Annotated in this window: 41 protein-coding genes and 3 pseudogenes; 21 read left to right on the top strand and 23 right to left on the bottom strand. The window is 70.4% G+C overall.

The window, feature by feature from the left end; all coding sequences use genetic code 11:
- Positions 1-124: 124 nt before the first annotated feature.
- The 16 genes and pseudogenes from AC061S_RS35800 to AC061S_RS35875 form a co-directional block, all read right to left on the bottom strand.
- Positions 125-619, bottom strand: coding sequence for a hypothetical protein (locus AC061S_RS35800; protein ID WP_478690054.1), 495 nt, complete (start codon positions 617-619; stop codon positions 125-127).
- 62 nt (positions 620-681) lie between these two features.
- Positions 682-1,095, bottom strand: a complete 414-nt coding sequence (locus AC061S_RS35805) for a hypothetical protein (RefSeq protein ID WP_478690055.1) — start codon at positions 1,093-1,095, stop codon at positions 682-684.
- A gap of 112 nt (positions 1,096-1,207) precedes the next feature.
- Positions 1,208-2,278: a SpoIIE family protein phosphatase gene (locus AC061S_RS35810; protein WP_478690056.1), complete on the bottom strand. Its 1,071-nt coding sequence runs from the start codon at positions 2,276-2,278 to the stop codon at positions 1,208-1,210.
- A gap of 58 nt (positions 2,279-2,336) precedes the next feature.
- A pseudogene (locus tag AC061S_RS35815) lies at positions 2,337-3,396 on the bottom strand (formylglycine-generating enzyme family protein).
- Positions 3,366-3,719 carry an SsgA family sporulation/cell division regulator gene (locus AC061S_RS35820; RefSeq protein ID WP_478690057.1) on the bottom strand — a complete coding sequence of 118 codons (354 nt, stop codon included), beginning with the start codon at positions 3,717-3,719 and terminating at the stop codon, positions 3,366-3,368. The pseudogene AC061S_RS35815 and the gene AC061S_RS35820 overlap by 31 nt, the downstream one beginning before the upstream one ends.
- A 23-nt stretch (positions 3,720-3,742) precedes the next feature.
- Complete coding sequence (locus tag AC061S_RS35825) at positions 3,743-4,573, bottom strand: sugar phosphate isomerase/epimerase family protein (RefSeq protein ID WP_478690058.1); 831 nt, start codon at positions 4,571-4,573, stop codon at positions 3,743-3,745.
- Complete coding sequence (locus tag AC061S_RS35830; RefSeq protein WP_478690059.1) at positions 4,570-5,715, bottom strand: dihydrodipicolinate synthase family protein; 1,146 nt, start codon at positions 5,713-5,715, stop codon at positions 4,570-4,572. The genes AC061S_RS35825 and AC061S_RS35830 overlap by 4 nt, the downstream gene beginning before the upstream one ends.
- Positions 5,715-6,866 (bottom strand): Gfo/Idh/MocA family protein, encoded by a 1,152-nt coding sequence (locus tag AC061S_RS35835; protein ID WP_478690060.1) that lies wholly within the window; start codon positions 6,864-6,866, stop codon positions 5,715-5,717. Before AC061S_RS35835 ends, AC061S_RS35830 begins: the two co-directional genes overlap by 1 nt.
- Positions 6,867-6,955: 89 nt before the next feature.
- A complete protein-coding gene (locus AC061S_RS35840; protein ID WP_478690061.1) occupies positions 6,956-7,891 on the bottom strand; it encodes an ROK family protein in 936 nt (311 codons plus the stop codon).
- Between the two features lie 134 nt (positions 7,892-8,025).
- Positions 8,026-8,877, bottom strand: a complete 852-nt coding sequence (locus AC061S_RS35845; RefSeq protein ID WP_478690062.1) for a heparin lyase I family protein — start codon at positions 8,875-8,877, stop codon at positions 8,026-8,028.
- A 2-nt stretch (positions 8,878-8,879) separates the two neighbouring features.
- The gene (locus AC061S_RS35850; protein WP_478690063.1) at positions 8,880-10,898 is read right to left on the bottom strand and encodes an outer membrane protein assembly factor BamB family protein; all 2,019 of its coding nucleotides are present in this window, start codon (positions 10,896-10,898) and stop codon (positions 8,880-8,882) included.
- 116 nt (positions 10,899-11,014) lie between these two features.
- Positions 11,015-12,028 (bottom strand): hydroxyacid dehydrogenase, encoded by a 1,014-nt coding sequence (locus tag AC061S_RS35855; RefSeq protein WP_478690064.1) that lies wholly within the window; start codon positions 12,026-12,028, stop codon positions 11,015-11,017.
- 24 nt (positions 12,029-12,052) lie between these two features.
- Positions 12,053-12,949, bottom strand: a complete 897-nt coding sequence (locus AC061S_RS35860; protein WP_478690065.1) for a carbohydrate ABC transporter permease — start codon at positions 12,947-12,949, stop codon at positions 12,053-12,055.
- A gap of 50 nt (positions 12,950-12,999) precedes the next feature.
- Positions 13,000-13,896, bottom strand: a complete 897-nt coding sequence (locus AC061S_RS35865; protein ID WP_478690066.1) for a carbohydrate ABC transporter permease — start codon at positions 13,894-13,896, stop codon at positions 13,000-13,002.
- 111 nt (positions 13,897-14,007) lie between these two features.
- The gene (locus AC061S_RS35870) at positions 14,008-15,318 is read right to left on the bottom strand and encodes an ABC transporter substrate-binding protein (protein WP_478690067.1); all 1,311 of its coding nucleotides are present in this window, start codon (positions 15,316-15,318) and stop codon (positions 14,008-14,010) included.
- Between the two features lie 135 nt (positions 15,319-15,453).
- A complete protein-coding gene (locus AC061S_RS35875; RefSeq protein WP_478690068.1) occupies positions 15,454-16,542 on the bottom strand; it encodes a LacI family DNA-binding transcriptional regulator in 1,089 nt (362 codons plus the stop codon).
- 155 nt (positions 16,543-16,697) lie between these two features.
- Here AC061S_RS35875 and AC061S_RS35880 point away from each other — a divergent pair, with 155 nt between their 5' ends.
- On the top strand, positions 16,698-16,847 hold the full coding sequence (locus AC061S_RS35880) for a hypothetical protein (RefSeq protein WP_478690069.1): 150 nt from the start codon (positions 16,698-16,700) through the stop codon (positions 16,845-16,847).
- Between the two features lie 265 nt (positions 16,848-17,112).
- A complete protein-coding gene (locus tag AC061S_RS35885; protein ID WP_478690070.1) occupies positions 17,113-17,811 on the top strand; it encodes a ThuA domain-containing protein in 699 nt (232 codons plus the stop codon).
- Positions 17,812-18,097: 286 nt separating this feature from the next.
- Here the strand turns inward: AC061S_RS35885 and AC061S_RS35890 are convergent, their stop codons facing one another.
- Entirely contained in the window at positions 18,098-18,664 is a 567-nt protein-coding gene (locus AC061S_RS35890) for an RICIN domain-containing protein (RefSeq protein WP_478690071.1), read from the bottom strand.
- 508 nt (positions 18,665-19,172) lie between these two features.
- Here AC061S_RS35890 and AC061S_RS35895 point away from each other — a divergent pair.
- The gene (locus AC061S_RS35895) at positions 19,173-20,387 is read left to right on the top strand and encodes an NADH:flavin oxidoreductase (protein ID WP_478690072.1); all 1,215 of its coding nucleotides are present in this window, start codon (positions 19,173-19,175) and stop codon (positions 20,385-20,387) included.
- A 163-nt stretch (positions 20,388-20,550) separates the two neighbouring features.
- Here the strand turns inward: AC061S_RS35895 and AC061S_RS35900 are convergent, their stop codons facing one another.
- The 4 genes from AC061S_RS35900 to AC061S_RS35915 all read right to left on the bottom strand — a co-directional run bounded on the left by AC061S_RS35900 (position 20,551) and on the right by AC061S_RS35915 (position 23,549).
- Entirely contained in the window at positions 20,551-21,432 is an 882-nt protein-coding gene (locus tag AC061S_RS35900; protein WP_478690073.1) for a dioxygenase family protein, read from the bottom strand.
- Positions 21,433-21,573: 141 nt separating this feature from the next.
- Entirely contained in the window at positions 21,574-22,491 is a 918-nt protein-coding gene (locus AC061S_RS35905; RefSeq protein WP_478690074.1) for a helix-turn-helix domain-containing protein, read from the bottom strand.
- Positions 22,492-22,662: 171 nt separating this feature from the next.
- Positions 22,663-23,112 (bottom strand): SRPBCC family protein, encoded by a 450-nt coding sequence (locus AC061S_RS35910; RefSeq protein WP_478690075.1) that lies wholly within the window; start codon positions 23,110-23,112, stop codon positions 22,663-22,665.
- A gap of 14 nt (positions 23,113-23,126) precedes the next feature.
- Positions 23,127-23,549 carry an SRPBCC family protein gene (locus AC061S_RS35915; protein WP_478690076.1) on the bottom strand — a complete coding sequence of 141 codons (423 nt, stop codon included), beginning with the start codon at positions 23,547-23,549 and terminating at the stop codon, positions 23,127-23,129.
- A 104-nt stretch (positions 23,550-23,653) separates the two neighbouring features.
- Here AC061S_RS35915 and AC061S_RS35920 point away from each other — a divergent pair, with 104 nt between their 5' ends.
- From AC061S_RS35920 to AC061S_RS35965, 10 genes are all read left to right on the top strand, one after another.
- Positions 23,654-23,986, top strand: a complete 333-nt coding sequence (locus AC061S_RS35920; protein WP_478690077.1) for an ArsR/SmtB family transcription factor — start codon at positions 23,654-23,656, stop codon at positions 23,984-23,986.
- Positions 23,983-24,420 carry an SRPBCC family protein gene (locus tag AC061S_RS35925; RefSeq protein WP_478690078.1) on the top strand — a complete coding sequence of 146 codons (438 nt, stop codon included), beginning with the start codon at positions 23,983-23,985 and terminating at the stop codon, positions 24,418-24,420. The genes AC061S_RS35920 and AC061S_RS35925 overlap by 4 nt, the downstream gene beginning before the upstream one ends.
- Before the next feature lie 121 nt (positions 24,421-24,541).
- Complete coding sequence (locus AC061S_RS35930) at positions 24,542-25,030, top strand: hypothetical protein (protein WP_478690079.1); 489 nt, start codon at positions 24,542-24,544, stop codon at positions 25,028-25,030.
- On the top strand, positions 25,027-25,896 hold the full coding sequence (locus tag AC061S_RS35935; RefSeq protein ID WP_478690080.1) for a Crp/Fnr family transcriptional regulator: 870 nt from the start codon (positions 25,027-25,029) through the stop codon (positions 25,894-25,896). Before AC061S_RS35930 ends, AC061S_RS35935 begins: the two co-directional genes overlap by 4 nt.
- Positions 25,897-25,988: 92 nt before the next feature.
- A complete protein-coding gene (locus tag AC061S_RS35940) occupies positions 25,989-26,579 on the top strand; it encodes a redoxin domain-containing protein (RefSeq protein ID WP_478690081.1) in 591 nt (196 codons plus the stop codon).
- Between the two features lie 6 nt (positions 26,580-26,585).
- Entirely contained in the window at positions 26,586-27,479 is an 894-nt protein-coding gene (locus AC061S_RS35945) for a cytochrome c biogenesis CcdA family protein (RefSeq protein WP_478690082.1), read from the top strand.
- Positions 27,480-27,706: 227 nt separating this feature from the next.
- Entirely contained in the window at positions 27,707-29,785 is a 2,079-nt protein-coding gene (locus AC061S_RS35950; protein ID WP_478690083.1) for a SpoIIE family protein phosphatase, read from the top strand.
- A gap of 47 nt (positions 29,786-29,832) precedes the next feature.
- Positions 29,833-30,873: an AraC family transcriptional regulator gene (locus AC061S_RS35955; RefSeq protein WP_478690084.1), complete on the top strand. Its 1,041-nt coding sequence runs from the start codon at positions 29,833-29,835 to the stop codon at positions 30,871-30,873.
- Positions 30,874-30,936: 63 nt separating this feature from the next.
- Positions 30,937-32,058, top strand: coding sequence for an MBL fold metallo-hydrolase (locus tag AC061S_RS35960; RefSeq protein WP_478690085.1), 1,122 nt, complete (start codon positions 30,937-30,939; stop codon positions 32,056-32,058).
- Entirely contained in the window at positions 32,055-32,897 is an 843-nt protein-coding gene (locus tag AC061S_RS35965; RefSeq protein ID WP_478690086.1) for an SDR family oxidoreductase, read from the top strand. Before AC061S_RS35960 ends, AC061S_RS35965 begins: the two co-directional genes overlap by 4 nt.
- Here the strand turns inward: AC061S_RS35965 and AC061S_RS35970 are convergent.
- Positions 32,806-33,180 (bottom strand): annotated as a pseudogene (locus tag AC061S_RS35970) (GMC oxidoreductase); the annotation flags it as partial. The gene AC061S_RS35965 and the pseudogene AC061S_RS35970 sit on opposite strands and share 92 nt — an antisense overlap.
- Positions 33,181-33,525: 345 nt before the next feature.
- On the opposite strand from AC061S_RS35970, the gene AC061S_RS35975 reads away from it, so the two are divergent.
- The 5 genes from AC061S_RS35975 (at position 33,526) to AC061S_RS35995 (ending at position 37,600) form a co-directional block, all read left to right on the top strand.
- Positions 33,526-33,681, top strand: a complete 156-nt coding sequence (locus AC061S_RS35975) for a hypothetical protein (protein WP_478690087.1) — start codon at positions 33,526-33,528, stop codon at positions 33,679-33,681.
- A 410-nt stretch (positions 33,682-34,091) separates the two neighbouring features.
- On the top strand, positions 34,092-34,913 hold the full coding sequence (locus AC061S_RS35980) for an alpha/beta hydrolase (protein WP_478690088.1): 822 nt from the start codon (positions 34,092-34,094) through the stop codon (positions 34,911-34,913).
- Complete coding sequence (locus AC061S_RS35985; RefSeq protein ID WP_478690089.1) at positions 34,910-35,329, top strand: nuclear transport factor 2 family protein; 420 nt, start codon at positions 34,910-34,912, stop codon at positions 35,327-35,329. Before AC061S_RS35980 ends, AC061S_RS35985 begins: the two co-directional genes overlap by 4 nt.
- 368 nt (positions 35,330-35,697) lie before the next feature.
- Positions 35,698-36,960 (top strand): globin domain-containing protein, encoded by a 1,263-nt coding sequence (locus AC061S_RS35990; protein WP_478690090.1) that lies wholly within the window; start codon positions 35,698-35,700, stop codon positions 36,958-36,960.
- A 37-nt stretch (positions 36,961-36,997) separates the two neighbouring features.
- Entirely contained in the window at positions 36,998-37,600 is a 603-nt protein-coding gene (locus AC061S_RS35995) for a pyridoxamine 5'-phosphate oxidase family protein (RefSeq protein ID WP_478690091.1), read from the top strand.
- Between the two features lie 115 nt (positions 37,601-37,715).
- Here the strand turns inward: AC061S_RS35995 and AC061S_RS36000 are convergent, their stop codons facing one another.
- Positions 37,716-39,860 carry a SpoIIE family protein phosphatase gene (locus tag AC061S_RS36000; protein WP_478690092.1) on the bottom strand — a complete coding sequence of 715 codons (2,145 nt, stop codon included), beginning with the start codon at positions 39,858-39,860 and terminating at the stop codon, positions 37,716-37,718.
- A 736-nt stretch (positions 39,861-40,596) separates the two neighbouring features.
- Here AC061S_RS36000 and AC061S_RS36005 point away from each other — a divergent pair.
- The 3 genes and pseudogenes from AC061S_RS36005 to AC061S_RS36015 all read left to right on the top strand — a co-directional run.
- Entirely contained in the window at positions 40,597-41,148 is a 552-nt protein-coding gene (locus AC061S_RS36005) for a (2Fe-2S)-binding protein (RefSeq protein WP_478690093.1), read from the top strand.
- On the top strand, positions 41,145-42,152 hold the full coding sequence (locus tag AC061S_RS36010; RefSeq protein ID WP_478690094.1) for an FAD binding domain-containing protein: 1,008 nt from the start codon (positions 41,145-41,147) through the stop codon (positions 42,150-42,152). The genes AC061S_RS36005 and AC061S_RS36010 overlap by 4 nt, the downstream gene beginning before the upstream one ends.
- Before the next feature lie 67 nt (positions 42,153-42,219).
- Positions 42,220-42,491, top strand: a pseudogene (locus AC061S_RS36015) (xanthine dehydrogenase family protein molybdopterin-binding subunit); the annotation flags it as partial.

Raw genomic sequence — 42,491 nt, forward strand, 5'->3', positions numbered from 1 at the left:
TAGTCGCTGAGGACCTCGGCGACCATACGGACCGCTCGTTTACGCAATTCAGCGGGATAGGAGGAGGGGCGTGCCATGACTCGATCCTTTCATGGAATCGAGTCTCTACCGAACCCGGAACGGTTCACTTGGCCTTGTCGTTCAGGTTCAGCTTCTTCCAGTTCTTCTTCGGGTCGACGAGGGTCTCCATGGTGACGCCCTGGACGCCGTTCAGCTTCGGTTTGAACGCCCGGTGGGAACCCTCGTTCGGCCGACTGGTGTCGAAGGTCAGGAAGTCGCGGCGCTTCTTGTAGAAGTTGTCGCAGCCGCCGTCCGACAGCAGGGCGAGCGGATACTCCTTGTCCTTGGCGATGGCCGATCGGCCGAACTGGTCCGCCGGGGTGCCCTTGAGCTTGAGCCTGCCCGAGGACTCCTTCCTGATGACCACGACATCGCCGTCCTTGTGGTCCTTGTTGTAGTCCTCGTACTCGTAGAGACAGAACGCGCCCCACGGACAAGCCCCGACGCCGCTGCGGTCGGCCCACTTCTCGATCTTGTTCTCGTCTGCCGCCTGGGCGCCGGTCGGAGCCATCGCCGCGAGGGCCAGGGTCGCAGCGGCCAGTGCAATGATCTTTCGCATACCCGGCCAACGACTGCGGGCAGGGTAGGTCACCGGAAGCCCCTTCAGGGAGTTCCGATGACCTACGGCTTTGCAGCCACGGCGCGGTACGGGCTCTGTGAGCAGACCGACAGGGCCTCGCTGCGCGCCAGCTCGAAAGCGTCCACGACCGCGGACCTGCGCCTGATACGGACGAACGCGGCGATGGACGCGCTGCGGCCCGAGGGCGCCGGGAACGACTGGCTGTGCCACCTGCCGCAAGCGACGGCGGCGGGATCGGCGAGGGCGATCTTCGCCTCCGTGCTGGAGGAGGCGTCCGCGTACGGCAGGCTCCCCCACCCACCGGAACGGCGACGCCTGGGGGGAGCCTCGGGAGCGGGCGGCAACTCAGCTTGGCCGTCGCGGTTGGGCACTGCCAGGCGCGTACGCAGGCCTGCGTTCTCGGCACGGGGCGCGGCGAGTTCGGTGTGCAGCCCGGCGTTCACCTCGGGCGCCACGTCGAGCCACTTGCGAAGCTCGGCGGCCGGCGAGCGCGGCCACTACTCACCCATAGGTGAGCCGTCCGTCGGTCCTCCCGGTGTCGTCGCGCTGGGCGGAGCTGCCTGGCGGTCAGTACGCTGCCAGCCTGTCTCGGGGAAGTTCCTGTTCGGTCCAGATCGTCTTGCCGCGCTGGCCGTAGCGGCTTCCCCAGCGGCTGGTCAGCTGGGCGATCAGGAAGAGGCCGCGGCCGCCTTCGTCGGTGTCGTGCGCGCGGCGCAGCCGGGGCTGCGTGTTGCTCGGATCGGACACCTCGCAGACCAGGACCCGGTCACGGATGAGCCGCAGCACGATCGGCCCGCCGGCGTACCGGACAGCGTTCGTGACCAGCTCGCTGCCGATGAGCTCGGTGGCGAACATCTGCTCCTCCAGACCCCAGGCCGTGAGCTGGGCGGTCGCGTCCGCGCGGGCGTCATGGACGGCGGCAGGGTCGGCGGGATACTCCCAGACGGCCATGTACTCACTGCCGACGGCCCGGGTCCGGGCGAGCAGCAAGCTGATGTCGTCCTCCGGCCGCTCGGCCGCGGGGTGGCGGCCGATGACCGTGGCGGCGATCTCGTCCAGCGGGCGACCAGGCGTGCAGGTCTCGACGAGGTCGGCGTGCAGCCGCGCCATTCCGGCCTCAAGGTCACGGCCGGGGAGACCGTCGGTGTAGAACGCGAGAATGCTGCCGGGCGGCAGGGTGACACTGCATACCTCGAAGGGGTTGTCGCCGACCCCGAGAGGCGGTCCGGGGACGAGGTCGGGGAAGGCGGCCGTCCCGTCCGGCAGGACGATCACGGGCGGGGGGTGTCCGGCGCCCGCCATCCAGCAGACCCGGGAGACGGGGTCGTAGACGGCGAACAGACAGGAGGCGCCGACGGTGTCCGGGACGTCCGCCTCCGCTTCCATGCGCCGCACGAGGTCATCGAGCAGGCGGGCGAGGTGCGGTCGACCCGCGCCGGCGGAACGGGCTGGTGACGGCGTATGGGGGCCGAGCAGGCCGCAGGCGGCCTTTCCGGTGACCTCGTCCGCCGACCAGCCCAACAGTTCGCAGGCGGATCGGGACCACCAGACGATCGTGCCCCGCTCGTCGAGAAGCGCGGCTGCGACGGCGTCCAGCGTGCCGGTCGGGCCACCGATGCCGTCGGCGGAAGGTCTCACCGTTGCTCCCTGGTGCCGGGCCGGGCCGGGCCGGGTTCCGATATCCGTTTTTCCCCCGTCATGGCTGCCTCCGCCTGGCGGGCCATCCCCGCGGGGGCATGGGCGGTGCTCCGCCTTCCGCGAGTGGACCGGGGCGAGGAGCCGCATCGACGGCGCGTCCGCCTCGGTAGGTGTCCGCGACACAGCGGAATCCGATGTTCCCGGCGCTGGTGTGCGGGGTGCGGGAGCCACGGGCGGCTACGCGGCACCGGAAGCCGTGGCTCTCGTGGCAGAGATAGGACGCCCCGCATCACTTTCCGCCCCGTGCGCTCCGGTCCGAGCGGGTCTGTGCACGGGCCGCGCCAGGTGCGGTGGAACCAGTCGGCGCACCACTCCCAGACGTTGCCGCAGGTGTTGTACAGGCCGTAGGCGTTGGGTTCGAAGGCGTCCGCCGGAGCGGTGCCGAGGTAGCCGTCCGCGCCGGTGTCCCGGTTCGGGAAATCGCCCTGCCAGATGTTCATCCGGTGGACCCCGCCCGGCTCTCGCTCATCGCCCCAGGGGTAGCGCGTCTGCACCAGACCGCCTCGGGCGGCGTACTCCCACTCGGCTTCGGTGGGCAGGCGCTTGCCCGCCCACTTCGCGTAGGCGTGGGTGCGCCAGGTGACGTGCACGACCGGGTGGTTCATCCGGTCGGAGACGTCCGTGCCGGGGCCTTGCGGATGGCGCCAGTTCGCCCCCGGCACGACCCGCCACCACGGTGTGCCAGGCACGGCGCGGGGACCGGGTGCGTCGTCGGGCAGCAGCCCGGCGAACACGAGCGAGGTGCCGAACCGCTCGGCCAGGGTCACCCACCCCGTGGCCCTGACGAACGCGGCGAACGCCGCGTTCGTCACAGTCGTGGTGTCCATCCAGAACGGGGAGAGTCGGATCTCGCGCACCGGGCCCTCACCGTCGGCGACGTATCGGTCCACCTCATCCGTGCCCATCAGGAACGCCCCACCGTCCAGACGCACCATCCCGGCGTGGCCGGCCTGTCCCGCCGGGAGGGTGCTGTCGACAGGCCACAGGACCGGTGCGGCGGGCGCCGGCGACGGCGCCCCGCCGTGGCTCACAGAACAGCACCTCGGAGAATCGAGCATGGAGGGATGACGGGGCCGGCCAGGCCTTCGAGGCGCGCGGATCCCTCGGCGCCCTCCAGGTCGAGGCTGAAACCGGGGTTCTGGATGGTCCTGATGGGGGTGATCTTCACGAAGCCGTGTCCGGCGGGGGCCCACATGCCCTGTGCCAGCAGTTCGCGGGAGAACGTCCACTGGACCACCTCGTCCGGCGAGACGTCGAAGGTGAACTGGACGGCGTAGGGGTCGTCGCTCAGGTAGTAGAGCCTCGCGGATACGGGGAACCTCACGTCGCGGTAGCCCACGGCCGTCATACGGATCTTCGTTCCCAGGCTGTGCGAGCCCATGGATGATTCCTGTTCTTCGACCCTCATAGGCCGGCCACATGGGCCAGGTGGCGTTCGGCCACGGTCTTCAGAGTCTGCTCCCCCGGGGTGTCCCAGATCCTTTCGTTGAAGATCTCGACCTCGATCCAGCCGGTGTAACCGGCGGCGGCGACCTGATCGGTCAGGGTGCGGAAGTCGATGTGTCCGTCGCCGACGTGGCCCCGTCCGAGCAGGGCGTCGGCGGGCAGCGGCAGGGTCCAGTCGCAGACTTGGTAGGAGGCGATCCGCGGTCCGGCGCGCTCGATCTGGCGCGTCAGGTCCGGGTCCCACCAGACGTGGTAGCTGTCGACGACGACGCCCACCTGCTCCACGGGGTGCTGCTCTGCGATGTCCAGCGCCTGGCCCAGGGTGGAGACGACCGCCCGGTCCGCGCAGAACATGGGGTGCAGGGGTTCGATCGCCATACGGACCCCCGCGTCGCCCGCGTGCGGGGCGAGTTCGGCGATCAGGTCGGCCACGCGGGCGCGGGCGCCGGCCAGGTCGCGTGATCCCTCGGGCAGGCCGCCGACCACCATCACGAGCGTGTCGGTGCCGAGTTCGGCGGCCTCCTCCAGAGCTCGGAAGTTCTCTACCAGAGCCGCCCGGTGCGCGTCGGGCCCGTCGACGGTGAGGAAACCACCGCGGCACAGGCTGCTGACGGAGAGGCCGGCGTCGCGGACCAGTTTCGCCGCCTCGGTGAGTCCCGTTTCGGCGACCTTGTCCCGCCACAGGCCGATCGCCGGGATGCCGGCGTCCACGCAGCCCTGGACGGCCTCGGGAAGGCTCCACCGCTTGGTGGTGATCTGGTTCAGCGACAGGCGTTCCAGGCCGCTCATGCGTCCACCCCCGCGACGTGCAGGAACTGCCGCATCCGGTGTGCGGCGAGCTCCGGGTCGGGAAGGATGCCGGCCGCGTCGGCGAGCCGGAACAGCTCGGTCAGGTGGGGGACGGAGCGTCCGCTCTGGGCACCGGCCACCATGGTGAAGTGACTCTGGTGGCCGGCCAGCCAGGCGAGGAAGACCACGCCCGTCTTGTAGTGGTACGTCGGCGCGGCGAACAGGTGCCGGGCCAGCGGCAGGGTGGGCTCCATCAGCGCGTCGTACCGCGCGGTGTCGCCCACGTCCAGGGCGCGCAGCGCGGCGGACGCTACGGCCGCGATGGGGTCGAAGACGCCCAGCAGGGCGTCACTGTGGCCGGCCTCGTCGCCGCGGATCAGGTCGGGATAGTTGAAGTCGTCGCCTGTGTACAGGCGTACGCCGTCCGGCAGGGCGCGCCGCAGCGCGATCTCCCGGTCGGCGTCCAGGAGGGACACCTTGATGCCGTCGACGCGCGGTGCGTGCTCCCGGATCAGGTCGAGCACCGTGTCGGTCGCGTCGTCCAGGTTCGCGCCGCCCCAGTAGCCGGCCAGCGCGGGGTCGAACATCTCGCCCAGCCAGTGCAGGATCACCGGCTGCGAAGCGGTGTCGATGACCTCGCCGTACACGTGGAGGTAGTCCTCGGGGCCCTTGGCCACCGCGGCCAGTGCGCGGCTCGCCATCAGGATCGGCCGGGCCCCGGCCTCCTCGACCACGGCCAGCTGTTGCTGGTAGGCGTCGATGACGGCGGGCACTGAGAGGGTCCCGGTGAGCTGGTCCGTGCCGACGCCGCAGGCCAGGCGTCCGCCCACGGCGCGGGCTTCCGCTCCGGACCTCGTGATGAGTTCACGGGTGGCGGTCCAGTCGAGGCCCATGCCGCGCTGGGCGGTGTCCATGGCGTCGGCGACGCCCAGGCCGAGGGACCACAGGTGCCGTCGGAAGGCGAGAGTGGTGTCCCAGTCGACCGCTGCCGGCGCGCCGGGGCTGTTCTCCCTCAGAGGGTCGGCGACGACATGGGCGGCGGCGTACACGACCCGGGAGGCGATCGGGCGGTCTGGCGCCTCGAAGGCAACGGGGGTGCGGAGGCGGTGGAGGCCGCCGGGGAGACGCAGTTCGAGTGCCATCAGATCTCCAGCGCGGGGACGTCGAGACGGCGGCCTTCGCGGGCGGAGCGCAGGCCGAGTTCGGCGAGCTGGACGCCCTTGGCGCCTTCCAGCAGGTCCCAGTGATACTCGGAGCCGGTCACGACGTGCTTGAGGAAGAGCTCCCACTGGATCTTGAAGCCGTTGTCGAACTCACTGTTGTCCGGGACCTGCTGCCACTGGTCGCGGAACGACTCGGTCACCGGCAGGTCGGGGTTCCATACGGGCTTCGGCGTCAGGGAGCGGTGCTGGACACGGCAGTTGCGCAGACCGGCCACGGCGCTGCCCTCGGTGCCGTCCACCTGGAACTCGACCAGTTCGTCGCGGTCGACCCGTACGGCCCAGGAGGAGTTGATCTGGGCCGTGATGCCGCCCTCCAGCTCGAAGACGCCGTAGGCGGCGTCGTCCGCGGTCGCCGCGTAGCCGCGGCCTTGCTCGTCGACCCGCTCGGGGATGTGGGTCGCGGTGTGCGCGTACACGGAGCGGACCTCGCCGAACAGGCCGTCGAGCACGTACCGCCAGTGCGGGAACATGTCGAGGATCATGCCGCCGCCGTCCTCGGCCCGGTAGTTCCATGACGGTCGCTGGGCGGTCTGCCAGTCGCCCTCGAAGACCCAGTAGCCGAACTCGCCCCGTACGGAGAGGATCCGCCCGAAGAAGCCGCTGTCGATGAGGCGCTTGAGCTTCAGCAGACCGGGCAGGAACAGCTTGTCCTGCACGGCGCCGTTGCACACGCCCGCCTCGCGTGCCAGCCGGGCCAGTTCCAGTGCGGCGTCGAGGGATTCGGCGGTCGGCTTCTCGGTGTAGATGTGCTTGCCGGCCGCGATCGCGGTACGCATCGCCTTCTCCCGCGCCGGGGTGACCTGGGCGTCGAAGTAGATCTCGGCGAGCGGATGGGCCAGGGCCTTGTCCAGGTCCATGGTCCAGTGCTCCAGGCCGTGCCGGTCGGCCAGTTCCTTCAGCTTGCGGTCACTGCGGCCGACGAGGATCGGCTCGGGCCAGATGACGGTGCCGTCGTCCAGGGGCAGACCGCCCTGTTCGCGGATGGCCAGCACGGAGCGGACCAGGTGCTGGCGGTAGCCCATGCGGCCCGTGACGCCGTTCATCACGATGCCTATGACTTTGCGGGTCATTCTCATGTCTCCTTCTGATATTCGGTACGTGGAGGCACTGTCCTCTGTACGAGAACGGGGGGGCCGCAGGCGGACAGCACCGATGGCCGTCAAACGACGGCTGATCCCCTGGTCAGGAGATCCCGGGCCAGGAGCCCCGCGCCCAGACATCCGGCGGCATCGCCGAGGGCCGCCGGGACGATCGCGGGCAGCATCTGGAACGTGACACGTTCCGCCACTGCCGCCCGCAGGGGTGTGAACAGGGTGTCGCCGGCCTCGGCGAGGCCGCCGCCGATGATCAATGTGCGGGGATCCAGGACCGTGAGCGCGGTGACCAGGCCGTCGGCGAGGGCGGCGACCGCCGCCCGCCACACCCCGGACGCGGCCTCGCCGCCCGCCTCGACGGCCCGGGCGCAGTCGGCGGCGTCGGCAGCGGGGTCGCCGCTCGCGGTGGCCCAAGCACGACCGACCGCGGCGGCGGAGGCCAGCGCCTCCAGGCAGCCGCGCCCGCCGCAACCGCACACGGGGCCGCCGGGGCGTACGACGATGTGGCCGATCTCGCCGGCGCAGCCGTGGGCACCGGGCTCGATGCCGTCGTCGATGCCGATGGCACCGGCGATGCCGGTGCCGAGCGACACGAACAGGAACCGGCCGGTCCCGCGGCCGGCCCCGATCCGGCCCTCGGCGAGGCCGCCGGTGCGGACGTCGTGCCCGAGCGCGACGGGGATCCCGCCGAGCCTGCGACTCAGCAGCTCCCGCATCGGGACGTCGCGCCAGCCGAGGTTGGCAGCGTGGACGGCGATGCCCTGCTCCGCGGCGACGACGCCGGGCACGGCGACGCCCGCGGCCGCCGCGGCCGCGCCGAAGTGCTTGCGCCCGTGGGCACGCAGCTCCTCCGCGAACCCGAGGATCGACTCCACGACGGCGTCGGGCCCGCGCTCGCGCCCGGTGGCCCGCCGGGCCTCGTACAACAGCGCCCCGTCGAGCCCGACCAGAGCCGCTTTCATTCCGGTACCGCCCACATCGAGGGCGATGACATGTCTCATTGGGAACACTCTCACGCGTGACACATAGGTTCAGCCCACTGGTACGACCTGGGCGAAAGCCGTCGGGGAGCGCCCCGGCCGCCGGCCGGCGACGACTGGCAGCGGGGCACCGCCCCTTCAGGGACGGTCAGGACTCATCCCTGGGAGAGATCCAGGACGCGGATGTCGTCGTGATGGACGACGCGCGTCGGTACGTCTCCCTTCCCGAGCGTCTGGTCGGGCCGGTAGAGGCCCCACTTGAGATAGCCGAACTCCGCCGGGTTCACGGGGTGGAAGGTCTTCACGTTCGCGTACGTCTGCCGCAGCGTGTAATCCGATTCGCCGGGCATCTTGGTGGAGACCTTGTAGTAGCCGGTGCTGTCGTCCGTCCAGCTCACGTCCACGCGGAAATGCATCCACTTACCGAGGTGCGGGCGGAAGTCGTCGACCACGGTGGACTGGAGGTTGAGGGTCGGCGACCGGAAGGCCATGCTGTTCCGCTTGGTCATGATGTAGAAGGACGGCAGGTTTCCGCCGGCGTGCTTCCCCTGGAAGATGATGTCGCCGGTTTCCGAGTCGCCGGGTTCGTAGGTCTTCCAGTCCTTCAGCAGAACGCTGAATTCGTACCGCTGCTTGTCGCCCACGACGAACTTGCCCTCGTGGACGTCGTTCGTGGCGCTCTCGCTGCGCGGGGCTCCGTCGGAGACGTAACCGGGGTCGCCCAGGGTCACCTTGTGCGCGACGGCGTGGTCGGCCCCCGATGGGACGACGTACGACGCGTCGGCCGCGGTCGCATGCGTCGTCGTCAGGGTCGGAATGCCGGAATTCAGCTGGCCGTTCGCGTATTCGATGTCCAGCAGGGTCTCGGAGGTGCTACTGCTGCTGCACGAGGCCTCCGAAGCGCGGCTCCCGCTGTCCTGCCCCGCCTGCGCGGTGGCCACGCCTGCGAGGGTGAGCGCCCCCGCCGCCGCCACGGCGATGACGGACCTCTTCGTCGACTTCTTCATGGTCAGCTCACCGGCCTGTCGTCGATACGGACGAGGTTGTGGCCGCGCATCGTATAGAGCAGGCCGCGGCTGTCGGCGTTGACGTGCGGACCGCTGTACCAGGCGCCGTTGATCTCGGGGACGACGGTGCTGACGGCGAACGTCTTGGGGTCGAAGCGGAAGAGGGTGGTGTCGGAGACGCCGTAGACGATGCCTCGGCTGGTGACCATGGCCGCGAAGCCAGGGCAGAGGGCACGGTGGTCGGCGGTGTGGATCACCCGGCGGATCGGGACGTCGACGACGAAGAAGCCGCCCTTCCGCGTGAGTCCGTACAGGTGCTTGCCGTGCACGGCCAGCGCGGCCACTCCCGTGGTCAGGGACGCGGGGAGGTCGATGCGCCACAACTCCTTCCCGGCGACCGGGTCGTAGGCGACGAGCGTGCCACGAGGCCCCTGCGTGGTGGGGTTGTCGCCGCCGAGGTACGCGACGCCGTCCCGGGTGGTGACCGCACGCACTATCTGGAGCTTGTCGACCGGGTTGACGTAGACGGCCTTCTTGCCGGTCTTCGGGGAGTACGTCCACAGGGAGCCGCCGCCCTCGGTGTCGGACTGCACGCCGACCAGCAGGAGCTCGTTGACCGCGTCGTAGCAGACGTCGAGCGGGCGGTTCTGTTCGCTCGGGAATGCCGCCAGCTGGCGGGGCTGCTGGTCGCGCGTGGGGTCGTATGTCCACATGCCCTGCGAGCTGTACTGGCCGGTGTAGAGCACCCCGTTCAGCACCTCGGCGTCCTTCGCCTCGCCGGGCGCCCGGAGGTTGGCCACCTTGCCGTTGCGCAGGTCGTGGCGTGCGATGCCGTTGTTGCCGCCGACGTAGACGTACCGGTGGTCGGCGGCGATTCCCATCGTGGTCTGCGGACTGACGGGTGCGCCCGCCTGGCCGAGGTCGGTGACGACGGACGTACCGGCGGCCATGTCGATCTCCGCGACGAAGCCGTATCCCGAGGCGGCGGTGAGTGTGCCCTCCGCATGGTCCAGGCCCCAGATCTCGCCGAGGTCGCCGTCGAACGTGACGGGGGCGACAGCCTTGGTCGCCGTCGAGTAGGAGTACAGACCGGCCTCGGTGGCGAAGTAGATCAGGTCACCGTTCGCCGTCAGGTTCTTGACCACTTTGCCGCTGGTGGGCGTCACGGTGTACGAGGAGAGGTCGGCCAGGTCCATGACGGCGAGCTTGGCGGGCTCGGTCGATCCCGAGGTGCTGACGACGAGGCGGTCGCCGAAGACCGCGAGGTCGCGCAGGCTGGGGTCCTTCTCCATCTCCGGCGGTGTGACGTTGCTGAACGTGCCGGCCGCCCGGTCGTACGCGTACAGCGACGCCTTGCTCGCCCCGTCTCCGCCCGAAAGGACGCTGCCGGCGCCGAAGAAGACGGTCGTGTCCGTGGCGGCGACGGCCCTGGCCAAGGTGGCCTTCGGGTCGGGTATGCCGAGCTTGGTCACCGCGCCGGTGGCCGGGGCGTACATCCAGAGCGCGGGCGCCTTCCCGGGTATCCCGCCGACCGCGTACACGGTGCCGTCCGGGGCGACGGCGAGATCGCGGATGTCGCGGTCCTCGGTCCGGCCGACGCCCACGGCGGGCTTGTCCGGGGTGCTCAGGTCCCAGCGGAAGAGGTTCGGCTTGCCCTCGTCGCCCTTGGTCAGGATGCCCGCGTACAGGTACCGGCCGGTGGGATCCGCGGCGAGCGCCTGAATCGAGTGGCCCACGCCGAGGACGGTCTGGGACACCACCTTGCGGGTCGGCAGGTGGAAGGCGATCACCCGGGTCGGTTCGAGGTTGCGGGACCCGATGTAGACGGTGTCACCGACCAGGAGCGCGCTCATGAGCGCGAACTGCTCGATGCCCGGGCCCAGGTCGGTGATGCGCGTGCAGGGTCCGGGGGACGTGGCCTGCGCCGGTGCGGTGAGCAGCGGGGCCGCGGCTGCGGCGAGCCCGATGGCGCCGCCCGCTCTGAGGATCTGACGCCTGCCCATCGACGATGGTTGCTGCATGGGGGGACTCCTTGGGTCGTGCGGGACACAGAGAGAGGGGAATCAGGTGCCGTGGGGGGGTGCTCACGGCAGGGACAGGCCGGCCCCGGGTCGGGGGGAACTCCGGGGCCGGCCGGTCAGGCCGACGTCGCGAGGGCCGCGTGGTGCACGGCGTGGGCGAACGGTTCTCCGGAGCAGTAGCGCTGGACCTCATCGAGGGCGCTGCTGGTGATCCGGTGGAGTTCGCCGCCGAGCGAGCCGGCGATATGGGGGGTGAGGAGGACGTTGGGCAGGGAGTAGAGCGGTGAGGTCGCGGGGAGCACCTCCGGTTCGGTGACGTCGATGACCGCGCGGAGGCGACCGGTCACGGCTTCGGCGGTGAGAGCCTCGGTGTCGACGAGGGACCCGCGTGCCGTGTTGATCAGCGTGGCGCCGTCGCGCATCTGTGACAGCCTGTGCGCGTCCAGCAGATGATGGGTTTCCGGCAGGGCGGGCGCGTGCAGCGAGACGACGTCCGAGCCGGCGACGAGTTCGTCGAGGCCGACGTGCCGGGCACCCAGCTCCGCGGCTTGCGCGGCGTCGACGTGGGGGTCGGCGAGGAGCAGGTCGAGGTCGTAGGGCCGCAGCAGTTCGAGGACCTTGCGGCCCACGAGGGACGCGCCGACCAGGCCCACGGTCCGGCGGTAGTTGCCGAACCCGGGGAAGTGCTGGGACCAGTCGAGGGCGGCTCGGTGGTCGCGGTAGAGGCCGCCGATGTCCAGGATCCGCTTGTTGGCGAAGAGGATCGCGGCGACCGTGTACTCGGCGACAGGCACGGCGTTGGCCGCGGCGGCCGAGGAGACCACCAGTCCGCGGTCCCAACAGCCTTGCGTTACATGATCTTTGACGCTGCCCGCTGCGTGGACGATCGCCTTCAGCGCCGGCGCCCGTGCCAGGACCTCCTCGTCGAGGACGGGGCATCCCCAGGAGGTGATCAGGATCTCCACGTCTTCCAGGGCCGGTTCCTCGGCGAGGTCCTCGGCGACGTGGTCCGGGTCGATGTCGACGTACGCCGTCAGACGCTGGATCTCGGCGGGTGCGAACAGCGCGTCACGGTGCCGTCGGCCCATGGCGAACAGGGCCCGGGGACGGGTGGTCGTGGTGGGGCGCATGGGGGAATTCCTCACGGTGACGGCCTACTTGACGGCGCCGGCGGTCATGCCGGACTTCCAGAACCGCTGGAGCATCAGGAAGACGGCGATGAGCGGGGCCACAGCCACCAGGGAGCCGACGACGGCGAGCAGGTAGTCCTCGGGATGGCCTTGTGTGAGTGCGGACGAGTACCAGACGTACAGGCCGAGATTGACCGGGTAGAGGTCCTGGTCGGAGAGCATCACCAGGGGCAGGAAGAAGCTGTTCCAGATCTGGGTGAACTGGAAGAGGAAGATGGTCACGAAACCGGGCGCGATCATCGGGAACGCGATGCGGCAGAAGGTCCGGAACTCGCTTGCCCCGTCCATCCGCGCCGCTTCCAGAACCTCGTCCGGCACGTAGGACGCGCTGAAGACCCGTGCCAGGTACACGCCGAACGGGAAGACGAGGCCCGGGATGAACACGCCCCAGAACGTGTTCACCAGTCCGGCCTTGGAGGCGAGCAGGTACAGCGGGATCGCCATCGCCGTGCCGGGCACCATCACGCCGAGCAGCACGAGCGAGAACAAGCGCTCCTTGCCGGGAAACGCGAGCTTGTCGAACGCGTAGCCGGCGGCGACGCTGAACACCGATGCCAGGAGAGCCCCCACACCGGCGTACAGCACCGTGTTGATCAGCCAGCGCAGGTAGATTCCGTCGTCGGCGGCGAACAGGTGCCCGAGGTTGTCGGCGAGGTGGGTCTCTTCGCCGAGCGCGAAGCCGTTCGTACCGAACAGGTCCTCGCGGCTCTTGGTGGAGGACAGCAGCAGCCAGGTCAGCGGCAGCAGGGTGTAGAGAGTGGCGAGGCCCAGCAGCGCGGTGACCCCGGCCTTGGACAGCAGAACCGACGGCGGCTTCGCGGCGCGCCGTTGCCGGCGGGGGCGCGGGGCAGGGCCGGTCACAGGCGTCACCTCGGACGCTGGTGCAGCGGGGGGAAGTACGGAGGATGTGGTCACGACGTGCTCCGGCGGCGTGAGAAGCGGGTGACGGCGAACGACAGCACTGCGGCGAACAGGGCGATCAGCAGCGAAGCGGCTGCCGCCAGGCCGAAGTCGTTGTTCTGGAAGGCGGCCGTCTGGACGTACATGTTGGGGGTCCAGCTGCTGCCGATCGCGCTGGAGGCGTTGTAGATGACCTTCGGCTCGGTGAAGAGCTGGATCGATCCGATGACGGTGAACAGCACGGCGAGCGCTATCGCGGGGCGGACCATCGGGACCTTGATGGACAGCGCCGTCCGCACGGCGCCCGCGCCGTCGATCTTCGCCGCCTCCAGCGTCTCGCGGGGCACGGCCTGCAGGGCCGCGTAGAAGATGACCATGTTGTAGCCCATCCACTCCCAGACGGCGATGTTGGCCGCGGAGAACACGGCGTTGTCGACCGACAGGAAGTTGATGTCGATGCCGCCGGATTCGAGGAAGTCGATCACCGGGCTCAGGCCGGGCGTGTAGAGGTACACCCAGATCAGCGCGGCGATCAGCCCCGGCACCGCGTGCGGCAGGAACAGCGCCAGCTGGAAGAAGGACCGCGCCTTGGCCAGACCCGAGTCGAGCAGCAGGGCCAGGACCAGCGATCCGCCGATCATCACGGGGATGTAGATCGCGCAGTACGCGGCGATGACGAGGAACCCGTCGCGGAACGCCTCGTCGGACAGCGCGCGGGCATAGTTCCCCAGCCCCGAGAAGATGCTTTCGGTGCCGCCGAACCCGAGGCCGGAGGTGCGGGTGGTGAACAGGCTCAGCCATGCCGCGTAGAACAGCGGGGCGAGGGTGACGGCCGCGAACAGGCCGAAGAACGGTGTGAGGAGCAGTGCGGCGGTCCGGCGCTGTCCTCGGGCGGATGGGCTTGCCATACCGGCCTTCCTTGGGTGGGGCGGGGGAGAGCGGGTGCGGGAGGGAGCCCGGGGTCCGGCCGGCCCGCCGCACGGGCGGAGCCGACTCTCCGGGCTGCGGGCTCCGGACTCCTACGGGGCGGTGACCGTCAGGCCACGCTGCTTCATCTGCGCGATCGTGGCCCGCTGCGCGGTGGCGAGGACATCGGGCAGGGTCACCGAGCCGTCGGCGACCTTCGGAAGCTGGTCCACGATGGCGGTGTTGGTGGCGCCCATGACCGGGCCCCACGTCCAGCCGGGCCGGATGGCGTCATAGGACTGCGACATGAGGGCGTAGATGTCCTGCCCGCCGAAGTAGTCCGTCTTGAAGGCCGCCTTCGTGACCGGCACGAGCTTCGGATCGGCGGGGAACATGCTGCTGGTGCCGGACGACACCCAGGCCTTCATGCCCTCGGGGTCGGTGGTGATCCACTTGATGAACTCGGCGGCGGCCCCGCTGTTGTCGGACCCCTTCGGGATCACGAAGGACGAACCTCCGTACATGCCCGAGGCCGGCTCTCCGTCCCACGTCGGGACGGGGGCCACGGCCCACTTGCCCTTCTGGTCGGGGACGGTCGCCTGGTGGGCTCCGGCGCACCAGCTCGCGCAGACGTAGGCGACGGTCTGGCCCTTCTGGACGCTCGTCCAGAAGGGGTCCAGCTGGCTCAGCGAGCGGACGAGGTCCTGGCGGGCGAGCTCGCCCCAGTAGGCGGCGACCTTCTTCGACGGGCCGTCGTCGACGGTGACCTTCCAGGCGTCCTTCTCGGCCGAGAACCACTTGCCGCCGGCCTGCCAGGAGAGCGCGCTCAGGAGCCCCGGATTGTCGGTGTACAGGACGCCGCCGCGGGCGGCGGGATCGGCCTTCTTCACCTGCTCGGTCATGTTCCGGTACGCGTCCCACGTCGTGGGAACGTCTATCTTGTGCTGGTCGAAGAAGTCCTTGCGGTACATCATCATCAAGGGCGCCGCGTCACGCGGGACGGCCCAGGTCCTGCCGCCGAGTTCGACCAGCTGCCGCACCGCCTCGGGGAACCGGACCTTCACATCCGGGCCGAGGGCGCCGCTCAGGTCTTCGACCTTTCCCTGTGCCGCGAACTCCGGCAGGTGCGGGTACTCCACCACCGCGACGTCCGGCGCGGTGCCGGCCTTCACGGCGTTGGTGAGCTTGGAGTAGTACTCCTGGCCCGACGGGACCGTCTCGAAGGTCACCTTGATGTCCGGGTGGCTGCTGTTGAAAGCCGCAGCCACCTTGTCGGAACCCTTGACGAAGGACCAGAAGGTGACTTCCCCGGCCTTCTTTCCCGCAGGAGAAGCCACCTGGTCCGCCCCTCCACCGCAGGCGGTGGCGAGCAGGGCGAGAGCTGTGACGGAGCCGGCCAGAACGGCCGTGGATCTGCGAAGCATGATGTGCACCGATCGTTCACGGGGGCGTTGACCGGAATCATTCGCCAGTAAGTGAACTTCGTCAATGCTTCGAGCTTCATTTGATGAAAAACGAAAGCAAGTGATGTGATCTGATGCCGCCCTCCCGTCGCCGCCCTACGCGCGCTTGCCCGGTGCAGGCGGGGCCCCACAGGAGTCCCGTACCCTCAGCTCCGGGCGGAGCAGCAGCTCGGCCAGGGGCGCGGACGGATCGGCGACGCGCCGCCGCATCAGATCGACCGCCCACGCCCCCACGGCCCGCTTGGGCGGTGCCACAGCCGTGAGCGGCACATCGCTCAGCTCGGCGACCTCGTCGTCGTACGTCACGATGGCCAGATCTTCCGGAACGCGCAGGTCACGCGCCTGAAGGAGGCCCACCAGGGTGACGGCATCGAGATCGTTGTGGACCAGGGCGGCCCGCACGTCACCTGCCTCGACCGCCCGAACGAGCTTCTCGAACCACTCGGTCGACGCCGGTCCGCCGGTCGGATCGATGCGGTATTCCGGGCCTTCCGCCAGCCCGAGCGCCTGGCAGGCCGCCACGTAACCCTCGCGGATCAAAGGCGTGTTGGGACTCTCCGCCCTGGCGACCAGGGCGATCCGCTCATGCCCCAGCCCGGCGAGGTGCCGGACCGCCAGGCCCGCGCCACGGGCGTGGTCGGACGCGACCTGTTCCAGACGCCCGGCCTGCGCGCCGGCCCGGCGGTCCACGAGAACGACCGGTATGTCGAGGCCGGCCAGCCATTGCTCGGTCCCCGCGGGCTCGAGTCCGGCGCGCGGCATCAAGAGCAGACCGTCGACACCCGCCGCGACGAGCCGTCGCACCTGCTCCCGGTTGTCCGTCAGCGTCTCACCGGAAACCGCGAGCACGATGCGCACTCCGTGCGTGCGCGCCGCGTCCTGCACTCCTCGGATGATCTCGGGGTAGTAGTAGTCCCCGGGCGGAACGATCAGTCCGAATGCGTCCCCCCGCCGCATCGCCGGCCGGGGGGTGGCTGATCCGGCCGCGTCGGCCGCCTGAGCTGCGGCCGGCGACATGGCACCTCCGTGCACACGGACGACCAGCCCCCGGCCTGCCAGGTCCCGGACGTCCTGGCGCACGGTGACGGCGGAGACCCCGATCTCCTCCGCCACCTCTTTCACCTTGATCGCTCCCCGGCGCTCCACAATGCGCAGAAGCGCCTCACGCCGCTCTTCAGCCAGCACTCACGTGCCCCTCTCATCGCGAGCGAAGCCATTTGCTTTCACTCGACAAGTGAAAGGTATCAACGAAGCCATGGCACGTGCCGGACCTGGGATCGACCTCCCACCGAACCGGTCGCGGCCCGGCGATCAGCCGGAGTGTTCGCAGGCAGCCGCAGGTGCGCCGAGCCGAATCGCGGGGCGACAGGCCAGGGGCGGCGGCGGTCGAGCTCGCCGTCGACGGACTGCTTGCGGGCGGGACCGGGTCGTACGCGCCGCCGAAGATCCGGGTCTCCCAGCACCACGGTCGCCGCCAGGGCGTGCGGTGAGAGCGCCGCCGCTGGCGCCCTCCACGAAATCGGGGCAATACGCACCGTCCTCGGCGAACCGGTCGAGGAGGTACGGCTGCCGTTGCGCGTCACGTGCAGCGCGGGATCGAACGGGCCGCCGGAGGAGCGGGCGGCGACGTGCACGAGGCCACGACGGTGGGACGAGGTGTCCATCGGGACGGTCCGGCGCAGGGGTGGGCTTGCGGCCTGCGAGTTTCGGTGGATACGGTCGATAGAAAGCGCTTACTGCGAAGGAGTTCGCCGCGTGCCGACCTCAGACGTCCTGGTCTACACCCGTACCGCAGGCTACCGCCACGACTCGATCCCGGCGGGTGCCGCCGAGCTCGTCGAGATGGCTCAGGAGAGCGGGTTCGGGGCGGAGGCTACGGACGATCCGGCGGTGTTCACGCACGAGCGGCTCGAGCGGTGCGCGGCCGTGGTGCTGCTGTCCACCACCGGGCCGGTCCTCACTGACCAGTCCCGCGCAGCCCTGGAGACCTACGTACGATCCGGCGGCGGGCTTCTCGCCGTGCACGCCGCGGCCAATGCCGAGCCTGACTGGCCCTTCTACGGCGAACTGCTCGGCACCCGCTTCGCGGGCCATCCGCCGCTCCAGCCCGGCCTGGTCCACGTGGAGGACCCCGCACATCCGGCGACCGCACACCTGCCGGCGGAGTGGGCCTGGACCGACGAATGGTACGACTTCACCGCGCACCCACGCGACGCGGGCGTCCGCGTCCTGCTGCGCGCCGACGAGTCCGCGTACACCGGCGGCACGCACGGCGCGGACCACCCGCTGTCCTGGTGCCACGAGAAGGCCGGCGGCCGGTTCTTCTTCACAGCGCTCGGCCACACGCCGGAGTCGTACGTGGCCCCCGCCTTCCGCGCACACCTCTCCGGCGCCCTTTACTGGGCCACGGGCCGCCACGCTGCGCGACCCGATGTCCCAACCCACTCGACCTGACCCCGCCCCCCTACCCTGACGTCCCCTGGTGGTGGAGACCAACTCCACGACCAAGAGGCTGCCCCGTCGACCCGACACCGGGCAGAGGGAGACGCATCGTGCCATCGCCACCAGGTACGACAAACTCGCCGTCCGCTACGAATCGACCGTGCTGATCGCATCCCTCAACGAATGGTGTGACCAGGCGGAGACGCATGGCTCCAGGTCGTAGGCCCATGGCGGACTCACTGGATCGCCGCACCGAACCGTTCCTGCCCCGGCAGGGACCGGGGCAGGGTGGACGGGTCTACCACCAAGCGGTGTTGTTGGGGCCCAGGCGCCACAGGCGGTCGGCTGAGGGGTAGGAGTAGTCGAGTTCGATGGTGTCCCAGGTGTCGGTGGTCCCCTTGAGGGTCATGGCGACGTCCACGTTGAGGTACGGACGCCACACGAACCAGCGGGGGTCGCTCTCGTTGGGGCTTTCCTGGCGGACGCTCCACTTCTGTACGTCAGATCCGTTGCAGGTCCGTACGACGACGGTCTCTCCGCGGGCGGGGGTGGTGTCGTTGGGCTGCAGGCACTTGTTGGACGCCAGGTTGCGCAGCGTGAGCGTCCACAACTTGGATGCCGAGTCGTAGGTGCCCTCGGCGTCCCACGCCTCGGTGGAGTAGTTGTCCCACGCGGTGCTGCGCAGGGTGATGGCCTGGGCCCCTTCGCTGAGAGAGTTACTGGACAGTGCCAGCCGGCTTCCGTCCATCCGGTTGACGAGGTCCTGGTTCGGGAACGACTCGGCGGCGGCGGGGCCCGCGCCCGCCAGAGCAAGGGTCATGCCTGCGGCGGTGGCCAGAACGGCCAGACGGCAGCGCACAGCCATGCGGTTTCTCCTTCGGGAAAGGGGATTTCGGTCTGCTGATCCTCGCGGGTTCCGGGAAGGTCCGTCGGCCGCGCCGCACACGTGATCGTTTCTGCCCGTCGGTCTGTCACCCGCACGGCTCAGCATCCTTTCGGGCCTCTGCCGATCACGCCGCCCGACGCGAAACCCGCCGGATCCGTGCTTTCGTGACTTCGCTCCTGCAGGCGGTGGCTGTGTCGCTGTACGTCTGGGCCCGTGGGCTCCTTCTCCCCAGTGACCACCTGCGCGGTGGTGGCCACCCAGAAACGGACCGTGCCCTCCGCCAGGCCCAGACGGGCGGCGACCTGGCGGTGCCCCATACCCAACGCGGCCAGCTCCAGCCCGGCCCCGATCACCCCGGCAGCGTCCACCCGCCGGGGCCGTGCACCCCCGTCGTCGCTTCCAAGTTGACCGGACGCGTGGTACCCAGAGCCGTCGCGGTCCAGCGCCCCGGTGCCGGGCCGGGGGTACGCGAAAATGGGAGGGCCTGATGCCGGACGATCCAGCAACACCACCGGGGCCGGATGTCCTTGCCCCGGCCCGGCTGGGACCGCTGCGCCTGCGCAACCGGGTCATCAAGGCCGCGACGTTCGAAGGGCGCACCCCGGACGGCCTGGTGACCGACGAACTGATCGAGTTCCACCGGCGAGTGGCCGCCGGCGGAGTCGGCATGACCACCGTGGCCTACTGCGCCGTCTCCCCCGAGGGCCGCACGGAGCGGCGCCAGCTGCATCTGCGGCCCCAGGCACTCCCCGGGCTGCGCAAGCTGACCGGCGTCGTGCATGACGCGGGCGCGGCCGCCTGTGCCCAGCTGGGGCACGCCGGCCCGGTGGCCGACGCCTCCTCCAACGGCGTTGCGGCCCTCGGGCCGGGCCGCTTCTTCAACCCGCTCGGCATGCGGCGCACCCGGGCGGCCACCGCCGCCGACCTGGACCGCGTCACCCGGGCACATGCGACGGCGGCCCGCCTTGCCGTGGACGCCGGTTTCGACGCGGTGGAGATCCACCTCGGCCACAACTACCTGGCCAGCTCCTTCCTCAGCCCCCGCCTCAACCGTCGTACCGACGCCTATGGCGGCAGCCTGGAGAACCGGGCCCGCCTCGCCCGCGGCATCGCCCGCGCGGTGAGGGAGGAGGTCGGCACCGAGATCGCGGTCACGGCGAAGCTCGGCATGAAGGACGGTGTCCCCGGCGGCCTGGACCTGGACGACAGCATCCAGGTCGCCCGCTGGCTGCAGCAGGACGGTTCGGTCGACGCCCTGCAGCTCACCGCCGGCAGTTCGCTGCTCAACCCCATGTACCTCTTCCGCGGCGACGCCCCGGTCCGTGACTTCGCCGCCGCCTTCCCACCGCCGCTGCGCTGGGGCATCCGGCTGACGGGCCACCGGTTCCAGCACGACTACCCGTACGGGGAGGCCTACCTCCTGGAGTACGCCCGGCGCTTTCGCGCCGAACTGGACCTGCCGCTCATCCTGCTCGGCGGCATCACCCGGCGGGAGACCATGGACCTCGCGATGGCCGAGGGCTTCGCGTTCGTGGCGATGGCCCGGGCGCTGCTCAGCGACCCCGACCTGATCCGGCGCATCGCCGCGGACGCCGCGGCGGCCTCGCGCTGCATCCACTGCAACCGCTGCATGCCCACCATCTACTCGGGTACGCGGTGCCCCGTGGTCGAACCGGACCGCGCACCGGCACCCCGGCCGTAAGCCGTCCAGCGGGACGGTCTCCCCAGCCCGGCCACCCCCGAGTTCGATGGACACACCCCACCGGCGCCGTGAGGTACGACAAGGGTGACGCCCTGCGCAACGAGGTGAGCGTGCCGGTCGCAGCCATCAACGAGTGGCTGCGACGAGCACTTTCATGGAGGACCTAGACGCGCTGCCAGAGTGCCGGGACGCTCGGGGGTTCCCAGCCGTTGATGGCGGTGTGAGCCTGAATGCAGCGGTACGAGGAGCCGGCGTAGGCAGCGACGTCGCCGGCCCGGTAGGACGTGCCGGCGGCCCAGGTCCCGGTCGGCGGGGGCGTGGTAGGCGGGGGCGTGGTAGGCGGGGGCGTGGTGGGCGGGGGCGTGGTAGGCGGGGGCGTCGGAGTCTGGGGGACGTCCAGCACGAAGTCGTACGTGCCCTCACGGGCCGGACCGGCCTGGCGGACGGTCATCAGGAGACGGGCGTCGAAGATGGCGTCGGTGCTGTTGCGCGGCTCGTTGGGGAAGTACAGCTGGGTGGTGACCACCCGGCGCCCTGGGGCCTGCAGCTTGACGTGGATGTGCCGGGTTCGGCCCGGGTAGAGGCCGGGCACGATGGTGGTGAGGCTGAACGCGCCCTGGGCGTTGCTGAACTGGTGCCCGCGGAAGGTGTAGCCGGTGTTGTCGTAGGCGCCGTTGACATCGGCCTGCCAGAAGTCGAGGAGCACGCCGGATATCGGCAGGCAGGCCCGGCCGAAGACGTATCCGGTGACGGTGAGGCGGGTACCCGGGGTGCTGCTCGTGATCAGCGAGGTGCGCAGGGGGGAGTTGGGCTTGAAGTAGGGCCCCTCGGTCTGCTCCACGGTCGGCTCATCGCCGTCGTCGCAGTCGGGGGTCAGGGCCAGGGCGTTGCCCGCTGCCACCCGGTCGCGGGCCAGTGCCACCCCACCGCCGAACAGCAGTGGGGCAGCACTGAGCGCGGCGGCCGCGCGCAGGACGGACTTGCGGCTGATCCGGCCGTCGTGGCCGGTGGGAGGTGCTCCGGAAGGGTCTTCGGTCGCGGACATGCGCCGACTCCTTGCGTGTGGGGGGAGGGAGGTTCGGCCCTTGCCGCGATGGGGGGCCGGCCGTGAAGGCACGGCGAACCATGGCAAGGACCCGGGCCGGCATCTCGCCCCGGGGTGCGGGGCGGACCGCCTGCGGCCACCTTATGGGCCCTCCGGGGCGACATCGATGGACTCGATCCGGGGATCGTCGTGATTTCCACCGGTCGCGGTCCGGAACTCCCCGGGGGCCATCCCGGTCTCCCTCCGGAAGAACCGGGAGAAGTACGCAGGGTCGCCGATCCCGACCTCCGCGGCCACTTGACGTACGGTCAACTGTGTTCCGCGCAGCAGGCGTTTGGCCTCCAGGGTCTGCTGCTGGCGGATCAACTCGCCGGGAGTCCGGCCGGTGGCATGCCGCACCAGAGTCTGCAAATGGCCCTGGGATAGCCCGAGTTCCTGTGCGTACGAGCCGACAGATCGCCGGGTGCCGCCGGGCAGGCCGATCAGTCGGGTGAAGTCGGCGGCCAGCTCCGCGGCCCTGCCGCGGGCTGCCACGGCCCGGCCCGGGGCGCAGGCCCGCAGCGCGCGGAGGATCAGGATGTGCAGGCTGGCGCGCAGCACCCCCAGGTATCCCGCCTGGAGCTCCCGGTACTCGCGCCCCATCTCAGCCAGCAGTGCGGCGATCGGCCCGGCCTGGTCGCCGGGTGCGTGCCCGGGCCGAGTGGCCAGCGTGCGCAGCGCGGCCGCGTCCTGCGGATGGGAGAGCAGGAAGTCCTCGTTGAAGAGCACCACATGGCCGACGAGTCCCTCCGCATCGGCCCATCGGTGCACCTGGCCGGGGGTGACGACGCACAATTCCGGTGGCTCCACCGGCTTGTGGGCCAAGTCCAGGACGTGGGCACCGCTGCCGCCGGTGACGTAGACGATCTCGTAGAAGGTGTGCCGGTGCGGGAAGGCCGCCCGGGAGAGCGTGCCGATGGTGTCGAAGGTGCCGATGGCGAAGGGCAGCAGGCGCGGCAGGGGGACCTCTAAGCGGTGCAGCGGGAGGTCGAGGAGGCGGGTGCTCTGTGGCTCGTCCATCGCAGCAGTCTGTAACCACACTCCCTACAGGTCCAGACCAATCACGGGAAATCCAGGCCTGCCCGAAAGGCTCCGTCCGGTAAGGAACCGCGGAAGGCCCTCGACTATCTGCGGCCCGGCGACACTCCATGTGCGGTCGCGGTGAAGGACGGCCACCCGGCATGACCCTGCTCAGACCACGCTCCGCAGGCGGAGTTCCAGGTCGCGCAGGTCTTTGGCGAGGGAGGAGCGGACCTTCCTGGCCATCAGGGGCGCGGCCAGGCGGTAGTAGCCTCCCCCGCCGCCCCGGACCCGGATGCGGGCGAGCGTCCCGTCCGGGTGCGGCACGAAAGTGTAGGTGACGTGCATCGACATCGGGCCGGCGACCGACACCATGTCCAGTAGGTGCTCCGGGACGTGACGGGCAACGCGCAGCACGTAGTCGATGCGCTTGCCGAGGAAGTACGCGGTACGGGTGACCTCGGCGCCGACGCCGAAGCCGCCGCCGTCCGCTTCCCGGGTCAGTGCCGCCTCACGGATGCCCTGCGTCCATTCGGCGTCGTGGCGCCAGTCCATGGCGTACGCCGCCACCTCGGCGGGCGGGAGCGGGATGATCCGTTCCGCCGTCACGTCGATCGTCATGGCCGGGCCGCCGTTCAGAGGGTGAAGAAGGGCTGCGGGGTGCCCGTCTCGACGTACTGCTTCAGCCGGGTCATCAGCTGCCCCCAGGTGCCGGCGCTGTGGGCGAGGGCGGGGTCGTTCTCCGCGAAGCCGGTGTGGCGGAAGTCCACTCGGGTGCCGGCTTCGGCCGGGGTGTCGGTGAGCTGCCAGGTGATGACGGTGCCCGTCCAGTGGGGCGGGAAGGCGCCGACGGAGGTCCACGCGACCTCTTCCTGGTCCGCGCGGTCCCTGCGGAGCTGGAAGGGCTCGGGGATCTGCGGGAAGTCGAAGAAGAGGATCTCGTCCTTGCGGTCCACCCCGGTGGTCCACCAGCCGGTGAGGCCCTCGTGGGTGTCCAGCGCCTCGTAGACCTTCGTACGGTCGGCGTCGATGTCGGTCTGGAAGGTGATCTCGGACATGGGTGCTGCTCCTGTTGCGAGTGGGGGTGGCGCTCGGTGCGCCGTCGCTTTAGCCAAGACTAAAATGACTCCCCTCTCGATCGCAAGCTGAAGCGGCGACTAAAATGACAACCATGGATGCGGTACGAGCGGTCGCCGAGCCCAGACGGCGCGAGATCCTGCGCCTGGTCTGGGACGCGGAGCTGTCGGCGGGCGAGATCGCCGAGCGGTTCGACGTCACCTTCGGCGCGGTCTCCCAGCACCTCAAGGTGCTGCGGGACTGCGGGCTGGTTACGCTGCGCCAGGACGGCAAGAAGCGTTTCTACCGCGCCGACCGCGAGGGCATGGGCCCGCTGGCCGACTACTTGCAGTCCATGTGGGCCACCAAGCTCGACACCCTCGCCGCACTCGCCGAGGCTGCCGAGCGGAGTGAGAAGTCCGAAGGGACCGTGCAGTGAACACAGACGTAGTCACGCTGGAGCGGCACATCGCCGCCCGCCCCGAGACGGTGTTCTCCTTCTTCACCGAGCGCGACAAGTGGCTCGCCTGGATGGGCAAGGACGGCGAGTTCACCTTCGAGCCCGGCGGCTCCTACCGGACCAACGTCAGTGGCGACAACGTCGCCGAGGGGCAGTTCGTCGAGATCGACCCGCCGAAGCGGATCGTCTTCACCTGGGGCTGGGCCGAGGGAGGGATGCCCGTACCCGCCGGCTCCTCCACCGTGGAGATCACCCTCGAACCGGTCGGCGAGGGCACCCTCCTGCGCCTGGCCCATCGCGGCCTGCCCTCCCCCGAGGCCTGCGCCGCCCACGCCGAGGGCTGGACCCACTACCTCCGCCGCCTGGTGGTCTGGGCGGAAGGCGGCGACCCGGGCCCCGACGACTGGATGTGAGCCGTGGCCCGCTGCCGGCTACCGGTGCGTACGTAAGCGCGCTCACATACGGGTAGCCGCGCCGCCTCCTATCGTCGGCCTCACAAGCCGAACGCAGGAGCAGCAGGAGGAGGCGGTCACCATGGCCACCACGTTGCAGGTCTCCCCGGGCACGGCCGTCATCCCGGTCCACGCGGCCTGGGGTGCCGCGGCCGGTCTGGTCGGCGGCGTCGGGATGGGCATCTGGATGTCGGTGTCCCGACCCATGATGGACACGGCGATGATCACGATGGTCGCCGGGCTTCTCGGCAGCACCAACGCCTTCGCGGGCTGGCTCATCCACCTGTCCATCGCGGTCTTCGCCGGCATCACCTTCGGCGCGCTGATCGGGCGGTTCGCCCGGAGCCCCGCACCCGCCGCCGTCCTGGGCCTCGCCTACGGCGCGGTGTGGTGGACCCTGGGCGCCCTGTGGATCATGCCGGCCAACATGGGCATGCCGGTCTTCGACTGGAACGACGTCAGCGCCTCCAGCCTCGGTGCACACCTCGTCTACGGGCTACTGGCCGGGCTGACCTTCGCCGCGATCTCCCGTACGGCGGGCGGGCAGCGCAGCGGTACGGCCCGAGGATGAAGCCCGCACCGCCCATGCCGCGCCGCCTCCCCGACCGCAGTGGCCCGGTGCCCTACTGTCTGGCCGACAGCGCGTACGCGCTGGGCAGCCCGGCGTGGGGCGCCGCACCCCCGCCCTGGGCGCCAGGACGACGCGAGGGGACACACGCGATGGCCGGAAACGACGAGGCGGACGACGCGGACCGGACCTGGTGCCTGGCCGAGGTCGACATCTTCCGCGACCTCTCCGAGCAGGAGATGGCCGCCATCGCCACCGCGGCCCCCATGAAGTCGTACGTCGCGGGCCAGATCCTCTACGCCCCGACCCAGCCCAGCGAAGTCCTGTTCATCCTCAAACAGGGCCGGGTCCGTATCTTCCGGGTCTCCGCCGACGGCAGGGCCCTCACCACGGCCATCATCACCCCGGGCACGATCTTCGGGGAGATGGTGCTGCTGGGACAGCACATGTACGACAGTTACGCCGAGGCCCTCGACGACGTCACGGTGTGCGTGATGAGCCGGGCCGACGTGCGCCGGCTGCTGCTGACCGACGCGCGCATCGCGGCCCGCATCACCGAGATCCTCGGCCGCCGCCTGGCCGACCTGGAACAACGTCTGTCCGACAGCGTGTTCAAGAGCGTGGCCCAGCGGATCGCGACCACCCTGACGATACTGGCGGGTGCCCAGCCCCCGGCGAGCCCGCTGCGCCCCGGCGGCCGACACCCCCAGATCGCGCTCACCCACGAGCAGCTCGCCGCGCTCGCCGGCACCTCGCGCGAGACCTGCACCAAGGTGCTGCACGAGTATGTCGACCATGGCCTGCTCCGACTCGCCCGTGGCCGCGTGACCGTGCTCGACACCGAACGGCTGCGCGACGCGGCGGGCTGACGTCACCAAACCGTAAGGCCGTCACCGCCCACGCTGCGCGAAGACAGTCCTACAGTCATTCTCGGCCCCGTCCCGAACACACAGGAGTCGACATGCGCCCCCGCACCCTCGCCCCGGCCATACTCGCCGCCGCCCTGCTCGCCGCCACCGGGTGCGCCGCGGACGACGGCCCGGCCGCGGGCACGGGCGCAGACGCAGCGCCGTCGACCGCATCAGCGCCCGCACCGTCGCCCGCGCCTTCGGACCCGGGCAAGTCCGGCGCCGCCGGTGCCCAGGTCCCCGCCGTACTGGACTTCACCGCCACCACCGTGGACGGCAAGCCGTTCGACGCCACGGCGCTCGCGGGCAAGCCCACCGTGCTGTGGTTCTGGGCCCCCTGGTGCCCCAAGTGCAAGGCCCAGGCCGCCGAGACCGCGAAGGTCGCCGCCGACTACACCGGCAAGGCCAACGTCGTCGGCGTCGCCGGCCTGGACAAGAACACCGCGATGAAGGACTTCGTCACCGACACCGGGACCGGCGGCTTCCCTCAGCTGTCCGATGAGAAGGGCGAGGTCTGGAAGCGGTTCAAGGTCACCGAGCAGAGCCGCTACGTCATCCTCGACAAGGACGGCAAGACCGTCTTCGAAGGCGTCCTGCCCGCAGGCAAGGGGCTGACCGAGAAGGTCGCCGGGCTGACCGGCTGAGCGACCATGTCCGACCTGCCCCTCGCCCTCGCGCTCACCGCGGGGATCCTCGCGGCCGTCAACCCGTGCGGCTTCGCCCTGCTCCCCGCCTACCTGTCCCTGCTCGTCCTCGGTGACGACTCCCCCACCCGTACGGTCGCCATCGGCCGCGCCCTGACCGCCACCGCCTCCATCACCATCGGCTTCGCCGCCCTCTTCGGCATATTCGGCCTGGCGATCCAGCCCGTGGCGGGCCAAGTCCAGGAACACCTGCCCTGGTTCACCATCGCCTTCGGCATCCTCATGGCCGCCGCCGGAGTCTGGCTGCTAGCCGGCCGCCAACTACCCACCCTGGCACCGAAACTCCGCCGGGCCCCCGCCCTCACCCGCTCGATCCCCTCCATGGCACTGTTCGGAATGGCCTACGCCACCGCCTCCCTGGGCTGCACCATCGCACCGTTCCTCGCCATCGTGATCTCCGCCTTCCGCAGCGGATCCCCCGCCGAGGGCGTCCTCCTCTTCGCCGCGTACGCCCTCGGCATGGGCCTGATCGTCGGCATCGCGTCCCTGACCGTCGCCCTCACCCGCACCACCGCCGTCCCCCACCTGCGCCGCGCCGGCGCCCTCGCGCCCCGCATCGGCGGCGGACTGCTCCTGGCCGTCGGCGGGTACGTCGCGTACTACGGCTCGTACGAGATCCGCATCCAGAGCGACCCCGCCACCCAGGACCCAGTCATCGACGCCGCCGGAGCCGTCCAACGCGCGATCGCCGACCTGCTCGACTCCATCGGACCAGTGACCCTGGCCGCTCTGTTCGCAGCCCTGCTGATCGGCGCCGCCGCGCTGTCGAGGATCAGAGGGCGGCGCGGGAGTACGGCGTCACGAGCGGCCATTCGACGTCGACGTCGAGCGCCTCGTTGACGTAGTCGGTCCTTCGCAGATCGGGGCTACCGCCATGGTGCTCGTCGCTGTCTTCGTGTGGCCTTGCTGATCACGGTCCTGCTCTCCGGGCTCGCCGCCCGTACCGTCCTGTCGCACCCCGGCAGCCCTGCCTCCGGTCGTGCACCACTCGGTTCGGGGCGCAACATGGAAGGAAACCCCCGACCGGCGCGTGCCAGCGGGCGCCGCTGAGGAGAGAGCCGTCACGGATGGGTGCAGACGAGCCGCTCCCGGACGAGGAGCGGGAGCGCCGGGCGGGGCCGTCGCCGCCGGGAGGGCTGCTCGACCTGCTCAGTGTGGCCGCGGTCGTGCTGGACACGCGCGGGCGGATCGTGTTCTGGAGCCCGCAGGCCGATGACGTGTTCGGCTACACGGCCCGGGAGGCTCTGGGGCAGTACGCGGCACACCTGCTGGTCCACGAAGAGCACCAGGACCTGGTGACCAATCTGTTTGCCGAGGTGATGGCCACCGGGGCGAGCTGGGCCGGCGCGTTCCCCATCCGGCACAAGGACGGCAGTACCCGCCTGGTGGAGTTCCGCAACATGCGGTTGCTGGACGACCTCGGAGGCGTCTACGCCCTGGGCATCGCCGCCGACCAGAACACGCTGCAGCGGGTGGAGACGGATCTAGCCCTGTCCCAGCGCCTGGTGTCACAGGCTCCCATCGGCATCGCGCTGCTGGACACCAGCCTGCGCTACCTGCTGGTCAACCCCGCCCTGGAGCGCATCAACGGCATCCCCGCCACCGATCACATCGGCCGCCGCCCCCACGACATCCTGCCTTTCCTCGACATGGACAGCATCGAGTCCGCGCTGCGCCAGGTCCTGATCACCGGCGCGCCTCTGATCGACCAGTACACCGTCGGCCGCACCCTCGCCGACCCCGAGCACGATCACGCCTGGTCGGTGTCGTACTACCGGGTCGAAGGGTCCAGCGGCCGGGTGATCGGTGTGGCGATCTCCGTCGTCGACGTCAGCGAACGCCATCAGGCCTCGACCGAGGCGGACCGGGCCCGGCGCCGTCTGGCCATGATCGCCGAGGCCTCCGCCCGCGTCGGCACCACCCTGGAAGTGGAGAAGACCGCCCACGAGCTGGCTCAGGTCGCCATCCCCGACCTGGCCGACCTCGCGGCCGTGGACGTCCTGGACGCCGTACTGGCCTTCCGCCGCACCACCGCGACCCACGACGGGCCGGAGGTATTCCGCGCACTCGCCGTGGCCGCCGCCTACCCGACCGAGGCCACCGCGGCCGCGGACAAGGTCGGCGACCTCTCGGCGTACGGGGCGGACCGGCTGATCACAAGGTGCGTCCACACCGGGCAGCCGGTGCTCGTCGCCCGCGTCGGCGACGAAGACCTTCTCCGCATCGCCCGTGACACCGATGCCGCCGAATCGTTGGCGCGGGCGGGCGTGCACTCCTACCTCGCGGTGCCGCTGATCGCCCACAACGAGGTCCTCGGCGCCTTCGACCTGCTGCGCGCCCGCAACCCACTCCCGTTCGACGAAGACGACGTGATCCTCGCCGGGGAACTGGCCGCCCGCGCTGCCATCGCCATCGACAATGCCCGCTGGCACCAAAGCGTCCGCAACACCGCCGAAACGCTCCAGCGAAGCCTCCTGCCCGGCCACCCGCCCCCGACCTACGGCCTGGACATCGCCTCCCTCTACCAGGCCGCCCAGGCATTCCAAGAGGTCGGAGGCGACTGGTACGACGTCATCCCCCTCATCGGCGACAGGACCGCCCTGGTCATCGGCGACGTCATGGGCAACGGCATCGACGCCGCTGCCACCATGGGCCGCCTGCGCACCGCAACCTGCGCCTTCGCCGACCTCGACCTGGACCCCGACCAGGTCCTCCAGCACCTCGACAAGATCACCCGCGGACTCGAGCACTACATCGCCACCTGCATCTACGCCGTCTACGACCCCCACGGCCACCAATGCCGCATCGCCAACGCCGGACACCTCCCGCCCGTCCTCGCCGCAGCCGGCCAACACCCCCGACTGCTCGACCTGCCCACCGGCGCGCCGCTGGGCGTCGGCGGCGTCCCGTTCCACACCACCGACTTCGACCTGAACCCCGGTGACCGGCTCGTCCTCTACACCGACGGCCTCGTCGAAACCCGCCACCATCCCATCGACGAACGCCTGGACACCCTCCTTCAGACCCTGGATGGACCCCGCCGGCACCTGGACGACACCTGCCAGTGGCTCCTGCACTGCCTCAGGCAGCCCGACGACCACGACGACGTCGCTCTCCTCATCGCACAAGCCAGGCGCACCACCTGAGGGACCTCGCCCTGCTCCCCCTCGCATCGCGGCGGTAGCCTTCCGCCATGGGCCCGATGATCCGCGCCGCCAGCCTGCGCGGCTTCGTGCCCCTCGTCGAGCGGCTCGGCGGCGACCCGGACCGGCTGCTCGCCCGGTTCGGGATCCCGCGGAAGGTGCTGGACTCCGACGAGGGCATCATCCCCATCACGGCCAACGACCTCGTGCTCGACGCGGCGGCCGCGGAGATCGGCTGCACGGACCTCGGCCTGCGCCTGGCGGAGACGCAGGACCTGACGATCCTCGGCCCGCTGGCGTTGGCGATCGAGTCGTCGTCGACCGTCGCCGAGGCGCTCGGCTGCGTGTCGAAGTACATGTTCGTGCACAGCCCGGCGCTGAGCATCGGGGTCGAGGACGACCCTCGCGGGCGCCGCGAGGTGGTCGCCCTGACGTACCGGAAGGAGCTGCACGAGTCGCCGTACTCCCCGCAGGCGATGGAGCTCGGGCTCGGGCTCTTCCACCGGGTCGCGTGGGCGCTGGTCGGCGGCACGATGGGTCTTCGGTCCGTGGAGATCCCGCACCAGCCCCTCTCTCCCGTCCGCCGCTACACCGACTTCTTCGGCGCCGACGTGACCTTCGGCCGCCCGACAGCGGCGCTTCGGGTGGAACGGCGCCTCCTCGACGAGAGCTTCGCCACCGCCAACGAGGCGATCCGGCACCTGGCCGTGGCGCACCTCGCCGGCCATTACGCGGACCCCCGGCTCAAGGTGTCCACGCATGTCCGGCGCGCCCTGTCCGAGAGCCTGGGCACCAGCCCTCCGGCCATCACCAACATCGCGCGCCTCCTCCCCGTACACCCGCGGACGCTGCAGAGGCAACTGGCCGCCGAGGGCACCTCGTTCGACGAGGTCCTCGACGAGGTGAGGCGCGACGCGGCGCACCGCTTCATCACTACGACCGACCTCCCGCTGGGCCAGGTCGCGGCGCTCGTCGGGTTCACCGAGCAGTCCACGCTCAGCCATGCCGTACGGCGCTGGTACGGCGCCAGTCCGCGCGAGCTGCGCCGTGCGGCACGGCATCGCACCGGTCGACCGGAGCTGTCGCGCTGAAACAAGTCCGCGCCCGGGCTCGGCTTCATCCTGAGGGGACCAGCAACCTACGAGGAGCGACTCATGGTGCAGCAGGCGCAGCGGACCGGTGCTGACCTCACAGTGATCGGCGCCCGCTCGATCCCCGAGTTCGACGGCGTGCACGACGTGTGGCCGCGTGGCGAGCGGCTCGCGGCGGTGCGGCAGGCCGCGGCGGCGTACAAGGAGCGCTTCAAAGCGCAGGGCCGGGTCCGTGCGGTGAAGTCGGTGGACATCGCGGCGGCACCGTACCCGGTCGACTACGCCTTCCACGGCGCGGTATCGGTGCCCACGCTGCCGCTGATCTCGATGATCAACCGCATGATCGTCGTCCAGTACGACGACTGGAACGGCACCCCGCGCACGCTGGTGTTCGAGCCGACAGTACCGGAAGGCTCCGCGAAGGCGCCGTACTACCGGAACCTGCGGAGACTCATGAACAAGGTGCCCGGCGGCAAACTGATCGAGAAGGTCGTCCTCACGTACTACAACGAGCCCGGCGACGTGCTCGCGAAGGTCGGACTGACCGCCGACGACATCGACTTCTGCACCTTCGACCACCTCCACGTGCAGGACCCGCGGATGATCCTCGGATCCACCGAGGTCATCGAAGGCGAGTCCACGCCACGCCGGCCGCTGTTCGGCGACGCGAAGATGCTCGTGCACAGCCGCGAGCTCGCGACCCTGCAGTCTCTGCATCCGATGCAGTGGGCGTGGTACGTCGACGGCGGTCTCGGCGGCGTGGACCCGGCCAAGTTCGTGACGTTCGACGGCGACATCGAGCTCGGTGCCGGCATCGCGCTGCTGTGGACGCCCGGCCACACCGACGGCAACCACTCACTGGTGATCAACACCCCGGACGGCGTCTGGGTCTCGTCGGAGAACGGCATCTCCCTGGACAACTGGCAGCCGGAGCTGTCGAGGATCCCGGGCGTGCGCAAGTACCACGAGCGTTTCGGCCGCGAGATCTGCCCGAACGCCAACACCCTTGAGGACTCCCTCGACCAGTACGACTCGATGGTCAAGGAGAAGACGCTGGCCGACCCCTGCAAGGAAGATCCGCGCTGGCTCCAGATCCTGCCCTCGACCGAGCTCGCCCCGTCGAAGCGGTTCTGGCCGGTCGTCCCGACCTACGTCCACGGCGAGATCAAGGCCGGGCTGCGATGACCGGCTCCCCCGCCGGTGCGGTGGTCACCGGCGCCGGCCGCGGCCTGGGCAAGCAGATAGCCCGCCTCCTCGTCGAGCGGGGCCACCAGGTCCTCGTCACCGACGTGGACGCGGCGTCCGCGCAGGCCACGGCCGACGAACTCGGCCGCGGTACCACCGCCCTGGCGGTCGACGTCCGCGACCAGGCCCAGATGGAGGCGGCCCGGGACGCGATCCTGGGCCGAGCGGGGCGTCTGGACGTGTGGGTGAACAACGCCGGCGTGCTGGTCACCGGCCCGGCCTGGGAGCAGGGCGAGGCGACCCGCCGGCTGATGATCGAGGTCAACGCCCTCGGCACGATCAACGGCACCGTCACCGCTGTCGACACCATGCGCCGCAGCGGCGGCGGCCACGTGGTCAACATCGTCTCCCTGGCGGGCCTGACTGCGGTGGCCGGCGAGGCCGTCTACGCGGCGTCCAAGCACGCGGCGATCGGCTTCAGCCTGAGCACGATGGCCGACCTCAAACTCGCCGGTATCAAGGACATCGACATCTCGTGCATCTGCCCGGACGGTATCTGGACCCCGATGCTGCACGACAAGCTCGACGACCCGGGCTCGGCACTGTCCTTCTCCGGGAAACTGCTCCAGCCCCACGAGGTCGTCGAGGCAGTCCGCAAGGTGCTCGACAAACCCCGACTGGTCACCGCCGTCCCCGGCTGGCGCGGGCTCGTCGCCCGGTTCGCGGACGTGGTGCCCCAACTCGGCCTCACCGCCGTGCCGTTCGCGGTCTCCCAGGGGCGCCGTACCCAGAAGAAGCTCCTGTCCAAGGGCGGCACACCCGGACCGACCCCCACCTGAGGCGACCGCCCTGGACAGATCCCTTGTTGGGCCAGAACCCCATCGCCCGTTCCGCCTGCGCCGTGATCGTCCACGACGGATTGACTCCGAGATGGGCGGAGACCGCGGAACCGTCGACCATCTAGATGCCCAGGTAGCCGTAGGGGCGGTGGCAGGGGTCGATCACGCCGTGCTCGGTGTCCCCTCCGATCCGACAGCCACCGAGGAAGCAGGCGGTGAGTGGGTCCAGCAGCTCGCCCAGGTTGCTGCCGGGGAAACCGTCGATTCGTTCGGCGAGCAGCCGGTTGGCCTCGGCCCCTGCGGGGATGTACAGCCGGCCGTTCGTGTTCTCGTTCGTACCACGCTGGCAGGGCCTTGTGGGTCGGCGAAGTAGACCTCCAGGCCGGTGTCGATGCGGAGTTGGGGCGTGCTGGGCCCTCTCCGCGCCCTAGTGCTCCAGCTGTAGATCGTGACGCTCACCGCCGCTCTGCTGCCGGTCTGGCTGACGGCGGGCGGAGCGGGTGTACGCCGCCGAGCCGGAGGATCTGCTGGAGGTGGTGTCCGAGGTACCGGCGGAGGTACGGACGCTGCTACTCGTCGGCCACAACCCGGGCCTGGAGGAGCTGGCCGTCAGTCTCGCCAGGAGGCCGTGGACTCGACGGAGGCCGACGGAATCGAGCGCCTGTCGGAGAAGTTCCCGACGTCCGGCATCGCGGTGCTCGCCTGCCCCGGTCCCTGGCAGGAGCTCGCGCCCGGGCTCGGCCCGGCTGACCGACTTCGCCGTCCCCGGGGCGCCGCCCGCTGACGTACGCCGCATGCCCGGCCGGCCGCACCGGCATCCGTCTGCACTAGCCTGCTCCGGCCGCCGGGCGGGTATCCGTCTCCCGTGATCACGATCGGGGTCGAGGAAGAGTTCCTGCTGCTCGACGCCGCCACGGGCCTCCCCGTGCTGCTCCCGGCGAAGGTCTCCACGGCGGCGGGCTTGTGGCCCGGGGTAAGACAGGCGGAGTGGATCCCGCTCTGCCTGGATCGCCGTGGTGTCGCGTCCTGTCGATCGAGACACTGCACCGTCGCAGTCACTCCGGAAGGCTTTCCGCTTTGGCCCTGGACCCATCAATCGCCGCGCTGCTCGAGCAGGCCTCCGCGGTCCCGAGAGGGCCCATCATCACCGCCGATCCCACGAACCTTCGAGAAGCGGAGCGCAACTCGAATGCCATGGTGACGCCGGGGACGCCGGTCGGCGTCGGATCCGTGGCGGACGACACCGTCCCGGGTCCTGCCGGTTCCGTACCCGTGCGGGTCTACCGGCCTGCCGGCAACGGGCCTGCCGCGACCGTCGTCTTCTTTCACGGCGGCGGGTGGATCGTGGGAGACCTCGACACCCACGACCATGTAGCCCGCCGCCTCTGCCGCGACCTGGAGGCCGTAATGATCGCCGTGCACTACCGGCGGCTTCCCGAGCACAGCTTCCCCGCCGCGTTCGAGGACTGTCTTGCCGTGGCCCGGTGGGCGGCCAGCCGCATCGGTCGGTACGGCGGCCTTCGCGACCGGCTGGCCGTCGCGGGCGACAGCGCCGGCGCAGCCCTCGCCGCCTCCGTCGCCCTGGCCTTCCGCGACGCCGGGGAACCGCTCGCAGCCCAACTGCTCGCCTACCCTGCCACGGACCGCACCCTGGGCGGCTACCCCTCGTACACCGAGAACGGGGAAGGCTACCTGCTCACGTTCCAGGACCTCCGTGACCTCACAGCGATCCTCCTCGACGGCGACGCCTCCGTGGCCACCGACTTCCGGGCCTCCCCGCTGCACGCGGCGAGCCACAGGGGGCTCGCCCCCGCCGTCATCGCCACCGCCGCCTACGACCCGCTCCGCGACGAGGGCCTGGCCTACGCCCGCGCGCTGCAGGACGCCGGAGTGGACGTCTTCGTCCGCACCTACGACGGCCTGGTCCACGGCTTCCTCAACATGTTCGCCGTCTCACAGAGCGCGGAGACGGCAGTCGCCGAAATGATCAAGGAATTCGAGGCCCGCCTCCGATGAGCAGCGACGACAAAAGCGCGAGCGATCGCGACGACTTCCTGGCCTGGGTCAACACCGCTCTGTACGAGGCGGAGCTCGCGCTGCACAACGGCAACGCGGCGCCCCGCCGGGCTCTCTGGTCGCGCAACGAGCCCGTCAGCGTCCTGGGCGCATGGCGCAACGCCAACGGCCAGCAGGAACTCGACAAGCTCTTCACCGCACTCGGCAAGAGCTTCTCCGACTGCACCTCGTACACGTTCGAATTGCAGGCGTACGACGTTGTGGGCGACATGGCCTACACGGCCGGCTTCGAACACACCTCCGTCTCTGTCGACGGACATCCGCGCACGTACACGTTGCGGGCCACCCAGGTGTACCGCCGCGAGGATGGCAAGTGGCGGGTGGCCCATCGCCACGGCGACACCGCTACCGAGTGAGGGCGTCACATGCCGGGGTGCCGCACTCGACTCCGGGACCAGAGTGTCCGTCCGGAGGTCACGAAGCACCGCTGAGCGGAAACCCGACCTGCGCACAAATGGCACATGCAGCCCATACCCCATTGCTACTTCTGAGTACCCATACGGTCATGTAGCGTCCGGAACCGCTTGATCCGTTTCGGTGTTCCCGACCCCCGATGAGGACTCATGATCGCCACATGCGACGCTCCGATCGCCGCCGTCCTGAGACGACGATTCACTGAGGACGCCGCCCCTCGCGCGCTTCGGGGGCCTGGCACCATGAGCGCTGCCGCCCTGCCGTCCGACGGGAGACCATCTCGGACAACGGACGGAGGAGCACTGGTCCTTTGAGATTCCGGATCAATCGCTCGGGCAGTTCGTTCACGCCTCCGTACGGGGAGTGGCGCCTGCCGGAGCCGGCCGCACCCGCTCCCGCTCCGGCCGTCCAGACCGTGGAGCCGGAGGCCGTCGAAGCGCCTCTGTCGCCCCACGAGATATCCCTCATACGCGCCTCCGTCTCGGTGGTCGAGCCACTCGCCACAGAGATGACGGTCTACTTCTACGCGATCCTGTTCGCCCGCTACCCCGAGGTCCGCCCCATGTTCCCGCCGGGAATGGACGCCCAGCGCGGCCGGCTGCTGCGCTCGCTGCTGCGCATCGTGGACCTGGTCGACGACCCGCAGAGCCTGGTCCGATTCTGCGGACACCTCGGACGCGATCACCGCAAGTTCGGCACGCTCAGCGCGCACTTCCCCGCCGTGGGCGAATGCCTCCTCGCCTCCCTTGCCCGCTACGCCGGCCCCGCCTGGACCGAGGAAATCGCCGCCGCCTGGACGAAGGCCTACGGCGTGGTCGCCCAGGTCATGATCAGTGCCGCCGAGGAAGACGAGGCGCTACGGCCCGCCGTGTGGCCCGCCACGGTGGTGCACCGCGTCTCGCGGGGACACGGCATCGCCGAGATCACGGTCAGCCCCCATCTGCCCTACGAGTACGCCGCCGGGCAGTACGTGAGCCTGGAGACCCCCTGGGGGCCGAAGCAATGGCGCTACTACTCGCCCGCCAACGCGCCCCGTGAGGACGGCACTCTCACCTTCCACGTGCGCGCGGTGCCTGGCGGCACAGTCAGTACCGCGCTGGTGTACCAGGCGGCGGTGGGCAGCGTGATCCAACTGGGTCCCCCGATGGGAGACATGGTCCTGGACACCGCCTCCTACAGCGACCTGCTCTTCGTGGCGGGCGGCACCGGCCTCGCCCCGATCCGCGCGCTCGTCGAAGAGGTCGCCCGCCGCGGCGATCGCCACCAGGTCGACCTCTTCCTCGGCGCCCGTACCGGCGACGAGCTGTACGGGGTCGACGACATGCTCAGGATGTCCCAGCGGCACCACTGGCTGACCATCAGGGGCGCGGTCTCCCACGAGTACATCCCCGGACTCCGCGGGTCACTGCCTGATGTGCTGGCCGAGTTCGGACCGTGGCACCACCACGACGCCTATCTCAGCGGCCCGACCCAGATGGTCGTCTCCGCCACCGAGACACTCGCGCGGGGCGGCACGCCACCCGACCGCATCCATCACGACCCGTTCGAGACGCCCGTCCTGTCCCTTCCCTGAGCCACGCGCTCACCCGTCCGCCAGGAGAACGCGCCCCGTGGCGATACCCCCGCAGCCTTTCGGATCAGCAGGCGAACACCTGCTGCAGCAGCAACTGGGCACCGCCGACCGCGCCGCCCGGTTCTACGACCAACAAGTACGCCCGCACCTCACACCCGAGATGCGCGACTTCATCGGCCGCCAGGCCATGGTGTTCCTCGCCACGGCCGACTCCCGGGGAGAATGCGACGCCAGCTTTCGTGCCGGCCCCCCGGGATTCGTCCACGTCATCGACGACCACACGCTCGCCTACCCCGAATTCCGCGGGAACGGTGTCCTCGCCAGCGCGGGCAACATGACGGAGAACCCCCATCTCGGCATGCTGTTCGTGGACTTCACCCACCACCACGTGGGGCTGCACGTCAACGGGGTGGCCCGGCTCTACACCGACGCGGGCCTGCGCTCCCGCCACCCCGGCCTGCCCACCGACCTCGCGCCGGGGCGGAGTCCAGAGATGTGGGTCCATCTGGGCATCGAAGAGGCCTACATCCACTGCTCCAAGTACATACCCCACCTGGCACCGGCCCCCCGTCCCACCAGCCTTGACGCCATGCGCCCCAAGGACTCGAACTACTTCACCGGACTCCGTACGCCGGGATGAGGACGACGAGTATCTTCGTGAGCCAGTCGGACACGTGCAGCACGACAGAATTCGCCAATGGGCCAAGGCGCCGAACCAGCCGGTCGCCAGGTCACATGCGCCGATGCTGCCGCCCCTAGCTTCGTCCAGGCGGGCTAGACGGTTGACCGTCAGGACCGTCAGGGGGAGGAGCGCGGCGGACGCGGGCGAGGACGAGTACCGTGTCATCGGCCGGCGGGGCGGGCAACAGGCTCGCGAGAATGCGGTCCGCCATGGCTTCCAACGACCCCGAGGCTCTGCCCAGTTCGGCGCGCAAGGCTGCCAGGCCCGCCTCGATGTCCCGGCCGCGCGCCTCGATGAGGCCGTCGGTGTACAGCGCGAGGATCGCGTTCCCGGGGAGTTCGATCTCGGTCGTCCGGAAGGGGAACCCGCCGACGCCGAGAGGGACTCCCAGGACTTCATCGATGGTCTCGACCGTGCCATCCGGCCTGAGCAGCAGGGGCGGGGGATGGCCGGCACTGGCGACGCGGGCGCGTCCGCTCGTCGGATCGTAGACGATGTACAGACACGTAGCCAGCTCGATGCCCGCCTCCTGAGCGCACGCGTCGAGCTCGGCGAGCAGGTCGGCAGGCTCGCTGTCGTGCCTGGCCAGAGCCTTGGTCGTGATGCGAAGCCGACCCATGGCGGCGGCGGCCGACACCCCGTGCCCCATCACGTCGCCCACCACGAGAACGACCCGGCCGTCGGGCAGGTTGATCACGTCGTACCAGTCGCCGCCGACCTCGGTGATCCGCCCTCCGGGCACGTACCGGTGGGCTACTTCCACGTACGGGCTGGCCGCCAGCACGCTGGGGAGCAAGGCTCGCTGCAGTGTGAGTGCGATGTCCTGAACACTGCTGTACAGGCGGGCATTGTCCAGACAGATCGCAGCACGTGAGGCGAGCTCACCGGCAAGGCTGACATCCTCCCGGGTGAAAGCCGGCCGGTCGGCGGACCGGCCGAACATGGCGATTCCCTGGACGGTGCCCCTGGCGATGAGCGGGGCGACGAGTACACAGGCCAACCCGCTCTCGGCCAGGAGCCGGGCGCGCGACTCGATGAGGACGGTCCGGGCCAGGAACTCCTCGTTCACCACTGCTGAGATGGCACGACCGGTCCGCAGCATGTCGTGGATGACGGAGCCGGGCGGATACCGCACCGTCTCCACCCCGCTCACGAGTTCGGTGGCCGGAGGGGGCAGGATCGTCCCGAAGGCGATCCGGCGGGTGATCAGCGGCCGCCCCGGGTCGAAGACCTCTGCCTCGTCCATCCACTCCACGAGTTCGACCACTGCGCCGTCGCAGAAATCCGGCATCGACGCGTCGACGAGCTCCTGAGCCGTGCGAACCACGTCCAATGTGGTCCCGATACGCGTGGAGGCCCCGTCCAGCAGCGCCAGCCGTCGGCGGCCGGCAGTGGCTTCGAGAATGGCCTGCTCCCGATCCGTCACATCGACCATCAGCCCACCCACTCCCGGGCGCGAGCCGACTGCCTGGCTCAGGGGGAAGAAGCTCACCGACCGCACTTGATCACGGTCCGGATGCCCCCGCGGGCGCATACCCACCAGCATCCCCACGACCGGCGCTCCACCCCGGGAGACAGCGCGGAGCATGCGCTGATACTCGCCACCGTCGGACATGATCATGATTTCGTCCATGTGCCGCCCGATGTGCTCCTCGATCGGAAGTCCGTCCATGTCGGCGAGCGCCTGGTTGAGATGGACGTACCGGAGGTCCGGGTCGAACATGACCAGACCGATGGGGCAGGTCTCGAAAAGGGCGTCGAGGAAGGCGAGATTGGTCTTGACCCGATCGAGCTCGTCGCTACGGCTCGCCAGGATCATCACCACCGCAGGTCCTCCGGATCCGGTCACGGAGAAGACCCGGAAGCCGCAGTCGAACGCTGTGCCGTCACGATGCCGCGCTGTGAGCCGACCTCTCCAATACCCCCGGGTCCGGCCTCGCTCGGTCAGCCGGGCACACGAACCGGATGGGGCACGGGGCCCGTCGGCAAAGAGGACGGCGCCGGGCTTGGACAGGACGGCAGTGGAGTCGTAACCGAACAGGTCTCGCGCGCCGGGCCCCCAGTAACAGACGAGGTCACCTTCATCGATACCGAAGACGGCCACGGGCACATGCTCAAGCAGCGTCCCGGGCTCGGACCGGAACGGACCGTGAGCCTCCTGACCCCCCGGCCGAGCCGATGGCACGAGACGTCCCCTTCCACCCGACGCCCTATCCATCCATTATGCGGAGACCTTGGGCGTTCCGCGGCGGGAGCTGAAGCCTGTGGCCGGCGCGAGGTCGCCGGTCACCTCTGCGGCGACGTCCCCGCCCCGGTCCTGCTCACCGGCGACAACAAGGCCGTCGCCGAGGCGGTGGCCGCAGAGGTGGGCATCAACGACGCGCTCGCCCTCGCCCAGGCCGGCCTCGGCCCCATCGGGCTGCCTCGTCCTTCTTGGGCACCTCGACCGGCTCGATCCTGGCGGCGCGACCGTCGAGTGCCGCTCCCGTACGACGGATGCGTTCGGGCAGCAGGGTGTCGCTGAGCAGGCATCGAGGCAGCCGTACCCGCTGAGCGCGTGGAGCTGAAGAGATGGCGATCGGCACGGCCCTTCCGGCATTGCGGGAGAACCCGATGGGCGACCGGACGGCGCCTGGCCCCCGGAGCTGCTGGTCCACCACCGCGAGACGGTGGTGGAATCCGTCCGCCGCCTGATCCGGCCCCCGCGGCCGGCCGGCTGGGTCTTGTCCAGGCGGTCTACGCGGATCGACCCGGACAGGACCTCGGCCTGCCGGCGGTCCGGTCGATCCGCCCGCCGCCCCCCGTCTGCGCCGGCAGCGCCCCCTGCGTCCGCAGCCATCGCCGGACCATAGGACCGCCCGGCGCACCCGCTTGCCCCACACGCGAGGTGTGAGATCCACTCCGACCGGTTATCCGAGGGTAGGTACTCCACATTCCATGATGAAAGGGAAGCCGTGGCGCATCCAATCCAGGAGACCCGCTCCCTCGTCCGGCTGCATGTGAACGGCCGGCGGTACGAACTCGACGTGGACCACCGCGTCACGCTCCTGGACCTGCTGCGGGAGCACCTCGGCCTGACCGGAGCCAAGAAGGGCTGTGACCACGGCCAGTGCGGCGCCTGCACCGTCCTGGTCGGCGGGCGGCGCGCCAACAGCTGCCTGCTGCTCGCCGTCGCCCACGACGGCACCCAGGTCACCACCGTGGAAGGACTGGGCGACGACACCCGGGGGCCGCACCCCTTGCAGGAGGCCTTCCTGAAACGGGACGCCCTCCAGTGCGGCTACTGCACACCCGGCCAGCTCTGCTCCGCCGCCGGCCTGCTCGCCGAGGCCGCCGCCGACCCGGGGGCCGCGGACCTCAGCCGCGCCGGGATCGCCGAGGGGATGAGCGGCAACCTGTGCCGCTGCGGCGCGTACCCCCGCATCGTGGACGCCGTCCGGGACCTGGTGGCGACCTCGCAGGACGCCGTCCCGGCGAAGGACCCTGGCGACGGGCGGGTCGCGTGAAGCCGTTCGCGTACGTGCGCGCCACCAGCCTCCCGGAGGCCGTCGCCGCCCACGGAGCGCGGCCCGGCTCCCGCTACCTCGGCGGCGGCACCAACCTCGTGGACCTCATGAAGCTCGGGGTCGAAGCCCCCGACACCCTCGTCGATCTCACCGGGCTGCCGCTCGGTTCCGTCGAGGAGACCACGGACGGCGGCCTGCGCATCGGCTCCATGGTCCGTGGCAGCGACCTCGCGCTCCACCCCCTCGTCCGCACCCGCTACCCCGCCCTGTCCCAGGCCCTCCTGGCCGGCGCGTCGGCCCAGCTGCGCAATGTCGCCACCACCGGCGGCAACCTCCTCCAGCGCACCCGCTGCCCGTACTTCCAGGACGTGGCCAAACCCTGCAACAAGCGGGATCCCGGCACCGGCTGCGGCGCACGCGACGGAGTCCACCGCGACCACGCCGTCCTCGGCCACTCCGCGCAGTGCATCGCCACCCACCCGTCCGACATGGCCGTGGCGCTGGCCGCGCTCGACGCAGCCGTCGAGCTCCGGGGCCCGAACGGCGCCCGTACGGTACCCGCGACCGCGTTCCACCGGCTGCCGGGCGACCACCCTGAACGGGACACCGTCGTGGAGCCCGGCGAGATCGTCACGGCGGTCAGGCTCCCGCCGGAGCGCGCCGGGCTGCCCTCGCGGTACCGCAAGGCCCGCGACCGCGCCTCGTACGCCTTCGCGCTCGTCGCCGTCGCCGCCGTGCTCGACATCGCCGACGGACGCGTACGCCATGTCGCGCTCGCCTTCGGCGGGCTCGCCCACCGGCCCTGGCGCGCCACCACCGCCGAGGAACTGCTGCTGGGCGCCGCCCCCACCGAGAGCGCCGTACGGGAGGCCGTCGAGGCCGAGCTCGACCGGGCGGAGCCGCTGCGCGACAACGCCTTCAAGGTGCCCCTCGCCCGCAATCTCGCCTGCGACGTGCTGAACTCCCTCGTACCGGACGTCCTCGCCCGCGGCACCCGCTCCTGAACCCTCCCCGTCCCCGTCCCCGTCCCCTCCGCCCCACCCCACCCCACCCGGATCGCGAGGACCCGCCATGGACTCCAGCCCCGCCCACCAGGTGCCCGCCCTCGGCAGCCCCGCCACCCGCCGCGAGGGCCAGGAGAAGGTCACCGGAAGGGCGCTCTACGCAGCCGAGTACGCCCCGCCGGGGCGGGCGTACGCTTGGCCGGTGCCGGCCACCGTCGCCCGCGGGCGCGTCATCGCCGTCGACACCGCCGACGCGCTCGCCCTGCCCGGCGTACTCGCCGTCCTCACCCCCTACGACGCACCCCCGCAGGGCCCCCCCCACGACCCCACCCCAGTCTC

It is taken from the genome of Streptomyces sp. CA189 (genome assembly GCF_056428985.1).

Coding starts and splice junctions, on each gene's coding strand:
- AC061S_RS35930 (WP_478690079.1), top strand. CDS start 24,542: ATGGCCACCACGTTGCAGGTCTCCCCGGGCACGGCCGTCATCCCGGTC.
- AC061S_RS35905 (WP_478690074.1), bottom strand. CDS start 22,491: ATGGACGAGCCACAGAGCACCCGCCTCCTCGACCTCCCGCTGCACCGC.
- AC061S_RS35870 (WP_478690067.1), bottom strand. CDS start 15,318: ATGCTTCGCAGATCCACGGCCGTTCTGGCCGGCTCCGTCACAGCTCTC.
- AC061S_RS35800 (WP_478690054.1), bottom strand. CDS start 619: ATGCGAAAGATCATTGCACTGGCCGCTGCGACCCTGGCCCTCGCGGCG.
- AC061S_RS35900 (WP_478690073.1), bottom strand. CDS start 21,432: ATGTCCGCGACCGAAGACCCTTCCGGAGCACCTCCCACCGGCCACGAC.
- AC061S_RS35895 (WP_478690072.1), top strand. CDS start 19,173: ATGCCGGACGATCCAGCAACACCACCGGGGCCGGATGTCCTTGCCCCG.
- AC061S_RS35965 (WP_478690086.1), top strand. CDS start 32,055: ATGACCGGCTCCCCCGCCGGTGCGGTGGTCACCGGCGCCGGCCGCGGC.
- AC061S_RS35890 (WP_478690071.1), bottom strand. CDS start 18,664: ATGGCTGTGCGCTGCCGTCTGGCCGTTCTGGCCACCGCCGCAGGCATG.
- AC061S_RS35830 (WP_478690059.1), bottom strand. CDS start 5,715: ATGGCACTCGAACTGCGTCTCCCCGGCGGCCTCCACCGCCTCCGCACC.
- AC061S_RS35915 (WP_478690076.1), bottom strand. CDS start 23,549: ATGTCCGAGATCACCTTCCAGACCGACATCGACGCCGACCGTACGAAG.
- AC061S_RS35825 (WP_478690058.1), bottom strand. CDS start 4,573: ATGAGCGGCCTGGAACGCCTGTCGCTGAACCAGATCACCACCAAGCGG.
- AC061S_RS35845 (WP_478690062.1), bottom strand. CDS start 8,877: ATGAAGAAGTCGACGAAGAGGTCCGTCATCGCCGTGGCGGCGGCGGGG.
- AC061S_RS35935 (WP_478690080.1), top strand. CDS start 25,027: ATGAAGCCCGCACCGCCCATGCCGCGCCGCCTCCCCGACCGCAGTGGC.
- AC061S_RS35950 (WP_478690083.1), top strand. CDS start 27,707: ATGGGTGCAGACGAGCCGCTCCCGGACGAGGAGCGGGAGCGCCGGGCG.
- AC061S_RS35980 (WP_478690088.1), top strand. CDS start 34,092: ATGGTGACGCCGGGGACGCCGGTCGGCGTCGGATCCGTGGCGGACGAC.
- AC061S_RS35945 (WP_478690082.1), top strand. CDS start 26,586: ATGTCCGACCTGCCCCTCGCCCTCGCGCTCACCGCGGGGATCCTCGCG.
- AC061S_RS35985 (WP_478690089.1), top strand. CDS start 34,910: ATGAGCAGCGACGACAAAAGCGCGAGCGATCGCGACGACTTCCTGGCC.
- AC061S_RS35865 (WP_478690066.1), bottom strand. CDS start 13,896: ATGGCAAGCCCATCCGCCCGAGGACAGCGCCGGACCGCCGCACTGCTC.
- AC061S_RS35920 (WP_478690077.1), top strand. CDS start 23,654: ATGACAACCATGGATGCGGTACGAGCGGTCGCCGAGCCCAGACGGCGC.
- AC061S_RS35955 (WP_478690084.1), top strand. CDS start 29,833: ATGGGCCCGATGATCCGCGCCGCCAGCCTGCGCGGCTTCGTGCCCCTC.
- AC061S_RS35840 (WP_478690061.1), bottom strand. CDS start 7,891: ATGAGACATGTCATCGCCCTCGATGTGGGCGGTACCGGAATGAAAGCG.
- AC061S_RS36000 (WP_478690092.1), bottom strand. CDS start 39,860: ATGGATAGGGCGTCGGGTGGAAGGGGACGTCTCGTGCCATCGGCTCGG.
- AC061S_RS35855 (WP_478690064.1), bottom strand. CDS start 12,028: ATGCGCCCCACCACGACCACCCGTCCCCGGGCCCTGTTCGCCATGGGC.
- AC061S_RS35850 (WP_478690063.1), bottom strand. CDS start 10,898: ATGCAGCAACCATCGTCGATGGGCAGGCGTCAGATCCTCAGAGCGGGC.
- AC061S_RS35835 (WP_478690060.1), bottom strand. CDS start 6,866: ATGACCCGCAAAGTCATAGGCATCGTGATGAACGGCGTCACGGGCCGC.
- AC061S_RS35940 (WP_478690081.1), top strand. CDS start 25,989: ATGCGCCCCCGCACCCTCGCCCCGGCCATACTCGCCGCCGCCCTGCTC.
- AC061S_RS35910 (WP_478690075.1), bottom strand. CDS start 23,112: ATGACGATCGACGTGACGGCGGAACGGATCATCCCGCTCCCGCCCGCC.
- AC061S_RS35820 (WP_478690057.1), bottom strand. CDS start 3,719: ATGGGCTCGCACAGCCTGGGAACGAAGATCCGTATGACGGCCGTGGGC.
- AC061S_RS35960 (WP_478690085.1), top strand. CDS start 30,937: ATGGTGCAGCAGGCGCAGCGGACCGGTGCTGACCTCACAGTGATCGGC.